The 57671-nt window shown below is 68.9% G+C and carries 54 protein-coding genes and 1 pseudogene (1 of these 55 running past the window's edge); 33 read left to right on the top strand and 22 right to left on the bottom strand.

Features of this window, described 5'->3' with window-relative positions:
- The 8 genes from A6I89_RS17230 to A6I89_RS17195 form a co-directional block, all read left to right on the top strand.
- A protein-coding gene (locus tag A6I89_RS17230; RefSeq protein ID WP_044990893.1) for a class III extradiol ring-cleavage dioxygenase family protein crosses the window boundary here: on the top strand, nt 1-341 show its final stretch. It extends 400 nt beyond the left edge of the window; 341 of the gene's 741 nt are visible here — the last part of the coding sequence; its start codon lies off the left edge, out of view; the stop codon is at nt 339-341.
- Nucleotides 329-1264: a tRNA (adenosine(37)-N6)-dimethylallyltransferase MiaA gene (gene miaA / locus A6I89_RS17225; protein ID WP_022595514.1), complete on the top strand. Its 936-nt coding sequence runs from the start codon at nt 329-331 to the stop codon at nt 1262-1264. Before A6I89_RS17230 ends, miaA begins: the two co-directional genes overlap by 13 nt.
- 21 nt (nt 1265-1285) lie before the next feature.
- Nucleotides 1286-2155: a diaminopimelate epimerase gene (gene dapF / locus A6I89_RS17220; RefSeq protein WP_013415790.1), complete on the top strand. Its 870-nt coding sequence runs from the start codon at nt 1286-1288 to the stop codon at nt 2153-2155.
- Between the two features lie 80 nt (nt 2156-2235).
- A complete protein-coding gene (hflX, locus tag A6I89_RS17215) occupies nt 2236-3714 on the top strand; it encodes a GTPase HflX (protein WP_022595516.1) in 1479 nt (492 codons plus the stop codon).
- 58 nt (nt 3715-3772) lie between these two features.
- A complete protein-coding gene (locus tag A6I89_RS17210) occupies nt 3773-4846 on the top strand; it encodes a hypothetical protein (protein WP_022595519.1) in 1074 nt (357 codons plus the stop codon).
- 181 nt (nt 4847-5027) lie between these two features.
- Nucleotides 5028-6644 (top strand): hypothetical protein, encoded by a 1617-nt coding sequence (locus A6I89_RS17205; protein WP_022595521.1) that lies wholly within the window; start codon nt 5028-5030, stop codon nt 6642-6644.
- 211 nt (nt 6645-6855) lie between these two features.
- Entirely contained in the window at nt 6856-8112 is a 1257-nt protein-coding gene (locus A6I89_RS17200) for a uracil-xanthine permease family protein (protein WP_005513693.1), read from the top strand.
- A gap of 164 nt (nt 8113-8276) precedes the next feature.
- On the top strand, nt 8277-9422 hold the full coding sequence (locus tag A6I89_RS17195; protein WP_005513691.1) for an acyl-CoA dehydrogenase family protein: 1146 nt from the start codon (nt 8277-8279) through the stop codon (nt 9420-9422).
- Nucleotides 9423-9485: 63 nt separating this feature from the next.
- On the opposite strand, the gene lexA is transcribed toward A6I89_RS17195, so the two are convergent.
- Nucleotides 9486-10214, bottom strand: a complete 729-nt coding sequence (lexA, locus tag A6I89_RS17190; protein WP_005513690.1) for a transcriptional repressor LexA — start codon at nt 10212-10214, stop codon at nt 9486-9488.
- A gap of 258 nt (nt 10215-10472) precedes the next feature.
- Here lexA and A6I89_RS17185 point away from each other — a divergent pair, with 258 nt between their 5' ends.
- The gene (locus A6I89_RS17185) at nt 10473-11057 is read left to right on the top strand and encodes a LysM peptidoglycan-binding domain-containing protein (RefSeq protein ID WP_232244714.1); all 585 of its coding nucleotides are present in this window, start codon (nt 10473-10475) and stop codon (nt 11055-11057) included.
- Nucleotides 11058-11298: 241 nt separating this feature from the next.
- Nucleotides 11299-11787: a transcriptional regulator NrdR gene (nrdR, locus tag A6I89_RS17180; RefSeq protein WP_013415794.1), complete on the top strand. Its 489-nt coding sequence runs from the start codon at nt 11299-11301 to the stop codon at nt 11785-11787.
- Nucleotides 11788-11828: 41 nt separating this feature from the next.
- Here nrdR and hrpA read toward each other — a convergent pair whose 3' ends face one another.
- Nucleotides 11829-15770: an ATP-dependent RNA helicase HrpA gene (gene hrpA / locus A6I89_RS17175; protein WP_022595526.1), complete on the bottom strand. Its 3942-nt coding sequence runs from the start codon at nt 15768-15770 to the stop codon at nt 11829-11831.
- A 177-nt stretch (nt 15771-15947) separates the two neighbouring features.
- On the opposite strand from hrpA, the gene A6I89_RS17170 reads away from it, so the two are divergent.
- Nucleotides 15948-17141, top strand: coding sequence for an aminotransferase family protein (locus A6I89_RS17170; protein WP_044990916.1), 1194 nt, complete (start codon nt 15948-15950; stop codon nt 17139-17141).
- Between the two features lie 16 nt (nt 17142-17157).
- Here A6I89_RS17170 and A6I89_RS17165 read toward each other — a convergent pair whose 3' ends face one another.
- Nucleotides 17158-18156 carry a LacI family DNA-binding transcriptional regulator gene (locus A6I89_RS17165; RefSeq protein ID WP_005513683.1) on the bottom strand — a complete coding sequence of 333 codons (999 nt, stop codon included), beginning with the start codon at nt 18154-18156 and terminating at the stop codon, nt 17158-17160.
- A gap of 184 nt (nt 18157-18340) precedes the next feature.
- Between A6I89_RS17165 and A6I89_RS17160 the strand changes: the two genes are divergently transcribed.
- From A6I89_RS17160 to A6I89_RS25105, 4 genes and pseudogenes are all read left to right on the top strand, one after another.
- The gene (locus A6I89_RS17160) at nt 18341-19315 is read left to right on the top strand and encodes a ribokinase (protein WP_022595528.1); all 975 of its coding nucleotides are present in this window, start codon (nt 18341-18343) and stop codon (nt 19313-19315) included.
- A complete protein-coding gene (locus tag A6I89_RS17155; RefSeq protein WP_013415798.1) occupies nt 19312-20805 on the top strand; it encodes a sugar ABC transporter ATP-binding protein in 1494 nt (497 codons plus the stop codon). The genes A6I89_RS17160 and A6I89_RS17155 overlap by 4 nt, the downstream gene beginning before the upstream one ends.
- Nucleotides 20802-21821 (top strand): annotated as a pseudogene (locus A6I89_RS25110) (ABC transporter permease); the annotation flags it as partial. The gene A6I89_RS17155 and the pseudogene A6I89_RS25110, both read left to right, overlap by 4 nt.
- Before the next feature lie 45 nt (nt 21822-21866).
- A complete protein-coding gene (locus tag A6I89_RS25105) occupies nt 21867-22796 on the top strand; it encodes a substrate-binding domain-containing protein (RefSeq protein ID WP_372489630.1) in 930 nt (309 codons plus the stop codon).
- Between the two features lie 3 nt (nt 22797-22799).
- On the opposite strand, the gene A6I89_RS17145 is transcribed toward A6I89_RS25105, so the two are convergent.
- The gene (locus tag A6I89_RS17145) at nt 22800-23051 is read right to left on the bottom strand and encodes a hypothetical protein (RefSeq protein WP_005513679.1); all 252 of its coding nucleotides are present in this window, start codon (nt 23049-23051) and stop codon (nt 22800-22802) included.
- A 17-nt stretch (nt 23052-23068) separates the two neighbouring features.
- On the opposite strand from A6I89_RS17145, the gene A6I89_RS17140 reads away from it, so the two are divergent.
- The 4 genes from A6I89_RS17140 to A6I89_RS17125 all read left to right on the top strand — a co-directional run bounded on the left by A6I89_RS17140 (nt 23069) and on the right by A6I89_RS17125 (nt 26163).
- The gene (locus A6I89_RS17140; RefSeq protein WP_022595533.1) at nt 23069-23776 is read left to right on the top strand and encodes a hypothetical protein; all 708 of its coding nucleotides are present in this window, start codon (nt 23069-23071) and stop codon (nt 23774-23776) included.
- Nucleotides 23777-24122: 346 nt separating this feature from the next.
- Nucleotides 24123-24710, top strand: coding sequence for a transglycosylase family protein (locus A6I89_RS17135; protein WP_005513675.1), 588 nt, complete (start codon nt 24123-24125; stop codon nt 24708-24710).
- 148 nt (nt 24711-24858) lie between these two features.
- Nucleotides 24859-25161: a hypothetical protein gene (locus A6I89_RS17130; protein WP_044990896.1), complete on the top strand. Its 303-nt coding sequence runs from the start codon at nt 24859-24861 to the stop codon at nt 25159-25161.
- Nucleotides 25162-25233: 72 nt separating this feature from the next.
- A complete protein-coding gene (locus tag A6I89_RS17125; protein ID WP_005513671.1) occupies nt 25234-26163 on the top strand; it encodes a hydrogen peroxide-inducible genes activator in 930 nt (309 codons plus the stop codon).
- Nucleotides 26164-26178: 15 nt separating this feature from the next.
- Here A6I89_RS17125 and A6I89_RS17120 read toward each other — a convergent pair whose 3' ends face one another.
- On the bottom strand, nt 26179-26949 hold the full coding sequence (locus tag A6I89_RS17120) for a LysR substrate-binding domain-containing protein (RefSeq protein ID WP_022595537.1): 771 nt from the start codon (nt 26947-26949) through the stop codon (nt 26179-26181).
- Between the two features lie 73 nt (nt 26950-27022).
- On the opposite strand from A6I89_RS17120, the gene A6I89_RS17115 reads away from it, so the two are divergent.
- Nucleotides 27023-27454, top strand: coding sequence for a DUF5997 family protein (locus A6I89_RS17115; protein WP_022595539.1), 432 nt, complete (start codon nt 27023-27025; stop codon nt 27452-27454).
- 39 nt (nt 27455-27493) lie between these two features.
- On the opposite strand, the gene A6I89_RS17110 is transcribed toward A6I89_RS17115, so the two are convergent.
- The 5 genes from A6I89_RS17110 to A6I89_RS17090 form a co-directional block, all read right to left on the bottom strand.
- On the bottom strand, nt 27494-27793 hold the full coding sequence (locus A6I89_RS17110; protein ID WP_005513666.1) for a DUF1540 domain-containing protein: 300 nt from the start codon (nt 27791-27793) through the stop codon (nt 27494-27496).
- An 87-nt stretch (nt 27794-27880) separates the two neighbouring features.
- Entirely contained in the window at nt 27881-28531 is a 651-nt protein-coding gene (locus A6I89_RS17105) for an ABC-2 transporter permease (protein ID WP_022595542.1), read from the bottom strand.
- A 73-nt stretch (nt 28532-28604) separates the two neighbouring features.
- Nucleotides 28605-31124, bottom strand: coding sequence for a DEAD/DEAH box helicase (locus tag A6I89_RS17100; RefSeq protein ID WP_022595544.1), 2520 nt, complete (start codon nt 31122-31124; stop codon nt 28605-28607).
- Between the two features lie 73 nt (nt 31125-31197).
- Nucleotides 31198-32235 (bottom strand): alpha/beta fold hydrolase, encoded by a 1038-nt coding sequence (locus tag A6I89_RS17095; RefSeq protein ID WP_022595547.1) that lies wholly within the window; start codon nt 32233-32235, stop codon nt 31198-31200.
- A 181-nt stretch (nt 32236-32416) separates the two neighbouring features.
- On the bottom strand, nt 32417-33370 hold the full coding sequence (locus A6I89_RS17090; RefSeq protein WP_005513659.1) for a proteasome assembly chaperone family protein: 954 nt from the start codon (nt 33368-33370) through the stop codon (nt 32417-32419).
- A gap of 212 nt (nt 33371-33582) precedes the next feature.
- Here A6I89_RS17090 and A6I89_RS17085 point away from each other — a divergent pair, with 212 nt between their 5' ends.
- Together A6I89_RS17085 and A6I89_RS17080 are read left to right on the top strand one after the other, a co-directional pair.
- The gene (locus tag A6I89_RS17085) at nt 33583-34278 is read left to right on the top strand and encodes a lipoprotein (protein ID WP_022595549.1); all 696 of its coding nucleotides are present in this window, start codon (nt 33583-33585) and stop codon (nt 34276-34278) included.
- A gap of 214 nt (nt 34279-34492) precedes the next feature.
- On the top strand, nt 34493-35542 hold the full coding sequence (locus tag A6I89_RS17080; protein WP_005513654.1) for a DUF4192 domain-containing protein: 1050 nt from the start codon (nt 34493-34495) through the stop codon (nt 35540-35542).
- Here A6I89_RS17080 and galE read toward each other — a convergent pair.
- Nucleotides 35539-36534 carry a UDP-glucose 4-epimerase GalE gene (galE, locus tag A6I89_RS17075; protein WP_022595551.1) on the bottom strand — a complete coding sequence of 332 codons (996 nt, stop codon included), beginning with the start codon at nt 36532-36534 and terminating at the stop codon, nt 35539-35541. The two genes, A6I89_RS17080 and galE, sit on opposite strands and share 4 nt — an antisense overlap.
- Nucleotides 36535-36579: 45 nt before the next feature.
- The gene (locus tag A6I89_RS17070; RefSeq protein WP_005513651.1) at nt 36580-37266 is read right to left on the bottom strand and encodes an iron-dependent transcriptional repressor DtxR; all 687 of its coding nucleotides are present in this window, start codon (nt 37264-37266) and stop codon (nt 36580-36582) included.
- Between the two features lie 176 nt (nt 37267-37442).
- Between A6I89_RS17070 and A6I89_RS17065 the strand changes: the two genes are divergently transcribed.
- Nucleotides 37443-38717, top strand: a complete 1275-nt coding sequence (locus tag A6I89_RS17065; protein WP_044990899.1) for an acetoin utilization protein AcuC — start codon at nt 37443-37445, stop codon at nt 38715-38717.
- Nucleotides 38710-41406, top strand: coding sequence for a bifunctional acetate--CoA ligase family protein/GNAT family N-acetyltransferase (locus A6I89_RS17060; RefSeq protein WP_005513648.1), 2697 nt, complete (start codon nt 38710-38712; stop codon nt 41404-41406). Before A6I89_RS17065 ends, A6I89_RS17060 begins: the two co-directional genes overlap by 8 nt.
- Before the next feature lie 99 nt (nt 41407-41505).
- Here the strand turns inward: A6I89_RS17060 and A6I89_RS17055 are convergent, their stop codons facing one another.
- From A6I89_RS17055 to A6I89_RS17045, 3 genes are all read right to left on the bottom strand, one after another.
- Nucleotides 41506-42474 carry a sigma-70 family RNA polymerase sigma factor gene (locus A6I89_RS17055; protein ID WP_005513647.1) on the bottom strand — a complete coding sequence of 323 codons (969 nt, stop codon included), beginning with the start codon at nt 42472-42474 and terminating at the stop codon, nt 41506-41508.
- A 151-nt stretch (nt 42475-42625) separates the two neighbouring features.
- Nucleotides 42626-44104, bottom strand: a complete 1479-nt coding sequence (locus tag A6I89_RS17050) for a DUF7782 domain-containing protein (RefSeq protein WP_013415810.1) — start codon at nt 44102-44104, stop codon at nt 42626-42628.
- Between the two features lie 47 nt (nt 44105-44151).
- Entirely contained in the window at nt 44152-44508 is a 357-nt protein-coding gene (locus A6I89_RS17045; protein ID WP_005513642.1) for a DUF3099 domain-containing protein, read from the bottom strand.
- 59 nt (nt 44509-44567) lie between these two features.
- Here A6I89_RS17045 and A6I89_RS17040 point away from each other — a divergent pair, with 59 nt between their 5' ends.
- Nucleotides 44568-44804, top strand: a complete 237-nt coding sequence (locus A6I89_RS17040) for a DUF3039 domain-containing protein (RefSeq protein ID WP_005513641.1) — start codon at nt 44568-44570, stop codon at nt 44802-44804.
- On the opposite strand, the gene A6I89_RS17035 is transcribed toward A6I89_RS17040, so the two are convergent.
- On the bottom strand, nt 44777-45886 hold the full coding sequence (locus tag A6I89_RS17035) for a YihY/virulence factor BrkB family protein (protein ID WP_005513639.1): 1110 nt from the start codon (nt 45884-45886) through the stop codon (nt 44777-44779). The genes A6I89_RS17040 and A6I89_RS17035 overlap by 28 nt on opposite strands.
- Nucleotides 45887-46148: 262 nt before the next feature.
- On the opposite strand from A6I89_RS17035, the gene A6I89_RS17030 reads away from it, so the two are divergent.
- Complete coding sequence (locus A6I89_RS17030; protein ID WP_005513637.1) at nt 46149-47885, top strand: DEAD/DEAH box helicase; 1737 nt, start codon at nt 46149-46151, stop codon at nt 47883-47885.
- Nucleotides 47886-47973: 88 nt separating this feature from the next.
- Here the strand turns inward: A6I89_RS17030 and A6I89_RS17025 are convergent, their stop codons facing one another.
- On the bottom strand, nt 47974-48177 hold the full coding sequence (locus tag A6I89_RS17025) for a DUF7455 domain-containing protein (protein ID WP_005513636.1): 204 nt from the start codon (nt 48175-48177) through the stop codon (nt 47974-47976).
- A gap of 246 nt (nt 48178-48423) precedes the next feature.
- Here A6I89_RS17025 and A6I89_RS17020 point away from each other — a divergent pair, with 246 nt between their 5' ends.
- The 3 genes from A6I89_RS17020 (at nt 48424) to A6I89_RS17010 (ending at nt 50568) form a co-directional block, all read left to right on the top strand.
- Nucleotides 48424-48792, top strand: coding sequence for a DUF952 domain-containing protein (locus A6I89_RS17020; RefSeq protein ID WP_013415811.1), 369 nt, complete (start codon nt 48424-48426; stop codon nt 48790-48792).
- A 66-nt stretch (nt 48793-48858) separates the two neighbouring features.
- On the top strand, nt 48859-49341 hold the full coding sequence (locus A6I89_RS17015; RefSeq protein ID WP_005513633.1) for a cation:proton antiporter regulatory subunit: 483 nt from the start codon (nt 48859-48861) through the stop codon (nt 49339-49341).
- A gap of 21 nt (nt 49342-49362) precedes the next feature.
- A complete protein-coding gene (locus A6I89_RS17010) occupies nt 49363-50568 on the top strand; it encodes a cation:proton antiporter (protein ID WP_005513632.1) in 1206 nt (401 codons plus the stop codon).
- A gap of 15 nt (nt 50569-50583) precedes the next feature.
- On the opposite strand, the gene A6I89_RS17005 is transcribed toward A6I89_RS17010, so the two are convergent.
- Nucleotides 50584-51963: an RNA polymerase sigma factor gene (locus tag A6I89_RS17005; protein ID WP_005513631.1), complete on the bottom strand. Its 1380-nt coding sequence runs from the start codon at nt 51961-51963 to the stop codon at nt 50584-50586.
- 123 nt (nt 51964-52086) lie between these two features.
- Complete coding sequence (ppgK, locus tag A6I89_RS17000) at nt 52087-52863, bottom strand: polyphosphate--glucose phosphotransferase (RefSeq protein WP_172504522.1); 777 nt, start codon at nt 52861-52863, stop codon at nt 52087-52089.
- Nucleotides 52864-53007: 144 nt separating this feature from the next.
- Here ppgK and A6I89_RS16995 point away from each other — a divergent pair, with 144 nt between their 5' ends.
- Entirely contained in the window at nt 53008-53931 is a 924-nt protein-coding gene (locus A6I89_RS16995; RefSeq protein WP_005513627.1) for an inositol monophosphatase family protein, read from the top strand.
- 9 nt (nt 53932-53940) lie between these two features.
- Here the strand turns inward: A6I89_RS16995 and cei are convergent, their stop codons facing one another.
- Nucleotides 53941-54621 carry an envelope integrity protein Cei gene (cei, locus tag A6I89_RS16990; protein ID WP_022595560.1) on the bottom strand — a complete coding sequence of 227 codons (681 nt, stop codon included), beginning with the start codon at nt 54619-54621 and terminating at the stop codon, nt 53941-53943.
- A gap of 481 nt (nt 54622-55102) precedes the next feature.
- On the opposite strand from cei, the gene A6I89_RS16985 reads away from it, so the two are divergent.
- Nucleotides 55103-55405, top strand: coding sequence for a DUF4193 domain-containing protein (locus tag A6I89_RS16985; protein WP_005513624.1), 303 nt, complete (start codon nt 55103-55105; stop codon nt 55403-55405).
- A gap of 35 nt (nt 55406-55440) precedes the next feature.
- On the opposite strand, the gene A6I89_RS16980 is transcribed toward A6I89_RS16985, so the two are convergent.
- Nucleotides 55441-55950 carry a DUF3093 domain-containing protein gene (locus tag A6I89_RS16980; RefSeq protein ID WP_013415815.1) on the bottom strand — a complete coding sequence of 170 codons (510 nt, stop codon included), beginning with the start codon at nt 55948-55950 and terminating at the stop codon, nt 55441-55443.
- A gap of 18 nt (nt 55951-55968) precedes the next feature.
- On the opposite strand from A6I89_RS16980, the gene dut reads away from it, so the two are divergent.
- Together dut and A6I89_RS16970 are read left to right on the top strand one after the other, a co-directional pair.
- Entirely contained in the window at nt 55969-56511 is a 543-nt protein-coding gene (gene dut / locus A6I89_RS16975) for a dUTP diphosphatase (protein WP_022595564.1), read from the top strand.
- Nucleotides 56512-56513: 2 nt separating this feature from the next.
- Nucleotides 56514-57329: a DUF3710 domain-containing protein gene (locus A6I89_RS16970; protein ID WP_022595567.1), complete on the top strand. Its 816-nt coding sequence runs from the start codon at nt 56514-56516 to the stop codon at nt 57327-57329.
- A 7-nt stretch (nt 57330-57336) separates the two neighbouring features.
- Here the strand turns inward: A6I89_RS16970 and A6I89_RS16965 are convergent.
- Nucleotides 57337-57671 (bottom strand): alpha/beta fold hydrolase (locus A6I89_RS16965; RefSeq protein ID WP_419178894.1); only part of this gene is annotated, 335 nt, incomplete at its 5' end.

The raw sequence follows: 57671 nt of genomic DNA, 5'->3' as shown, positions 1-57671 counted from the left end.
TGCGGGCCGACTTCGACGAGTCCACCACCGCACAAGGTCTGCTCGTGATCGCCGACGGTGCGAACACGTTGACGGACAAGGCCCCGGGCGCGTTCGACGAACGATCAGCAGACGTCGAGGCTGCGCTCGACCGCGCCCTGGCCGCCGGTGACCCGGCCGCGCTCGCCGCGCTGGACCCGGAGTTGTGCGCAGCGGTAGGGCTCGCCGGACGTGCTGCCTGGCAGGTACTTTCGGGCGTGTTCGGCGACGTGACCGGAACCGGTCAGCCGCGGAAGGCCGAATCGTCGTACCGCGGTGCGCCGTACGGTGTCGGCTACCACGTCGGAATGTGGCTGCCGTGAGTTCTCCCCGGGCACCCGGACCGACACCGATCGCCGTCGTCGGCCCCACCGCCACCGGCAAATCCGATCTCGGCCTCGACCTCGCGGAGCGACTCGGTGGCGAGATCGTCAACATCGATGCGATGCAGCTGTACCGCGGCATGGACGTCGGCACCGCGAAGCTGACGGTGGCCGAGCGTCGCGGCATACCGCACCATCAGTTGGACGTCCTGGACGTCACCGAGACCGCCACCGTCGCGCGATACCAGGAATCCGCGGTGCGCGACGTCGAGGACATCCGGGCCCGCGGCGCGGTGCCCGTCATCGTCGGCGGATCGATGATGTACGTGCAGTCGCTGCTCGACGAGTGGGCTTTCCCCGCGACGGACCCGCAGATTCGTGCGCACTGGGAGTCGGTTCTGACCGAGGGCGGGGTTGCCGCGGTGCGTGCCGAGCTCGAACGGGTCGATCCGGAAGCAGCGGCCTCCATCCTGCCGACCGACGGTCGGCGCATGGTGCGCGCACTCGAGGTCGTCGAGCTCACCGGCAAGCCGTTCGCGGCGTCGGCTCCCAAGATCGGTGAACCACGTTGGGGCACGACGATCTTCGGTGTCGACCGCGACACCGAGGCGCTCGACACACGGATCCGGCTGCGTACCGAGCAGATGTTCGACCGGGGTCTCGTCGACGAGGTCGAGCGCCTCGTCGGGGTGGGCCTGCGGGAGGGGGTGACGGCGCAGCGCGCGATCGGCTACGCGCAGGTGCTCGCGATGTTCGACGGGGAGTACGACCGCGCAGAGGCGTTGGAGCGCACCTTCATCGGCACTCGCCGCTACGTGCGCCGGCAACGGTCCTGGTTCCGCCGCGATCCCCGGGTGCGTTGGGTGGACGGTGCCGATCCGGCTCTGCTGGAGGGTGTGCTGCGCGCGATCGGCGAGCACTGACGTCCCGCTAGAGTTGACGGCATGGAATTCAGCAAGGGCCACGGTACCGAGAACGACTTCGTGATCCTCCCGGATCCGGATGTCGATCTCGCGCTGCCGGCGCACCGTGTCGCCGCGTTGTGCGACCGCCGTCGAGGACTGGGAGCGGACGGCCTCCTGCGCGTCGCGCGGGCCGGTGCGCTTGCCGCGGTCGGTGTGCTGCCCGAGCTGCCCGAGGGCGTCGGCGCCGACGACTGGTTCATGGACTACCGCAACGGCGACGGTTCGATCGCCGAGATGTGCGGCAACGGTGTACGGGTGTTCGCGCACTACCTGCGCGCGACGGGGCTGGAGCTGCGCGACGAGTTCGTGGTGGGTAGCCGGGCCGGCGCCCGTCCGGTACATGTGCACTCCGCAGATCACGTCCACGGCGACGTCACCGTCGACATGGGCCGGGTGCGCGAGCTCGGAACCTCCACCGCGACGGTGGGCGGACGTGTTCTCGAAGGCATCGGCATCGACGTCGGCAACCCGCATCTCGCCTGCGTCGATCCCGATCTGACCCCGGCGTCGCTCGCGTCGCTCGACCTCACGGCCGCGCCCGGATTCGACCCCGGGTTCTTCCCCGAGGGCGTCAACATCGAGATCCTGACCGCGCTCGTCGACGGGGCCGTGCAGATGCGCGTCCACGAGCGTGGTGTGGGGGAGACCCGGTCCTGCGGCACCGGCACGGTCGCGGCCGCGGTGGCCGCGCTGCGCGCGCACGGTGACGCCGACGGCAAGGTCGAGGTGCGGGTCCCCGGTGGTCGCGTCGAGGTTTCGGTCGACGGTGGCCGCGCCGCACTGCGCGGTCCGTCGATGCTGGTCGCCGCCGGTCGGATCGACGACCGCTGGTGGACCGAGCTGGGATGATCGGCGTCGGGCCCGGGGCGCCGGGGCCGGACCGAAATCGGCGTGCACCGCACTCGCGCTTCGTGGGACCATGAAGGTGTATGACGAAAACACATCGCACCCACTCCCAGTCGGCGGACGACACCGCCGAGCACACGGCCTCCGACGAGGCTGACTACTTCGACGACCACTCGGCGCCGTCCGTCGGCGAGATGCAGCTCGACGAGCGCAGCGCCCTGCGGCGTGTTCAGGGTCTGTCCACCGAGCTCACCGACGTCACCGAGGTCGAGTACCGGCAGCTGCGTCTCGAACGTGTGGTGCTCGTCGGCGTCTGGACGTCCGGCACCGCCGCTCAGGCCGACGCCAGCATGGCCGAGCTCGCGGCGCTCGCCGAGACCGCCGGCTCCGAGGTGCTCGAGGGTCTGGTCCAGCGGCGCGACAAGCCCGACGCAGCCACCTACATCGGTTCCGGCAAGGCCGACGAGTTGCGGCAGGTGGTTCTCGCGACCGGTGCCGACACCGTGATCTGCGACGGCGAGCTCACGCCTGCCCAGCTCACCGCGCTGGAGAAGGTCGTCAAGGTCAAGGTGATCGACCGGACGGCGCTGATCCTCGACATCTTCGCCCAGCACGCGACGTCCCGAGAGGGCAAGGCGCAGGTCGCGCTGGCGCAGATGGAGTACATGCTGCCGCGGCTGCGCGGCTGGGGCGAGTCGATGTCCCGGCAGGCCGGTGGCCGTGCCGGCAGTAACGGCGGCGTCGGCCTGCGCGGTCCCGGCGAGACGAAGATCGAGACCGACCGCCGGCGCATCCGCGAGCGGATGGCGAAGTTGCGGCGTGAGATCAAGGGTATGAAGGCGGCGCGCGACACCAAGCGCAGCCACCGCCTTCGCAGCGAGATCCCGTCCGTCGCGATCGTCGGATACACCAACGCCGGCAAGTCGAGCCTGCTCAACGCCCTCACCGGGTCGGGTGTGCTGGTCCAGAACGCGCTGTTCGCGACCTTGGATCCGACGACCCGGCAGGCGTCGTTCGAGGACGGCCGTGAGTACGTCCTCACCGACACCGTCGGTTTCGTGCGCCACCTGCCCACCCAGCTGGTCGAGGCGTTCCGGTCGACGCTCGAGGAGGTCACCGACGCCGACCTGTTGTTGCACGTCGTGGACGGGTCCGACCCGCTGCCGACGGACCAGATCAAGGCCGTTCGCGAGGTCGTCACCGAGGTGATCCGCGAGAACGATACGACCGCTCCGCCCGAGTTGATCGTGGTAAACAAGATCGACGCCGCGGACCCGGTGGTACTGACCCAGCTGCGCGGGCTCCTGCCCGGCGCGGTGTTCGTGTCCGCCCGAACCGGGGAGGGCATCGATGAGCTCCGTACGCGACTGGACGAGATCGTTCGACGACCGGAAGTCGAGGTCGACGTGCTCGTGCCCTACTCGCGAGGCGACCTCGTCGCACGCATCCACTCCGACGGCCAGATCCTCGACACCACCCACGAGGAAGACGGCACCCGCATGCGAGTGCGGGTTCCCGAATCGCTCGCCTCGGCACTGGACGAGTTCGCGGGGCGCGGCTAGACGACGCGTCGCTACCCGGCTCGGGCTGGCCGGTGCCGCGGCCGCTCTTGTTCCCTCGTTGTCGCTCGCCGGTCCGGCGGCGGCGCAGAGCAGCGGTTCCGGCGTGCTGTTGCCGAACGCCCGGTTCGAGCCGGTCTGCACCCCGACCGATCCGGCCCTCGCCGAGCTGTCCGGGCTGGCGGTGCTGGACGGGAAGACATACGGCATCGGCGACAGCGGCACCGACGACGCCGTCGTCGTGCTCGACGGGAACTGTGCGGTGACCGGCACCGTGCCCGTTCCGGTCGACCCGTACGACATCGAGGACATGGGGGTCGGCCCGGACGGCCGGTTGTGGCTCGCCGACACCGGCGACAACCTGCGCGCCCGGTCGACGGTGGCGCTGATCGCCCTGGATCCGGCGTCGGGGGACGGGCAGTTGCACCGGCTCACGTATCCCGACGGCCCCCACGATGCGGAGGCGCTGTTGATGCAGCGGGACGGCGTGCCGCTGATCGTCACGAAGGAAGTCCTCGTCGCCAACGGTGTGTACCGACCGGCCGGCGGAGTGTCGGTCGACGGCCTCGCCTCGCCCGGGCCGACCACGCTCGAGCGGGTCGGTGAGCTGCGAATCGGACCGACGACGACACCGGGTGGTCCCGTGCCCGTCGGCGGATCGACGTTGGTGACGGGCGGTGCCGTCAGCGCCGACGGCACCGTTGCCGCGCTGCGCACGTACACAGACGTCTACCTGTTCTCGGCCCCGGACGGCGACCTCGCGCGGGCACTGACCACGACCACCCCGGTGCGGGTGGCGTTGCCGAATCAGCCGCAGGGCGAGGCCATTGCGTTCACTCCGGGCGGCGACCTGCTTGCCGGATCGGAATCCGCCGGCGGTCCGCTGCCCCCGCTGCAGGTTCTGCCCGGCGCGGTCGACCTGACCCGCAACGAATCGTGGTCCGGCGGTTCGGTATCGCTCTCGGCGTCGACAGGGGAACCGGCCGCGTCCGACACGACGGAGGCGTCCGACGGCGCCGGCCCGGACGACGGAGCCGCGCAGTGGTCCACGCCCGTCCTTCTCGGTGGTGCACTCGTGGCCGGGCTCGCGACGTTCGGCCTCGTGTGGCGACGCTCGCGTCCCCGCCGGCACTGATCCTTCACGTCGGCACTGACCTCCCCGCGGCGAACGCGTCGGATCGGAGGAGACACCTTCTGCGAATGACGCGACTCGCGCCCACGTAAACCGGTCAATCGGTTGATTTCGGACGGTTGTCCGCTAGCGTCCCGCCTGCCGGATTTCAATGGGCGACAGGAAAAATGAACAGGGAGGCACAGTGCGACGGCTCTGGGCAGCGGTCTTCACGGCAGTTCTTTCTCTATCGGCATTCGCCACGACGGCGGGCGCAGCACCGCCCGCGAGCGTTCTCGGGTCGAGCGGCTCCCTCGGCTCCTCACTGGGGTCGTCCGAGTCCAGCGAATCGTACGAGCCGGTCGATCCCACCGCGGGCACTTTGATCGCGACCAGCGGATTCGACGTCAAGCGCGACGGGTTCTCGTTCGCGAACTGGGGGAGCGCCGACGCGACTCATCGGCGGGGCCTGACGCCCTCGATGATGCAGACGCTGTACGGCGACCGTATCTGCGCGCGAATCGTCGACGACGGTTGCGTTCTGACAGCGACCGGCCAGGCACTCCAGGCGGATATGAACGAGAATGCGGGCGGCGGGCACTGTTTCGGCTTCGCCGCGCTGGCGGGCCTGTTCGCAACCGGGCAACTCGACAAGGCGGACTACCTGCCCGCCGGCCTGAGTGTTTACGAGGCGCCGCCGTCAGATCTGCTCGACGGGTTGATCACTCGGTACGCGAGCACCCAGTACTCTCCGCCCACCAACAGTGCCCGGGCAGCCTTCCCGGTCGCCGGGATCGTCGAGGAACTCGAGGCGGCCTGGGACCGCGGTGAGAACTACCTGCTCGCAATCTTCCAGGAGGGTGTCGGTGGTCACGCGGTAACGCCGATCGCGGTGCGTGACCTCGGTGAAGGCAGGATCGGGATCGTCGTGTACGACAACAACTTCCCCGGCGTCGAGAACATGATCGTGGCCAACCCGGGCGCCGACACCTGGTACTACACGACAGCGTTGGTCCCGGCGGAGAGCAAATACCGGTTCATCGGGTCTCCGGACAATCCGATGAACCTCTTCCAGCTTCCGCAGACACCCGCGGTCCACGAATGCCTGATCTGCAAGGACGAGGGTGACGATTCGGTGCTCGTCGTGGTGAAGGACAATGCGAAGAATCGTGACGGCACGATCATCGACTGGGACTTCGACATCACTGCGCCCGGCGGGGGTGAAATCGAGGGACTCGAGCAGGTCGAGATCTTCGACAACCGGAACACGAACACATTCCGGGTTCCGGCCGGCGTCGCGTTCGAGATGACGTTGGACGGTGTCCCTGCAGGCCCGGCGGCGGACGTCGACGTCTCCCTCTACGGTGACGGCTGGATCAACGAGATCGACGACATCGAACTCTCGCCCGGAGCGCGGACCTCGGTGAAGGTCGATCAGGACCAGCGCAAGTTCGACTTGAGCAGCAACTCCGTCCTCGCGCCGACGCTGAGACTGGCCAGCGAGCAGGCGAACTGGTCGGTGGCGGCGGTGGGGACCGGCCTGCGTGTGCTGCCGGGAAGCACCCTGTCGGTGGCTCGCGAGACCGACGGCGACTACGTGTACGCCCTCCGTGGAGTAGGGCTCCCGGGATCTCTGAAGCTCGATGTCCGGCACCGGGACGGCGTTCGGGATCGGGACGTGACCACCGGCGGTCCGGTGAGCATTCCGGTCGATTCGTCCGCGTCGGTGGCCGCACACGTGTGGAACGGTGAAACTCCGCTCACCGTGCGGGTCGAGGGGAACGGGGTCGATCGCACGTACCCGATGGTCCCGGCGAGCTGACCGAGCTGTAGGGGCGAACGCGGCCGCCCACCGTCCGGCGGGTGGGCGGCCCCGACCGGCACCGGACCGCGCACTCGGTACGGATGTGATTCGAGCGGGCAAGGGCGGTGCGGTGGTGTATCGCCGCAGGCGGTGGCCCTAGTATTGGCCAACTGTGACGAGTACAGAGGACCGCGCGGGAAGCGCGCCCGAACGGGAAGCCGGCACCGGGATGTTCGGATGGGCGCTGCACGGCGACGGCCGGCGGATCAGCGACGGAGCGGTCGTGGCGCCGCACGAGCGGCTGTCGTGGCCGCGCACGATCGGCATCGGCATGCAGCACGTGATCGCGATGTTCGGTGCAACGCTGCTCGTGCCGACGATCACGGGCTTCCCGGTGACGACGACGCTGCTGTTCTCCGGCATCGGCACCGCACTGTTCCTGCTCATCACCCGCGGCAGGATCCCGAGCTACCTCGGGTCGTCGTTCGCCTTCATCGCTCCGCTCACCGCGGCCGCCGGTGACGGCCCCGCCGCCCAGCTCGGTGGCGTCGTCGCCGCGGGCGTCGTGCTGATGCTCGTCGGTCTCGCGGTCAAGGTGATCGGCGCTCGGGTCATCGACGCCGTCATGCCGCCCGTCGTCACCGGCGCGGTGGTGGCGTTGATCGGGCTCAATCTCGCGCCCACCGCCGCCGGATCGTTCCAGGCGCAGCCGCTGATCGCAGCGGTGACGCTTCTCGGCATCCTCCTCGCCACCGTGATCGGCCCCGGCATCATCGGGCGTCTCGGCATCCTCATCGGTGTCGTCGTCGGTTGGGTCTTCGCCGCGATCACGGGCGGACTCGCCGACGAGCGGGTCGACGCGTTGCGCGAGGCCGCCTGGTTCGGTGTGCCCCACCTGCGTGGTCCGTCTTTCGACCTGTCCGTGATCCTGCTCGCGCTGCCGGTCGTGATCGTCCTGATCGCCGAGAACGTCGGCCACGTCAAGGCGGTGTCCGCGATGACCGGCAAGTCGCTCGACGACCTCGCCGGCAACGCGCTGTTCGCCGATGGTCTCGCCACCACCCTCGCCGGTGCCGGCGGCGGGTCCGGGACCACGACCTACGCCGAGAACATCGGCGTGATGGCGGCGACCCGCGTCTATTCGACCGCGGCGTACTGGGTGGCTGCCGTCACCGCCGTCGTCCTCTCGTTCTCGCCGAAGTTCGGTGCGCTGGTGTTCACGGTTCCGGACGGCGTCATCGGCGGTGCAACGATGGTGCTGTACGGCCTGATCGGGGTGCTCGGCGTCCGTATCTGGATGGACGCCAAGGTCGACTTCACCGATCCGGTCAACCTCACCGTGGTGGCCACGGCGCTGGTCGCCGGCATCGGTAACCTCACGCTGTCGATCGGATCGGTCGAACTCGGGGGCATCGCGTGGGGATCGGTCGGCATTCTCGTCGCCTACCCGGTGATGCGCCGATTGAACGCGCTCCGGCGCGCCTAGTCCACCCACCTCGACGAGCACGATTCGTGACCCGAACCACACGGTCACGAATCGTGCTCGTCTCGGTCATGGATCGCCACTGAGACTCGCTTTACGGTCATGTCGAGGAAGCACGTCCGCCGCTGCGTGCCCGCACGCCGGCGAAGTCGACACGAGGAGACGCAGTGGAACGCACCCTGTTCGAACCCGAGCACGAACTCTTCCGGGAGTCCTACCGCAAATTCCTCGACCAGCACGTCGCACCTTTCCACGATCAGTGGGAGGAGCAGAACATCGTCGACCGGTCGGTGTGGGTCGAGGCGGGTAAGCAAGGGTTCCTCGGCATGGCTGTGCCCGAGGAGTACGGCGGTGGCGGGGTCGAAGACTTCCGGTACAACGCGGTCATCACCGAGGAGACCACCCGCGGCGGCTACAGCGGTGTCGGCTTCATGCTGCACAACGACGTCGTCGCCCCGTATCTGATCAAGCTGGCGAACGAGGAGCAGAAGCAGCGCTGGCTGCCCGGCTTCTGTTCGGGTGAGTTGATCACCGCGATCGCGATGACCGAACCGGGCACCGGCAGCGACCTGCAGAACATCAAGACCCGCGCCGTCAAGGACGGGGACCACTGGATCCTCAACGGCGCCAAGACGTTCATCACCAACGGGATCAACGCGGACCTGGTGATCGTCGTCGCGTGCACCGACCCCGACAAGGGGGCCCAGGGCTTCTCGCTGCTCGTCGTCGAACGCGGGATGGAGGGCTTCGAGCGGGGCCGCAACCTGGACAAGATCGGCCTCAAGGCGCAGGACACGGCGGAACTGAGCTTCACCGACGTCCGGGTCCCGGCCGAGAACCTCCTCGGCGAGGAGGGAATGGGGTTCATCTACCTGATGCAGAACCTGCCGCAGGAACGCCTGTCGATCGCCGTCGTCGCCGCCGCCGCGATGGAGTCCTGCCTCGACATGACCATCCAGTACTGCCGCGACCGCAAGGCGTTCGGCAAGTCGATCGGCAGCTTCCAGAACACCCGCTTCGTTCTCGCCGAGTTGGCCACCGAGACCACCGCGGTGCGGGTTCTCGTCGACAAGTTCATCGAGCAGCTCAACGCCGGCAAGCTGTCGGTGCAGGAGGCGGCGATGGCCAAGTGGTGGACGACGGAGGCCCAGGTCAAGCTCATCGACCGGTGCCTGCAACTGCACGGAGGCTACGGCTACATGCGGGAGTACCCGATCGCCAAGGCGTACATGGACTCGCGGGTCCAGACGATCTACGGCGGAACCACCGAGATCATGAAGGAGATCATCGGGCGCGGCCTGAACCTGGGCTGACCCGACCGATCGGAGAAGGGAGAGGGGACCGCGACGCGGTCCCCTCTCCCTTCTCTCGTGTCGTCAGAGCTTGCGCATCACGGTGACAACCTTGCCGAGGATGGCGGCGTCGTTACCGGGGATGGGCTCGAACAGGGGGTTGTGGGGCATCAGCCACACGTCCTTGCCCGTCCGCTTGAACGTCTTGACCGTCGCCTCGCCGTCGATCATCGCCGCGACGATGTCGCCGTTCTCGGCGACGTTCTGCTGCCGGACCACCACCCAGTCGCCGTCGCAGATCGCGGCGTCGATCATCGACTCGCCGACCACCTTGAGCAGAAAGAGCGAGCCCTGGCCGACCAGTTCGCGAGGGAGCGGGAAGACATCCTCTACTGCTTCCTCGGCCAGGATCGGGCCGCCGGCCGCGATTCGGCCCAGGACGGGCACGAACGTGGGGGCGGGGCGGTCGCCGGATCCGTCGCGCTCGGTGGCGGCATCCTCGATGCCATCCAGGCCGCGAACGTCGACGGCGCGGGGCCGGTTCGCGTCGCGCCGCAGGAAGCCCTTCCGCTCGAGCGTTCGCAACTGGTGCGCGACGGACGACGTGGACGTCAGGCCCACCGCGTCCCCGATCTCACGGATGCTCGGGGGGTAACCGCGCTCCGCCACCGACGCCCGGATCACCTCGAGGACCTTCCGTTGGCGCGGTGTGAGCTGGGAGGCATCGAGCGTGGCCGTCGCCTCGTCGGCCGCAGGGTTCCCGGAGGACGGGCTCCCGGAACGGCTCGAGGTGCTCGTGCTGTCGTCCTTCATCGTGGGTGCGCCTCCTCCTTCGCGGATACGTCGCATGCGTATCGGTTGGTGTGTCGAATCTATCCCGATCGGTCGGCTACTTCAAACATCTGTTCGAGCCGTGTCGGCGATTCTGGTGACTTTGTCGGACCCGCGTGGTAGAAATCGAATATCTGTTCTATCGAACGCATGATCGAACAGGGTGAAGGGTGGGCGGTTCGCGTGGTCTCCGACAGCACGGCGAGCTGCAACGATTCGACGATTCGCAGGAGGGTTCGGATGGGTACGGCAGTTTCGCAGCAGCGGACGACACGAGCGTTCGGGGAGGTGACCAGGGGGCGTGCCGTGTACGTGCGGGCCGACGCATCGGGAATCGAGATCGAGCGGCGTCCGGCGGCGTCGGGCGTCCGGTCGGTCGATACATTCGTGTCGACGGGGTCGCGCGGACAGCAGCGGCAGCGCAACACCACACGCCCGGCGGCGGGTGCGGTGCATTACGGCTCGGCGCCTCGGCACGGAAACGCCGGCACGCAGGTGTCCCGGGCGGCCGGCCCGTCCCACGGCCGCAAGCGCGCGACGTCGGGACTGTCCGCCGTCGTCGCGACCTTCGTCATCACCGCCGGCGTGGTCGCCGGCCTCGATGCGATCGCCAACCTGAGGATGGCTCAGACGGATTCGGTCCCGACCTCGACGGATTCGGTGCAGGTTCGTCGCGGGGAGTCCCTCGGTGACGTCGCGGCGCGGGTGGCGCCCGAGGCGCCCGTCGCCCAGGTGGTCGACCGGATCGTCGAGCTGAATGCAATGTCGGGCGCCGAAGTTCGTCCGGGGCAGATCCTGATCAGCCCCGTCTCGCACGGGGGCTGACGCGGTGAGGCCGCACAAGGCATGTGTGGGCACCACGCACCCTTCGGGTCTGCGGCCGGCGGGTGCGGTTACCCGCGAGTCGGTGCCCGGACCGGTCGGGCGGGTATCCTCGGATCCTGTCAGTCCCACCACCTCGCGTGGTCGCGTCGATATCGCGTCTCCCTTGCACGGACCGGTTCTGCTGGTCCCCGCGGCGATCGAGGAGCAATCCAGCGGCCACGATGGCCACGAAGGATTCACCATGCACTGCCCGTTCTGCCGGCATCCCGATTCACGCGTGGTCGATTCCCGTGAGGCAGACGAGGGGGCGGCGATCCGCCGGCGGCGATCCTGCCCGGAGTGCGGACGCCGTTTCAGCACGGTCGAGACCGCAGTGCTCTCGGTGGTCAAGCGGAGCGGCGTCACCGAACCTTTCAGCCGGGAAAAGGTAGTGCAGGGCGTGCGACGCGCGTGTCAGGGCCGCCAGGTCGACAACGACGCGCTGTACCTACTGGCGCAACAGGTCGAAGACGCGGTTCGGGCCGCCGGATCGCCCGAGATTCCCAGCCACGAGGTCGGATTGGCCATTCTCGGGCCGCTTCGCGATCTGGACGAGGTCGCCTACCTCCGTTTCGCGTCGGTGTACAGGTCGTTCAGTTCGGCCGAGGATTTCGAACGCGAGATCAAGGACCTGCGTGCGCATCGCGACGATCGCGGCAGCGACCTGGCCGAGTCCGACGCCGCCGAGTAGGCAAGGCGAAACGAGCAAGGCGCACCCGGGCCGGGCACCGATCACCGCCGGATGGCGTCGATCGCTTTGAGGACCCGCTTCTCGGAGACCGGTATCGCAGTGCCCAGGGACTGGGCGAACAGGCTCACGCGCAGTTCCTCGATCTTCCAGAGGATCTCGTTGACGTCGTCGTCGCCGCGGCGTTCCTCGGGCAACGCCGACAGCATCCGGTCGTACGCCGCATAGACGCGGTCGAGCGCGTCCATCCCGACGCGGTCCCGCTGGGCGCTGCCCGGCAGGGACTTGAGGCGCAACGACGCTGCCGCGAGGTACCGCGGCAGCTCGCGCAGTCGCTTGGACCCCAACTCCGTGACGAACCCGGGGAACAGCAGCGATTCCCGTTGCTCGCGTACGTCGTCGGCCGCCTCCCCGGAACTGCGATCGAGGATCGTCGACAGTCGATGAGCCTCGGTGAGCGACGGGAGGAGCATTCGAAGTAGCCGCGCGACCCGGGTGGCCAACTGGGCGCGCACCTTGCCGCTGAGTTCCTCGAATGCGGCGGGGTCCTGAACAGGTCCGCCGTTCTCGGCGATCAGCTCGTCGACCGCGCAGGCGCGGCAGTCCTCGAGCAGTGCGTCGAAGCTGCCGTCCGGGTTCTGCCCGAGGGCGAGTCGGTCGATGTTGCTCATGCCACCCGTCACCGACTTGGCCTGCGTCGGAATCGCCTTCAGCAGCAACTCTCGGGTACCGGCCTGCATCGCCGCGCGCTGCGCGCTCGGCGTTGTGAGGACCCGTACCGCGACCCCGGATTCCTCGGCCACCAGCGCCGGATATCCGGTGACCTTCTGGCCACCGATCTCGCGGGTCACCGACGAGGGCAGGGTGCCCAGCGTCTGCGCCGTCCACACCAGCGCGGGCTTGCGTTCCGTCGTCGCGTTCGCCTTCGACACCTCCACCTCGACTCGGGGTGCCAGCGCGCGGCGCAGCGCGGTCAGGCTCTTGTCCCGCCCGAGGACCTTGCCCTCGTCGTCGACTGCCGCAAACGTCATCCGCAGATGCGGCGGCAGCGAAGCGACGTCGAAGTCGGTGGGTTCGATCCGGCAGTTCCCCAGGCGGGAGAGTTCCCGCGCCAGGGCGTGCACGAGGGACTCCGAGCGGGGCTTCACCGCGGCGAGTGCGGCCGCAGCGAAGTCCGGCGCCGGAACCACCTGTCGGCGAAGCTGTTTGGGCAGTGTCTTGATCAGCGCGGTGACGAGTTCGGTGCGCATACCCGGCACGAGCCAGTCGAAGCCCACCGGCCGCAGACCCGCGAGCAGGGCGACCGGAATCCGCGCCGTCACGCCGTCGTCGTCCTTGCCGGGCTCGAACTGGTAGGTCAGCGGGAACTGGATGTCGCCCTGACGCCAGGCGTCCGGGTAGTCACCGTCGAGGACTGCGGCGGAATCGGCGTTGACGACCGTGGACGTGGTGAAGTTGAGCAGATTCGGGTTCTCGCGGCGGGCCTTCTTCCACCACGTGTCGAAGTGCCTGGCGGACACGGCCTCCGCGCCGACCCGCTCGTCGTAGAACTCGAACAGCGTCTCGTCGTCGACGAGGATGTCACGGCGTCGGGCACGGTGTTCGAGTTCCTCGACGTCGTCGAGCAGCGCCCGGTTGGCGTGGAAGAACTTGTGCTGCGTCTGCCACTCGCCCTGCACCAGCGCGTGGCGGATGAACAGCTCGCGCGACACCTCAGGATCGATCGAGCTGTACGTGACCGGGCGCTCGGTGACGAGGGGGACGCCGTAGAGGGTGACCCGCTCGTAGGCCATCGCGCAGGCGCGTTTGGTGGACCAGTGCGGCTCCGAGTAGGTGCGCTTGACCAGGTGGGGGGCCAGCTTCTCCGCCCATTCGGGCTCGATCCGGGCGGCCATCCTGGCCCACAATCGTGACGTCTCGACGAGTTCGGCGGCCATCACCCAGCGTGGCGGCTTCTTGAACAGGCCAGATCCGGGGAAGATCGCGAACCGGCTGCCACGGGCGCCGAGGAAGTCACGCTTGTCGCCCTCACGCAGACCGATGTGCGAGAGCAGTCCCGCCAGCAGCGACTGGTGGATCGACGTCTCCGACGCCTGCGAGGAGCCGGAACCGGATGTCTCCCAGCCGAGGCCGCGGGCGATCTGACGGAGCTGGCCGTGCAGGTCCTGCCATTCGCGGATACGCAACCAGTGCAGGAACTCGTTGCGACACATCTTGCGGAACTGGCCCCCGCTCAGCTCCTTCCGCTGCTCGCGCAGGTACTCCCACAGCTTCAGGTAGGCCAGGAAGTCGGAGTTCTCCACGTTGAAGCGCGCATGCTTCTCGTCGGCGGCCTGCTGGAACTCGGCGGGGCGTTCCCGGACGTCCTGGATCGACAGTGCCGAGACGATGACCAGCATCTCGTGCAGGCACCCGTTGCGGTGCGCCTCGACGAGCATCCGGGCCATCCGCGGATCGACCGGGAGCTGGGCGAGTTCGCGGCCGGTGGCGGTGAGCTGCGGGCCGGCCGGGACCGGGCCGTCACCCTTCGCGGGCTGCTTGCCGGCCGCGATCGCACCCAGTTCCTCGAGCAGTGCGATGCCGTCGCGGATCGCGCGCGGGTCGGGCTTCTCCACGAACGGGAACGCCTCGATGTCGCCGAGCCCGAGCGCGGTCATCTGCAGAACGACGGACGCGAGGTTGGTGCGCAGGATCTCCGGTTCGGTGAACTGGGGACGTGCCTCGAAGTCGTCCTCCGAGTACAACCGGATGCAAATGCCGTCCGCGACGCGGCCGCAGCGGCCCGCGCGCTGGCGGGCCGACGCCTGCGAGATCGGTTCGATGGGCAGGCGCTGCACCTTGGTCCGCACCGAGTAGCGCGAGATTCGCGCGGTGCCCGGGTCGACGACGTATCGGATGCCGGGCACGGTCAGCGACGTCTCGGCGACGTTGGTGGACAGCACCACCCGTCGCCCGCTGTGCGGGGTGAACACCTTGTGCTGTTCGGCCGCGGACAGCCGCGCGTACAGCGGCACGATCTCGGTGCCCCGCAGCTTGCGGTCGCGCAACGCGTCGGCGGTGTCGCGGATCTCGCGCTCACCGGAGAGGAACACGAGGATGTCGCCGTCGCCCTCGGCCGACAGTTCCTGGACCGCTTCGCACACGGCGTCGACGGGATCGCGGTCGAAGGTCTGCTCGCCCACCTCGACGGTGAGCGGCCGATAGCGCATCTCCACCGGGAACGTCCGGCCCGACACCTCCACGATGGGTGCGGGCACACCGTCGACCGCGAAGTGTTCGGCGAATCGCTCGGGATCGATCGTCGCCGACGTGATGACGACCTTCAGGTCCGGGCGGCGGGGGAGGAGTTGCTTGAGGTAGCCGAGGATGAAATCGATGTTGAGGCTGCGCTCGTGCGCCTCGTCGATGATGAGCGTGTCGTAACGGCGGAGCATTCGGTCGCGCTGGATCTCGGCGAGCAGGATGCCGTCGGTCATCAGTTTGACCAGGGTGGAATCGGAGACCTGGTCGGTGAACCGGACGGTGTAGCCGACAGTGTCGCCCAGGTCACGGCCCACCTCCTCGGCGATCCGCTCGGCGACCGTGCGGGCCGCGAGTCGGCGTGGCTGGGTGTGCCCGATCATGCCCCGGATTCCGCGGCCGAGTTCGAGGCAGATCTTCGGGATCTGCGTGGTCTTGCCGGAGCCTGTCTCGCCGGCGACGATCACCACCTGGTGCGACGCGATGGCGGCGGCGATGTCGTCCCGGCGTTGGGTGACGGGCAGCGCCTCGGGATAGGTGATCGCCGGGACCTGGGCGCGTCGGCCCGCGATGCGCGTCTCGGCCGCGGTGATCTCCTCGTTCAGGGCGGCGAGGGCGGACGGGGACTTGGCGCGATCGAGGCGTCGGCGCAGCCGGTGCTCGTCGCGCAGCGTGAGCGCACCGAGACGCTTCTTCGCCTCACGGCGATCGGTCTGGATCTCGGCTGCAGAAGGTGATGTCGACATGCTCCGCACAGCCTATCGAAAGCGCGCAACGGTAATTCTCGCTGCAACCGGCCCGCCGTCGCGGCGACCGGGCGGTCCGGGCGGGAACCGTGGCATAGTCGCTGAGGAGCTGGGAAGTACGTCTCGGATGAGTGGAGCACTGTGGTGAGTGGAGCGCTGTGGCACGGGTTCGCCGACATGGGGGCGGTACAGCGCGACGGCGCTTTCGTCGTCTCCCGGGGTGAGGGCGCCTACATCTGGGACGATGCGGGCACCCGCTATCTCGACGCCACCGCGGGACTGTGGTTCACCAACGTCGGGCACGGCCGCACCGAGATCGCCGACGCCGTCGCCGCTCAGTTGTCGAAGGTGGCGCACTTCTCGAACTTCGGTGACTTCACCTCCGACACCACTGTCGCCCTCGCCGAGCGGCTCGGTGCGATCGCACCGGTGCCCGGATCGAAGGTGTTCTTCACGTCGGGTGGCTCGGACTCCGTCGACTCGGCCGCCAAGCTCGCCCGGCGGTACTGGAACGAGATGGGCCGTCCCGGGAAGAAGCTGATCGTCGGACGGCAGAAGGCCTACCACGGCATGCACGTGGCGGGAACTGCCCTCGCCGGAATCCCGGTCAATCGGGAGGGCTACGGCGAACTGATGCCCGACGCCCGGACCGTCGGCTGGGACGACGCGAAGAGCCTGCTCGAACTCATCGAGCGGGAGGGCGCGGACGCGATCGCGGCCTTCTTCTGCGAGCCGATCATCGGCGCCGGAGGCATCTACCTGCCGCCCGAGGGGTATCTCACCGAGGTCCGCGACATCTGCCGTGAGCACGACATCCTGTTCGTCGTCGACGAGGTCGTCACCGGCTTCGGGCGCATCGGCGGATCGTGGTTCGCGTCCACCCGGTTCGGTCTCGAACCGGACATGATCACCACCGCGAAGGGACTGACCTCCGGATACGTCCCGATGGGTGCGGTGTTCGTCGCGCCGGCGGTGGCCGAACCCTTCTTCGGCGGTGGCGTGTGGTGGCGGCACGGTTACACGTACGGCGGCCACGCCGGCGCCGCCGCGGCCGCCATGGCGAACCTCGACATCGTCGAGCGGGAGAATCTGCTGGCGGAGTCGAAGCGGCTCGAGTCCTCGCTGCACGAGCATCTCGCGCCACTCGCCGAGCACCCCCGGGTCGCGGAGGTACGCAGCGGGCTCGGGGCCGTCGCGGCGGTCCAGTTGGTCGATCCCGCAGAGGCGCTGCCGTTCGTGAAAACCCTCCGTGCGCACGGAGTCTCGGGCCGCGCGGCCGGTCAGGGCGCGATGCAGTTCTCGCCGTCGTTCGTCATGACCGACGAGCAGGTGGCCGAAATGGCTGCCGGCGTGCGCGCCGCCCTCGGCTGATCGCGGCCGGGCGAGGTCACGGCAGCGTCGAACCTCGGGCGACGAGCGTGGGGGTGATCGCGATGCGCTGTGGCGGCGGGTCGTCCGAGCGGGCGGCCGCGGCGTCGAGCAGTCTCACGGCCTGCGCGGCGATCTCGTCCTGCGGCTGGCGCACCGTGGTGAGCGACGGCCGCGACAGCGCCGCATACGGAGTGTCGTCGAAGCCGGTGACCTGGATGTCGTCGGGGACGGTGAGCCCGGCCGCGGCCAGTCCGTCGAGCACGCCGAGCGCGATCATGTCGTTCCCGCAGATCACGGCGTCGGGTCGGGGGCCGCGTGTGACGATGAGGCGGGCCGCCTCGCGTCCCCAGTCGGTGCTGAAGTCGCCGAGCAGGACGTCGGGATCGGTGAACCCGCGTCGGGAGATCGCCTGCCGGTAGCCGTCGAGTCGTTCCTGTGCGGACGAGTCGACGGGTTCGGCGCCCACGAACACCGGACGCGAGGCGCCGCGGTCGAGGACGTGGTCGACTGCCAGCCGGAGACCGAACTCGTTGTCGACCGTGACCGAGCTGCCGGCGTGGTCGTCGACTCGGAGGTCGACCTGCACGGTCGGTACCCGGGCCGCGGCGTCCGCGGTGGCGGTCCGGCTGGCCGCGCGGTCGCAGGGTACGAGGATCAGGGAGTCGACCCGGCGGTCGAGCAGTGCCTGGATCTGGCGGCGCTCGGTCTGCGGTTCGTAGCGGGAGTTGGCGAGCAGGAGGCTGCGGTCGTCGTCGCGAAGTTGGTGTTCGACCGCCTCGACGAGCGTCGCGAAGTACGGGTTGCCGATGCTGGGTACCACCATGCCGACCGTGTAGGTGGTACGTCCGCGTAGCGCCGCTGCCAGGATGTTGGGCTGGTAGTCGAGCGCGGCTGCGGCGGCCAGTACGCGTTCGCGGTTCTCGGGGCGGACGCCGCGCTCGCTCGACAGCGCGCGTGAGGCCGTCGCGACCGACACTCCGGCTCGCGCGGCGACATCGCGAATGGTGGCACGCATGGAACCCCTCGGGATCGTGGAAACGTCACGGTAAACGATTACCGGATGTGGCGGCAATCCAGACCAGAACGTACGCATCGAGCGTCTTGACGCAATGCGCATCACTCCGTCATCGTGGGAGGCGTCACGGAAAACGATTTCAGTTCGTGATGCAGTAGCTCTATCCGACCGAGAGGCCGTCCCGATGTCCCAGACGCGACCGTCACAGCGCCCGCACGTGTCCGACCGTGCGTCACCGTCGGTGTCGCCGGAAGTCGTCGTCGTGGGGTCCGTCAACGTCGACACCGTCATCCGGGTCCCGCGGTTGCCTGCGCCCGGTGAAACGGTGTTGGGGATCGGCGCCGCCGAGCACGTCGGCGGGAAGGGTTCGAATCAGGCGGTGGCCGCCGCGCGCCTCGGTCGACGCGTGGGGCTCGTGGGTGCGGTCGGCGACGACGCCGACGGGCGCGCGGTGCGAGAAGCGTTGGGGGCCGAGGGCATCGACCTGGTGGGGCTCGGCGAACGATCGGGTGCCCGGACCGGCGCCGCCGTCGTCCAGGTGGACGACTCCGGCGAGAACTGCATCACGGTGCTCGCCGGCGCCAACGGTGATCTCGACGCCGCCGCGGTGCGGACGGCCGCCGACGACCTGCGGCGGGCGCTGGTGACCGTGGTCCAACTCGAGATCCCCGACGCCGCCGTCGCGGAAGCGATCGCGCTCGCGGGTGGCACCGTCGTCCTCAACCCGTCGCCCGCGCGACCGGTCGCAGCCGACGTGCTCGGCCGTGTCGACGTCCTCATCGTCAACCGCTCGGAACTGGCGTTGCTCGCGGGGGAGGCCGAACCGGCGACGTCGGTGCAGGCGGCGCGGATGGCGGGCCGGCTCTCCGGACCAGCGGCCGTCGTGGTCACCCTCGGCTCCGACGGCGCGGTGCTGGTGCGGGGCGGCGCGGTCACCGAGGTACCGGCGGTTCCCGTCGAGCGGGTCGTCGATCCGACCGGGGCCGGTGACACGTTCACCGGTGCTCTCGCGGATGCGCTGGTGCGCGGCGAGGCGCTCGACGACGCCGTGCGCTGGGCGGTGGAGGCCGCCGCGATCGCCGTCACGGCGGCGGGGGCGCAGTCGGCGATGCCCACCCGCGAACAGGTTCTCGCGGCGCGAGCGGGGAGCCGGTCGTGAGCGGCGCGCGGCCGGGACGGCTGGAACTGGACGGTGTCTCCAAGCTGTACCCCGGTGTGCGAGCTCTCGATTCGGTGGACTTCGATGTGCGCGGCGGTGAGGTGCACGTCCTGCTCGGCGAGAACGGCGCCGGCAAGTCCACGCTGATCAAGATGATGGCCGGCGTGCATCAGCCCGACACCGGCGAGATCCGGGTGGACGGCGCCGCCGTGCGGTTGCGCGGGCCCGGCGACGCGGAGGCGCTGGGCATCTCGACGATCCATCAGGAGATGGCACTCGTGCCGCATCTGACGGTGGCCGAGAACATCTTCCTCGGCCGGCCTCCACGCCGATTCGGGCTGGTCGACACCCGCGCGATGCGTCGCCAGGCTCGGGAATTGCTCGATCGCACCGGACTCGATCTGGACGTGGACGCCACTGTCGGCGACCTCGGTGTGGCCCGACGTCAGATGGTCGAGATCGCGAAAGCCCTCAGCATCGACACCCGCTTCCTGATCATGGACGAGCCCACCGCGGTGCTGAGCCGAGGCGAGGTCACCGCGCTGTTCGACATCGTGCGCAGCCTCACCGACCGCGGCGTCGGCGTGGTGTTCATCTCGCACCTGCTCGGCGAGGTCGCCGAGATCGGGGACCGCGTCTCGGTGCTGCGCGACGGCGCGAAGGTGGGGGAGGTCCCTGCCGACACGGATGTCGACGAACTGGTGCGGCTCATGGTCGGCCGCTCGATCGAGCAGCAGTATCCGCCGCGCCGCAACGAGATCGGCGACGTCGTGCTCGAGGTGCGCGGTCTCGGCCGGGACGGGGAATTCGACGGCGTCGACCTCACCGTGCGCGCCGGAGAGGTCGTCGGCATCGGCGGCCTGGTCGGCGCCGGCCGCACCGAGGTGGTGCGGGCGATCTTCGGCGCCGACCGGTACGACCGCGGCGAGGTGCTCGTCGACGGCCGGCCGGTGCGCCGCGGCGACGTCGTCGCCGCGCACGAGGCCGGTCTCGCGCTGGTGCCGGAGGACCGTGCGGGCCAGGGACTGGTACTCGGCGCGTCGGTGGAGGAGAACCTCGGACTCGCCACGCTCGGCGACCGAACCCGGCTCGGACTGGTCGACCTGAACGATCAGGCGGCGAAGGCGCGGACCGCCGTGCAGCGGATGGGGATCCGCGTGTACGGCCCCGAACAGCCGGCAGTAACCCTGTCCGGCGGCAACCAGCAGAAGATCGTCATCGGCAAGTGGCTGATGGCCAAGCCGCGGGTACTGATCCTCGACGAACCCACCCGCGGCATCGATGTCGGTGCCCGCGCGGAGATCTACGAACTGATCGCCGAACTGACCGCCGACGGCACCGCCGTGGTGGTCGTGTCGAGCGATCTACCCGAACTGCTCGGGCTCAGCGACCGTGTGCTCGTGATGGCGGACGGCCGAGTCCGCGGCGAGCTGGACGGTACCCAGGCAACCCAGGAGAGCGTCATGGCTCTCGCGGTCACGGAAGGATGAGGGCGGTGCCCGAGAACAACACCGATCCCGCACGCGCGGGAACGTCGGCGGCGGGCGAGCCGCCCCCATCCTCCCGGGGAGCGCTGTGGCGGTGGGTGACGTCAGTGCGCGGCACGGGTGGCCCGCTCGCGGCCCTCGTCGCCCTGGTGGTGCTGCTGGCGCTGCTGTCGGGGGACTTCCTCACCACGAACAACCTCCTCAATGTCGGCGTGCAGGCGTCGGTGACGGCGGTGCTCGCCTTCGGTATGACGTTCGTGATCGTCAGCGGTGGCATCGACCTGTCGGTGGGTTCGATCGCGGGGCTGTCGGGCATCGTCACCGGCTGGACCGCGACGACCGCAGGCGTGCCGATGTGGCTGGCGGTGCTCGCCGGTATGGCCTCGGGCGTCCTGGCGGGGGTGGTTTCGGGCATCCTCATCACGGCCGGGCGGATGCCCCCCTTCATCGCGACACTCGCGATGCTGTCCGTCGCGCGTGGTCTCGCGTTGGTGATCGCCGACGGACGGCCGATCCCCGTGGACGGCTGGCTGGCCACCCTCGGCAGCGGTGAGTTGTTCGGCTTCCTGCCGTATCCCGTGTTGGTGTTGATCGCCGCCGCGATCGCCACCGGCCTGATCCTGCGCCGCACCTACCCAGGTCGCGCGATGTATGCGATCGGCGGCAACGCCGAGGCCGCGCGTTTGTCCGGGATCCGGGTGAACCGGCAGCAGGTGCTGGTCTACGCGCTGTCGGGGCTGTTCGCGGCGGTCGCCGGCATTCTGCTCGCGGCCCGGCTGGCGTCGGCGCAGCCCGAGGCGGGCACCGGCTACGAACTCGACGCGATCGCGGCCGTGGTGATCGGCGGCGCGAGCCTGTCCGGTGGCGTCGGCACCGCTGTCGGCACCCTGATCGGCGCGCTGATCCTGGCGATCCTGCGCAACGGACTCAACCTGCTCGACGTCTCCGCATTCTGGCAGCAGGTCGTGATCGGTGCCGTCATCGCCGCGGCGGTCCTGTTCGACACGCTGCGACGGCGCCGCCGCACCGGCGGCAAGGGCGGCGGACCGCTGAAGAGTCCGGCGGTGCGCAAGGCCGGTGCCGCGGTGCTGGTGCTCGTCGTGATCGCGGCGGGGTGGGCGATCGTCGACCGCCAGCGCAGTGGCGGCGCGTCCGGCACCCGGATCGCGCTGTCGTTGTCGACGCTGAACAACCCGTTCTTCGTCGACGTCCGCGAGGGTGCGCAGGAGGAGGCGGACCGACTCGGCGTGAAACTGACCGTCACCGACGCTGGTTCCGATCCGTCCCGGCAGGCCAACGACATCCAGAACGCGATCGCCCGCGGTGTCGATGCGATCGTCGTGAATCCCGTCGACTCCGATGCCGTCGTGCCGTCCGTCCAGGCCGCCAATGCGGCCGGCATCCCAGTGATTGCGCTCGATCGCGCGCCGAGCGGTGGCCTCGTCGTCACGACAGTGGCCTCCGACAACGTCGAGGGTGGACGACTGGCCGCCAGGCAGTTGGCCGAGTTGGTCGGCACCGGCCCCGTCGCGGTGCTCGAGGGCAAGCCGGGCACGTCCGCGGCGCGCGACCGGCGGACCGGATTCGACGAGGAGATCGCGCGGCATCCGGGCATCACGGTGGTCGCGTCGCAGCCCGCCGACTTCGACCGCACCAAGGCGCTCGACGTGATGTCGAACGTGCTGCAGTCGAACCCGGACATCCGCGGGGTGTTCGCCGCCAACGACGAGATGGCGCTCGGCGCGGTCAAGGCGCTCGGCCCCCGCGCCGGCGGTCAGATCAAGATCGTCGGTTTCGACGGCACGCCGGACGGATTGGCCGCAGTCGAGGCGGGCACCGTGAACGCCGATGTGGCCCAGCAGCCGACGGTGCTCGGCGTCGATGCCATACGACTGTCCGTCGAGACGACAGGCGACTCGGTGGTCGCGGACACGAGTGAGACCGGCGCGGTGCACAGCGTGCCGGTGCGGGTGGTCACAGCCACCGACAACTGACGATCAGCGCCGCTTCGACAGGCGCGAGAGACGTTGCCGGACAGTGGGTCTGACGGGAGTCAGATCCACCGTCCGGCGACTGTCCGTGTCTGCGGCAGCGCGGGCGAACCGCGTGTGCAGCCGGTCTCGCACCTCGTCGGGGGTGTAGGCGCGGCGCTGTCGTTCGGCGCGCATCGCGAGCGCTCCCGTTGCGGCGACACCCACCGCGCCCGCCAGCCCGAGTGCCTTCCACAGATGCCTGCCGTCGATGCGCATCGCTCTAGGCTAGGCGGATGATTCGGCAGACGCACTCATCGGAGATCACCCTCGACGAGGCGGTCGAGGTCACTCGCACGGGAGACATCTGGATTTTCCGGGGGCAGTCCGGTGCCGACCGGGCGATCCAGACACTCACCAACAGTCCTGTCAATCATGTCGGCATGTCCGTCGTGCTCGACGATCTGCCGCCCCTCATGTGGCACGCCGAACTGGGGCGGTCCCTGCCGGACATGTGGACCGGCAAGTTCCAGCGCGGCGTCCAGCTACACGATCTGCGCGCGGCGGTGCAGGTGTGGGGCGCGCGCTACGGCCAGCGCGGATGGCTGCGCCAGCTGGCGAAGCCGGTGACCGGTGAGCAGGAGGACGCGTTGCTGCGCACCATCGCGCGCCTCGACGGCACTCCGTTCCCGTCCTCCGTGCGTCTCGCGTCGCGCTGGTTCGGTGGCCGGATGCCGTCCCTGCGGCGACGGGCGAGCAGCCCGCACAGCGCGGGCCTCGAGAGCGCCTACTGCGCCGAGGTGGTCGCGTCGACGTACGCGGCGATGGGCTTGCTGACCGAGGACCGGCGCACCAACTGGTACGACCCCGGACGGTTCTGGAGTGGCGACCGGCTGCCGCTGGCTCCGGGCGTCGAGTTGGGTGCGGAGATCGCGGTTCTGCTCGATGCGGAGGATCTCGCCGCAGGGCAGCGCGCGGCGCGTTCGGGCGCCGTTGACCAGTGACCTGGATCTCCTGATCCGCGTGTCGATCATCACATAACGACTGGATTACGACCGGTCTGTCGACTTGCCGACACGCCGAACGCAACTGCGGCAACGGGCCGTGTAGGGGCCTGTTTCCGGACGCGCGTACCGGAATTGCGGGCCGTGACCTTTCCGTGACGGTGCCCTACGGTCGTTATCGGTTCGAGACCAACGGACCACGCCGGATCGCCGCTGCACGAACCTGTCCCCGCGATCCGGACACCCGATTCTTCGAGGGGGCAGCGGTGAAACGGACACGAGTCCGCCCGACAACGTCGGTGCGCGAACGCCGTCTCGCCGGCAGGAGCGGAGAGGATCTACCCGAATGACCAGCTTCACCATCAAGCGCGCCATGGGCGCAGTCGTTGCCACCGGCGCTGTCGTCGCGATCCCGTTGGCGCTCGGAACCGGCACCGCGTCTGCGGCGGGCAGCCATGACTGGTCCGGCGTCGCCGAGTGTGAGTCGTCCGGCAACTGGTCGGCCAACACCGGCAACGGCTACTACGGCGGCCTGCAGTTCTCGCAGAGCACCTGGGAGGCCTACGGCGGCACCGGCAGCGCCAGCAACGCGAGCCAGGCCGAGCAGATCCGCGTCGCCGAGAACGTCCTCGACGGCCAGGGTGTCGGGGCGTGGCCGGTGTGTGGCCAGTACCTCACGGGCGGCAGCACCGCGACCGGCTCGGTCGAGTCGATCGCACAGGAGGCTCCGGCCCAGGTGACCGCGCCGGCTCCCGTCCAGCAGCAGGTCGCCGAGTGGGCCCAGACGGTTCCCGCCGGTGTCGGCAACTACGTCGTCCAGCTGGGCGACACGCTGTCCCAGATCGCGCAGAACCACGGCGTCTCGCTCGCGAACCTCGTCGCGCAGGTCCAGAACCCGGACCTGATCTTCCCCGGACAGACCCTGTCCATCTGATCGGCCCCCGCGCCGCACGAACTCACAGCCCCGCCGGTATCCCCCTCCCGGCGGGGCTGTGTCGCATCCGAAGCCGCGACGCCGTAACGATCGGTCGGTCCTCCGCGACGGTAGGGACACCGATGCTGTCAACCGCCAAGGAGTTCTCGTGACGCGATCTCTTCGTACTGTTCGACGCACGGCCGCGGTGCTGGGCGTGGTGGCGGCACCGCTGGCCTTCGCCGCCTCGTTCGGGGTCGCGTCCGCAGAGGCGACGCCGTGGCGGATCGGACCCCTGTATCGCGCAGAGACGTCCGGCGAGAGCGCCGAGTACGTGTGCAACAAGGCGCTCGCGATGGAGAAGTCCTCGCGGGCGGTCGTCCTCGAACCCTGCACCTACGATGCCGCTCAGGACGTCTGGTACCGAGTGGTCTTCGCTCCCGGCGCCCTCGGCTTCAGCAGCAGCAGCTGATCCGCCGCCCGGCGTCTCGGCATGGGTGCGTCTCGAGAGGGTAAGGCGATAGGTCCTACTACACTGATAGGCATGGCTGATGGGACCTATCAACCGACACTGTCACAGCTGCGTGCCTTCGTCGCGGTGGCCGAGTATCGCCACTTCGGTACCGCCGCCGCGCGGTTGAGCGTGAGTCAGCCGACGCTGTCCCAGTCGCTGGCCTCGCTCGAGAACGGTCTGGGCGTGCAGTTGATCGAACGGAGCACCCGGCGGGTCCTGGTCACCTCGGCCGGTGAGCAGCTGCTGGCGCAGGCCAAGTTGATCCTCGATGCCGCGGACGGGTTCGTCGCGGCGGCCGCCGGTGTGGGCGACAGTCTCGTCGGGCCGTTGCGTATCGGTCTGATCCCGACCGTCGCGCCGTACGTGCTCCCGGCGCTGCTGCCCGCGGTCCGCCGCGAGATGCCGGCCCTCGTGCCCCAGGTCGTGGAGGACCAGACCGCAAGGCTGCTCGAATCCCTGCGTGCCGGCGCCATCGATGTCGCCGTCCTCGCCCTGCCATCGGAGGCGCCCGGCCTGATCGAGATTCCGCTCTACCGCGAGGACTTCGTGGTCGTCCTTCCGCGGGATCACGTCTTCGCGGGCCGCGACGACCTGCCTCTCCAGGTTTTGGACGAATTGCCGCTCCTGCTGCTGGACGAGGGCCACTGCCTGCGCGACCAGACATTGGATCTGTGCCGCTCGGTCGACGCCCACCCCCTGTCCGGGGACACCCGCGCTACCTCGCTGGCAACCGTCGTGCAGTGCGTCGCCGGGGGATTGGGCGTGACCCTCGTCCCGGACTCCGCGGTGCCGGTCGAGACGCGCCGCGGCGATCTGGGCACCGCGCGCTTCGCCGCACCCGCGCCGGGGCGGACGGTGGGACTCGTCTTCCGGGCCTCGAGCGGTCGAGCCGAGGGTTACCGGCAACTGGCCGGGCTGTTGCGGGCCGCGGCGCCGGCCGGCGTCACCGTGGCCGCCTGAGACGGCCGAGGCGTTTCAGCGCCGCTTGCGTCCGCCGGGCTTGGCCTTGCTGCCGGGCTTACCGCGACGCGAGTCCTGGGCGCGCGCCTTGCCCGACGTGGCCGGCTGTTGCTTCGCTGCGCGCGGTTGAGCTGATCGCGGCGCCTTGGACTTGGTCTTCGGAGTCTCGTGCGGATTGCGTCCACGCGAGCTGTTGGCCGTGCGTCCGCGCACGATGCCGATGAACTCCTCGACCAAGTCGGTCGTGCGATCCTCCACCCACGACAACGCGACCTGCGAGGCGGGACCGTGCGCGATCGGGCGGTAGGTCAGATCCTTGCGATGGTGTAGTCGGGCGAGCGACATCGGCACCGTCACGACGCCGACGCCGGCGGCGACCAGTTCGATCGCGTCACCCGTCGTGGCTGGGCGATCCTGTGCCGGGTTTCCCGGCAGCGCGTCCCACGCCAACGGGGTGTCGAGGGGATCGAGCACGAGTTCCTCGGCGAGGTCGGTGAGGTCGACCTCTTCCGCGGCCGTGAACACGTGGTCCTTGGGGATCACCACGACCGGCACCTCTTCGTAGAGGGCGATGACGCTCAGCCCGTCCCGGTCGATCGGTAGTCGTAGCAGGGCCGCGTCGGCGCGATCCTCGCGCAGGGCTGTCGTGGCGTCGGCAGCATCGACCGCCACCAGTTCGAGCGGGGTGTCGGTCACGCGTTCTCCCCAGATCCGAACCCATTTCGCGGGGACGACACCGGGGACGTACGCGAGCCGGAACGGTCGGGATGCAGTCGCCTCGGTCACCGGGCAAGGCTACCCGGCCGATCTCGGGAGCCACCCGTGCAGCCGCGTCATGCGTGGTCGATACCCTTGACACATGACGTCGCAGAAGACCCCCCAGACGATGAAGCCCGCGACCGCGGCGAAGAAGCTGGGTGTGTACCTCCAGGCCACCCCCGCAGAGTTCCAGGACGGTGTGGTGACCCGCGACGAACTCAACGCGTGGCAGGCCGACGCGCCGGAGTGGCTCGTGACCCTGCGCAAGGAGGGTCCCCACCCCAAGGATGTCGTCGCCGCCAAGCTGGGTGTCTCCATCGCCGGGCTCGCTCGCGGCGGTGTCGACGGAGCGCTCACCACCGCGCAGATCGAAGCGCTGCTCGCCGAACAGCCCGACTGGCTCGTCGCCGAGCGCGCCAATCTGGTGGCAGTCCGCAAGGAGGAGAAGCGCATTCGCGAGCAGCAGGCCGCCAAGCGTGAACAGTCCAACCGTCGTCCGCGTAACGCCGGGCCGTTCAAGCCGTCCGAGTGACGAGGTGGCCCGGCCGGTAGACGCTGCGCTCCGGCCGGGTCAGCGCGGACTGTAGGTGAGGCACCGCGCCGCGTGGTCGCCGGAGCCGCCGCCCACCCGGATCTCGCTGGCGGCGCACTCGAGGTCTCGGTTGTGCTTGCAGTCGGCGCGTTGGCACGCCCCGACCATGCTCGTCACGGTGTCCAATCCACCCTTGGTGGACAGCGGAATGAAGGTCTCACAGTCGGCGCTGCCGTTGCTGCCCGCGACGTTGATCGCGAAGGCGTGGCAGCCGTCGTGGTTGTAGGAGCAGTCGGTCACCGAACAGTCGGTGACGTGGGGCATCTCCATTGTGGTCATGTGGCCCTCCGGACATCTCGACGGTTGTCCTCGTGCCACCTCACGGTAGCCGCGCCATGACGGCCTGACCAGCAAGGATGGGCTGCCCTAAGCGGTCTGGTGGCGCTCGGGCGCCCGCTGCCACTGCGCGCGCAGCGAACGCTCGCGGCCGAGGAACCGCAGCTGCGCCACCACGCCCGCGACGGCGAGCAGGAGGTAGAAGGCGTACCACCACCAATCGTCGTCGATGGTGCGGGTGATCGATGCATGACCGAAGTCGGCGGCGTCGAGCACGCCGGTGAGAAGCATCGCTCCTCCGACGATCGCGACGGCGCCACCGAGTGCGCTGACGATCACCAGCAGCATCGCCGGCAGATCCACCGCCAGGGCGAGTACCGCCAGAGCGATGCCGATCAGGACGCCGACGAGCACGATCACCCAGTTCCACGTCACTCCCAGCGCCACCGTCGCGCCCGCGCCGAGTGCGAATCCGGCCGACGCCATCGCGAGGACCACGGCCACCGCGTAGTAGAGGTACGCGAGAACCGCGAACAGGATCGCGACCAGGACGCCGACGACCCACCCCAGCGCGGTCGACAGGTAGCTGTCACCACCGATCGCGGCCACCAGAGCCGCACCGAGACCGAAGCCGGCGAAGGCGCCCCAGAACGCGATGACGATGCGCATCGCGGGAAGCCCGCGGAAGCAGAAGACGGCTCCGGCCAATACTGCGAGGATGCCCAGCACGACGTCGGTCATGCCGTGACCGTAGCCCGACGCGGTCCGTTTTCGTTGAAGCCGGCGGGCAACACGCGGGGGCGCGGGGGGCGAATCAGCCCTCGGACACCTCGAATTCGTCGAAGACGACCTCGCCGGCCGCGTCGGACTCCGCCAGGTTGACCTCTCCGAGCAGCGCCCACCCGTGGTCGCCGTTCGGGTCCTCGAGGACCTGTCGGACCCGCCACAGCGTCGGCTCGACGGTGACCTGGAACAACAGCGGGCCGCGCGCGGACGGGCCGGTCCCGATCTCGTCGTACTCGTCGAAGTACAACTCGAGCAGATCTGCCCAGTCGTCGGCGTCGAGGCCGTCACCGAGTGCAGCGAGCTCGTCCCAGCGCTGCCGGGACGCCAACTCGACACGGCGGAACATCGCGTTGCGCACCATCACCTTGAACGCACGGGCGTTCGCCGTGATCGGCCGCGGGATGTCCGCGCCGAACGCCACCTGTTGATCGTCGGACTCGGCGCCGGGGTTGGTGAGCTGTTCCCACTCGTCGAGCAGACTCGAATCGACCTGGCGGATGAGCTCACCGAGCCACTCGGTGAGATCCTCGAGCTCCTCGGTTCGGGCCTCCGCCGGAACCGTCTGCCGCAGAGCCCGATACGCGTCGGCGAGGTAACGCAGCACGAGGCCTTCGGAACGTGCGAGGCCGTAGTGGCTGACGAGTTCGGCGAACGTCATCGACCGCTCGACCATGTCGCGAACCACGGACTTGGGGGAGAGGGCGAACTCGTTCATCCACGGATGCCCGGCGCGGTAGGTTTCGAACGCCGGGAAGAGGATGTCGGCCAACGGCTTCGGCCACGTGATCTCCTCGAGGAGTTCCATCCGCTCCTCGTACTCGATACCGTCCGCCTTCATCTCGGCCACAGCCTCGCCGCGCGCCGCATGCTGCTGCGCCATGAGGATCTGTCGAGGGTCGTCGAGGGTGGACTCGATCACCGACACGACGTCGAGTGCGTAGCCGGGCGATTCGGGATCGAGCAGCTCGAGCGAGGCGAGTGCGAACGGTGACAGCGGCTGGTTGAGCGCGAAGTCGCGCTGCAGGTCCACCGTCAGCCGGGCCATGCGCCCGTACTCGTCCGGCTCGTCGAGCTGCTGCACGATTCCCGCCTGCAGCAGGCCGCGGTACAGGCGGATCGCCTTGAGAATGTGCCTGCGCTGCGCGGGCCGCGGCTCGTGGTTGTCCTCGAGCAGGTGACGCATCGCCTGGAAGCAGTTGCCCGGGCGGGCGATCACGTTGAGCAGCATCGAATTGCTCACCGAGAACCTGGAGACCAGCGGCTCGGGGGAGGCTGCGACCAGCTTGTCGAACGTGCCCTCACCCCACGAGACGAAACCCTCGGGCGCCTTCTTGCGCTGGACCTTCCGGCGCTTCTTCGGATCGTCGCCCGCCTTGGCGAGCGCCCGCACGTTCTCGATCTCGTGCTCGGGCGCCTGCACGACGACAGTGCCCATCGTGTCGTAGCCGGCCCGTCCCGCGCGTCCGGCGATCTGGTGGAACTCGCGGGCCCGCAGCTGGCGGGTGCGGGTGCCGTCGAACTTCGTCAGGCCCGTCAGCAGGACTGTACGGATCGGGACGTTGATGCCGACGCCGAGTGTGTCGGTGCCGCAGATGACCTTGAGCAGGCCGTCCTGTGCGAGGCGTTCGATGAGCCGGCGGTACTTGGGCAGCATGCCGGCGTGGTGGACCCCGATACCGTGACGGACCAAGCGCGACAGGGTCTTTCCGAAGCCCGTGGTGAACCGGAAGGCGCCGATGGCCTCGGCGATCGCGTCCTTTTCGGCACGGCTGCACAGATTGACGCTGGTCAGCGCCTGCGCGCGTTCGAGTGCCGCGGCCTGGGTGAAGTGCACGACGTACACCGGGGCCTGGTGGGTGGTGACGAGTTCCTCGATCTCCTCGCCGATCGGGGTCTGCGAGTACGAGAAATGCAGCGGCACCGGACGTTCGGAGCCGGACACCTCGGTCGTCGGACGTCCGGTCCGGCGGGTGAGGTCCTCCCGCAGGTGCGTGACGTCGCCGAGCGTCGCCGACATCAGCAGGAACTGGGCCTGCGGCAACTCGATCAGCGGCACCTGCCAGGCCCAGCCTCGGTCCGGCTCGGAATAGAAGTGGAACTCGTCCATCACGACCTGGCCGATGTCGGAGCCGGCACCCTCGCGCAACGCGAGATTCGCGACGATCTCGGCGGTGGCGCAGATGATCGGCGCCGACGAGTTCACCGACGCGTCACCGGTCATCATCCCGACCTTGTCGGCACCGAACACCTCGCACAACGCGAAGAACTTCTCGCTCACCAGCGCCTTGATGGGTGCGGTGTAGAACGTGCGACGACCTTCGGCGAGCGCGAAGAAGTGGGCGCCGAGTGCCACCATGGACTTGCCCGAACCCGTCGGCGTCGCCAGGATCACGTTCGCCCCGGAGACCAGCTCCATGAGCGCTTCCTCCTGCGCCGGGTACAGCTGCAGGCCACGATCGTTCGTCCACGAGGTGAACGCGTCGAACAGGGCGTCGGGATCGACGTCGGAAGGATCGACGGTGGCGGGAAGCAGATCGGTTAGCAGCACCGTTACAGGCTAGAGCCTCGTAGGGACACCCGGGCGAGGCGGGCAATCCGGGCCCGCGGGCGGCGTGCGGCGATCAGGTGGCGCTGCGCTCGTCGGACCCCATCGCGTCGAGCACTGCCATCCGCGTCTCGGGGGCGCCGGTGATCGTGGACTCGCCCACTCCGTTCGTCAGCAGAGCGCGCCACCGGTCCTCGTCGAACTCGAGCGCCGACGTCGATTCCAGGAAGCCCTCGAGGACGTCGAGGAAGCGAATCGGGTCGTCCCGGAACGGGAAGTGACCGGAATCCTCGAACACGTCCAGCCGCGAACCCGGCATCGCGGAATGCGCGAGACGCGCGTGACTGACCGGGATGACCGAGTCCCGCGCACCCCAGATGAGCTGGACGGGCAGGTTCTCCGTCAGATAACAGCGGTCGAGCATCGTGACGACCTGTCCCCGCCAGTCGACGACCGATCGCAGGGTCCGCAGGTAGGCCTCGTAGGCCGTCGGGTCCGGGAGCGCGCTCAACACCCGGACCAGGTCCGGCGTGTCGTGCAGCATCGTGCCCGGGCGGAGCGGCGAGCCGTGGATGTGGGAGACCACGTCGCCGACAGCGCGGACCGCCGTCATCGCGCCCGGTAGGCGGATCAGCTTCAGTGCCTCGTTCACCACGGGCATCGTGATGAGCCGGAGCAGCGGATGGACGTCCTTGGTCACACCGCCCGCCGATACCAGCACCAGACGGTCGACCATGTGCGGAAACTGGTATGCGAACTGCATCGCGACGCCGCCGCCGAGTGAATGGCCGACGACCGTCACCTTGTCGACGTCCAGCACCGAGAGCAGATCCCGCATACCGTTCGCGTAGGCCGCGACCGAATAGTCCGCGCGCGGCTTGTCCGAGCGCCCGTGTCCGAGCAGGTCCGGGGCGATGACCGTGTACTTCTCGGCCAGGTGCGGAATGATCTCGCTCCACGTCGACGAGTTGTCGCCGATCCCGTGGATCAGGAGCAGCGCGGGACCCTCACCGGCGATGCGGAAAGCGCGCCGGTAGCCGTGGATGGTCCGGAAGACCATCCGGGGCTCGGTGTCCGGCACCGGGCGGAGCATCCGCGTTCGAGAGTCGCTCATATCGCCTCCTGAAGCCCCCACCCGACAGGCGGGCGACGCTCAGATAATCGATCGTCCGAGTATATCCGTGCACCGAGAGCGTAGGTGGCGCAGTTGTCACAAGTGTGACTTCGGATAACGTAAAGGTTTCGTTATCGACGATACCTGGACGAACGACCGAACGGCTCGGCAACGAGGTTCCTCAGCGGTCCTCGTCGGTGTCCCGGTCGCCCTCCCCGTCCATCCGGGCCTGCTCTGCCAGGAACCGCTCGAACTCGGCGCCCAGTTCGTCTCCGCTCGGCAGATCCTCGTCGCCGGCCAGCAGCGTCGACTGCTGCTCCTGCGCCGCGACGTAGGAGTCGTACTGGTTCTCGAGCGCCTTCACCACCGACTGCACCTCTTCGTTCGAGGTGATGTGCTCGTCGATCTGCTCGCGCACCCGCGCGGCGGCCTCACCGAGGGCGACCAGGGGCAGCTCCAGATCGGCGATCTCCATGACGTTCTCGAGCAGCGTCTCGGCGGCGGCCGGGTACTCCGTCTGCGCGAGGTAGTGCGGCACGTGTACCGAGAAGCCCACCGATTCGTGTCCGTGCTGGCTCATACGGAGCTCGAGGAGGGACGACGCACTGCCCGGCACCTGGAGTTCGCCGGACCAGCGGTGGTGGTCCTCGATCAATTCCTTGTTCGTCGAGTGCGCCGTCACGCTCAGCGGCCGCGTGTGGGGGATGGCCATCGGAATCGCGTTGATGCCGACGGTCCGGCGGACGCCCAACTGTTCCGCGAGCAGCCGGACCGCGGTGGTGAACCGCTCCCACCGCAGGTCGGGTTCCATGCCCGCGAGGAGCAGGAAGGGGGTGCCGGCGGTGTCGCGCAGCGCATACAGGTTCAGTTGCGGAGCGTCGAAGTCCGAGAAATGGTCGGCCTTGAACGTCATGGTGGGGCGTCGCGACCGGTAGTCGATCAGCTCGTCCACCGCGAACGAGGCGACCAGTTCGGTCTCGAGGCTCTCGCGCAGGTGCTTGGTGGCCAGCTTCACCGCGTGTCCGGCGTCGGAGAAGCCCTCGAGGCCGTGGATCAGCACAGGCCCCTGGCCGTCGGCCGAGGACAGATGCGGTGCCGGGAACTCCAGCTCGTACATCTTCGACTGCTCGTCCATGACGGCTCCTTTTCCTTCGAACGTCTTCTTCCAGTGTCCCTCACGGGGTCCCGTCGTCCGAAACGGGAGCCGGAGAGGCGCGTGGCCGGGGTCGGTACCCCGCCGTCAGAGGACCAACACCGCAGGCTGTCGAATCATTCCGTCCGGTCCTGCCGTGTGACAGGGTGTGGCGGACGGGCAGAACGCGAGCGGATCGTGCAGGAGGACGCCACATGACGGAGCGCAGGCACTGCGCACTCGTGTCGGCCGCGCTCGCGTCGGCCGCCGTGGTGCTCGTCGCGGGTTGCGGGTCGGTGGTGTCCGGCACCGCGAGGCCTGCCGAGAAAGGGGTGGCATCGCGGCCGCTCGGAGAGTTGCTGCTCGAGCCGGCGGCGTTCCCGCCCGCGTACCCCGCCGTCGTTCTTCCCACACAGGCCGTTTCGCAGGCGGCGCCCGACCTCACCGGGATCGCGCCCGGCGCCAGGGTCGACCCGCCCGGGTGCAAACCGCCGCCGCAGGACTACACCGCGAACGGAACCGCGATCGCGGTCGGTACGGATTCGGTGAGCCGCTCCACCGTCACGATCGAACTGGTCCGGGTGTCGACTCCGCTTTCGGAACTCGAAGCGCAACTCGTCCAATGTCCCGATGTCACCGCCACTGCGAACGGCGTCGACGTGCAGGTGCGTACCGCGATCACCCGTCCACCCCGGGTCGAGGTGGACCACACGCTCGCACTGCACCGGACGGTCGAATCCGGAGGGCCCGGTGGGGCGGTGACGCAGTCGATGCTCACCTTGATGGCTCAGATCGACGACGTGCGGATCCAGGCCACCTTCATGTCGTTCGACACGGCGCCGGACGGGAGCGACGCCGACGTCCTGGACGAACTCTTCACCGCCGCCGTGCAGAAGGTCCGAGCCGGGTGAGATCGCGGCTTTAACACCCCGGCCCGACAGACAGGACGCGTCCGGCTGCCGTAACCGAGGGTTGTGCACAGCCCTCGACCTCATCCACAGGGCAGGGATCGTCCCAGTTCGCCGAGATCACGTCGTCGGGGACACCCAGCATCGTCGTGGCATGACGACATCGACCTCGGCACACGGCTCACCCTGTCCACGCGACCCGCGTACGTCCCACGCCGTGCGCATCTCCGAGCCCGGCGACCTCGTGAGCGCGGTTCCCGCCCTGCTCGGCTTCCACCCGCACCGTTCGCTCGTCGCGATCTGTCTGACCGGTACCTCGGTCGGCGCCGTGATGCGGCACGATCTGCGGCCGCGCGAGCCCGCGCTGATGCGCACGGTCCTCGGACAGTTCACCGCGGTGGCCGTCCGGGAAGGTGCGGACCGCGTCCTGGTCGTCATGGTCGACGACCGATTGCCGGACCGGCCCGAATCGTGCGATCTCGCGCCGTACGGGCAGATCGTGGATGCGTTCGACGAGCTGCTCGGCGAGCAGGGAATCTCGATCGCCGCGACGCATCTCGTCGGCCGGATCGAGGCGGGCGCCCCGTGGACGAACCTCACCGGCAGCGTGCGGGGAGCACTCCCGGACCCGACGGCGTCGAGGGTCGCCGTGGCGCAGGTCCTCGGCGGCCGCGCAATTCGAGCCTCCCGGGACGAACTCGAGGCGGTTCTGATCCCCGACTCGCTCGGCGAGCAGCAGGATGTCGCCGACCACATCGACGCTGCGCGTGAGCGGATCACGCGCGGCGACGGGATGGCGCGGAGCGCTACCGATCCGGTCAGCTTCGACCGGCGTTGCGTCGAACTGGTGCTCGCCAGGATCGCGCAGACCGCCTCGGGCGACGAGCTGACACCCGAGGAATGCGCGGAACTGGCTCTCGTGCTGGAGAATTCGCGGGCCCGTGATGCGTTGCTCGCGCTGTCCGCCGGCAGCGACGCAGATGCCGCCGAGCAGCTGTGGATCGTCCTGGCTCGCGCACTGCCCGAGCCGGAACGGGCCGAACCGCTCGCGCTCCTCGGATTCAGCGCGTACCTGCGGGGTGACGGACCGATGGCAGGGGTCGCCCTGTGTGCGGCACTCGCGGCCGACCCCTGCCACCGTCTGGCCAATCTTCTCGACGATGCTCTGCAGCGCGGAGTGCGCCCCTGCGTCCTGCGCGAGCTCGCCGACGTCGGGCGCGGCATCGCGGCGGAACTCGGGGTGCGTCTGCCCCCGCCGGCGGACTAGCGACGGGCGGCGTGCGACCGATCACCCAAGGCCTGGAGGTACGTCCAGGCGTCGGAGACGATCTCGTCGAGGTCGGTGTGTGCCGGGCGCCAACCGAGTTCGTCCACGGCACGGTCGCTCGACGCGATCAGCACGGCAGGGTCACCCGCGCGTCGGGGGGCGTCCTCGGCGGCGATGGGCAGGCCGGTCACCCGCTCGCAGGCCGAAATGACTTCGCGGACAGTGAATCCGGCGCCGCTACCGAGGTTGTAGATGCGGTGGTGTCCGGGGACCGACGACTCGAGGGCCAGCAGGTGGGCGTCGGCCAGGTCGAGGACGTGGATGTAGTCGCGCACCGCGGTGCCGTCCTTGGTGGGCCAGTCGGTGCCGAAGACGGAGATCTTCTCGCGTTGACCCAACGCGACCTGGAGCACGAGGGGAATGAGATGTGTTTCCACGACTCGGTTCTCACCCGCGCCCCTGTAGGCTCCGGCGACGTTGAAGTAGCGCAGGCTGGTGGCGGCGAGCGAGTGCGCGTTCGCGTACGACGTGATCGCGTGGTCGATCGCGAGCTTCGTGGCGCCGTACGGGTTGGTGGGACGGGTCGGTGCGTCCTCGGTGATGGGTGTGCGTTCCGGCTCGCCGTAGGTGGCCGCGGTGGACGAGAACACCAGGCGGGGTGTGCCCGACAGCCGCATGGCCTCGAGCAGCGCGAGCGTCGTCACGACGTTGCCCTGCCAGTACTGCTCCGGACGCTCGACGGACTCGCCGACCAGCGACTGTGCGGCGAAATGCAACACACCGTCGAAACGGGGTGTGCTGTTGCCGGATCCGAGCACGGATCCGGCAACAGCGGCGATGTCACCCTCGATGAACTCGGCACCTGCCGGCACGGCGTCGGCGTTTCCGGTCGAGAGGTCGTCGACGACGACCACCTCGTGGCCACGCTCGAGCAGCACGGTGGTGCACACGCTGCCGACGTATCCTGCGCCGCCGGTAACCAGAAGTCTCACAGTTCATCTCCTCGCGTGCCGCGACCGCACACGCGAAGCGAGGTGTCAGACCTGCTTCACCTGGACGGCGTGGGCCATTTCCTCGGGAAGGTCGAATTCGTCGTGACCGGACGCGGTGATCGTCACCGAGCCGGGTCGGGTCTCGACTGTAACCCTTGCATCGGGGACCACGCCCGCTTCGCGGAGCTGACCGATCAGTTCGGGATCGGACTGCACGTGCTCGGCGAGGCGCCGCACCACCACGGCAGTCGGCTTGCCCGGCGGCACGTCCGTGAGCCGGATGAGCGTCTCCGCATTGCCCACCGGACGGTCGAGTCCCAGATCCGCCAGACCCGGGATCGGGTTGCCGTACGGCGAGGTCGTCGGGTTCTTCAGTACCTCGACGAGGCGCCGTTCGACGTCCTCGCTCATCACGTGCTCCCAGCGGCATGCCTCGGCATGCACCTGATCCCATTCGAGGCCGATGATGTCGACGAGCAGACGCTCGGCGAGGCGATGCTTGCGCATCACCGCGACCGCAAGGTTGCGGCCCTTCTCGGTGAGCTCGAGATGACGGTCACCCGCCACCTGGAGCAGTCCGTCGCGCTCCATGCGAGCAACCGTCTGGCTCACGGTCGGACCGCTCTGCTCGAGTCGTTCGGCGATCCGCGCGCGGAGCGGGACGACGCCCTCTTCTTCCAAGTCGTAGATCGTCCGGAGATACATCTCCGTGGTGTCGACCAGATCCTTCACTCTCACACCCCTTCGTCTGGCGTGATTCTACCGGGCATTCCGGTTTGTCGGTCCCGCTCGGGCGTCGACGTGAAACGCGTCGCTCGGGCGCCGCCCGGAGTGGGCCGCCGACCCGTGCGCCCGACACGGTTCGTGGCGCCTCGCGCGGGCGCCGTCGCGCCAAGTAGCTTGGGTGAATGGCCGTGTCGTCAGGTCCCGGGAGGGGCACAGCAACCACCGGATCGGATCGCGTCGTGGTCTGGAGTCCGGACTATCTCAGCTACCGCTGGAGTCCGCAGCATCCGATGAACCCCACCCGGCTCGATCTGACGATGGCGCTCGCCGACGGACTGCGTTTGATCGACGCGGCGGAGGTGGTCCGCCCGGACGCCGCCTCCGACGCCGATCTGCTCCGCATCCACACCCCCGCCTACATCGAAGCGGTCAAACTCGCCGGCGACGGCCCCGACACGGCGCTGCCCCCGGAGTTGGAGACGCGGCACGGACTCGGTACCGACGACAACCCGATCTTCCCGCGCATGCACGAGGCCAGCGCCGTCCTCGCCGGTGGTTCGCTCGCTGCCGCCAAGGAGATCGCGTCCGGCCGCGCCCGCCGCGCGGTGAGCATCGGCGGCGGAATGCACCACGCGATGGCGGACTGGGCATCCGGGTTCTGTGTGTACAACGATGCCGCGATCGCCATTTCCTGGTTGCTGGACAACGGCTTCGACCGGATCGCCTACGTCGACATCGACGCCCACCACGGAGACGGCGTCCAGCACGCGTTTCTCGGCGACCCGCGTGTGATGACGATCTCCATCCACCAGCACCCCGCGACGTTGTGGCCCAACACCGGTTGGTCGAGCGAGGTGGGGTCGGGCGCCGCCGAAGGCACCGCGATCAACCTCCCGGTCCTGCCCGGCACCAGTGATGCGCTGTGGCTGAGAGGGTTCCACGCGGTCGTGCCGGCCGCGATCGCCGGGTTCCGGCCGCAGATCGTCATCAGCCAGTGCGGTGCCGACAATCATCGCGAGGACCCGCTGGCCGATCTCGCACTGACCGTCGACGGTCAGCGGGCCGCGTATCTCGCGATGCGCGAGCTCGCCGATCGGTACGCCGAGGGCCGTTGGCTCGCTGTCGGTGGAGGCGGATACGGCCTGGTCCGGGTCGTACCGAGATCGTGGACCCATCTGATCGCGACCGCACTCGACCGTGAGATCGACCCCGCCACGGCGATTCCCGACGGCTGGCGGGAGAAGGCGCATGCCGTCGCGCCGAGCGTCGACCTGCCGACGACGATGGGGGAGGGCGGCGACACGAAGTATCTGCCGTGGGACGGACCGGGAGGAACTCCCGAGACGGGAGTGGCTTCGATGGACCGCGCCCTCACCCGCATCGACGCGGCGATCATCGCGACTCGTCGCGCCACGTTCCCACTGCTCGGCCTCGATCCGGAGGATCCCCGTGACTGACGGCACCGCCAAAGACGGCAAGAAGGTCGATCTCGAACGCGCGCGGAACTTTCCGCGCCACTGGCTCGCCGACGTACTCGCGTCGGACGGGGGTGTCGTCCATCTGCGGCCGATCGTTCCCGAGGACGCCGACAAACTCGTCGAGTTCCACGGCAAGCTGTCCGAACGCACCCGCTACCTGCGGTACTTCGGCCCGTACCCCACCATGTCCAACCGGGACGTCGTCAACTTCACGACGGTCGATCACCGCAACCGCGTCGCCTTCGTGGCGATCCTCGGCGACGAGATCATCGCGGTGGGCCGGTACGAACGCCTGCTCGACGTCGGTGACGGACGCTCGGCGGAGGTCGCCTTCGTCGTGGCCGACGCGCATCAGGGTCGCGGTCTCGGACCGATCCTGCTCGAGCACCTCGCGGGCGCGGCCGCCGAGAACGGTCTGAACATGTTCGTCGCCGAGGTCCTCGCCGAGAACCGCAACATGGTCTCGGTGTTCCGGGAAGCCGGATACCAGGTCAGCCGCAGTTTCGACGGCGGTGTGCTGCGCCTCGAATTCGCGATCGACCCGACCGAGGCGCTGCTGTCGGTGCGGAACTCGCGCGAACGCGCCGCCGAGGCCCGCAGTGTCCGCAACGTGCTCAGCCCGCGATCGGTTGCCGTGATCGGTGCCTCCACGGACAGCTCCAAGGTCGGCAACGCCGTTCTGGCGAACCTGTTGCAGGGCAACTTCTCCGGGCCCGTGTACCCGGTCAACGCCGAGCACCGATCGGTGCGCGGGGTGCGTGCCTACCCGACGGTGCGCGACATCCCCGACGACGTCGACCTGGCCGTCGTGGCCGTCCCGGCCGAGTCGATCGACGCGGTGCTCGACGACTGCCTGGCCAAGGGGGTCAAGGCGCTCGTGGTCGTGTCGGCGGGGTTCGGTGAGACCGGCCCGGACGGGCGTGACTCCGAGCGGCGCCTCGTGCACGCGGCTCGCGCGCACGGCATGCGCCTCATCGGACCGAACGCGCTCGGCGTCGCGAACAACGACGTGGCGGTGTCGCTGAACGCGACGCTCGCTCCGGTGCTGCCCAAGCCGGGGCGGGTCGGCTTCTTCTGCCAGTCCGGCGCCCTCGGCATCGCGATCCTCGACCAGGCCGCGAAGCGGCACCTGGGCCTGTCGACGTTCGTATCGGCCGGTAACCGTGCGGACGTCTCCGGCAACGACCTGCTGCAGTACTGGGACACCGACCCGGACACCGAGGTGGTGCTGCTGTACCTGGAGAGCTTCGGCAATCCCCGGAAGTTCTCCCGGATCGCTCGCCGGGTCGCCCGAAACAAGCCGATCGTGGCGGTCAAGAGTGGCCGCCACGCGGTGCCCCCGGCGCTCGCGGCGACGGGGGTCGAGATGGACGACTCGATCGTGCGGTCGCTGTTCGAGCAGGCCGGCGTCGTGCAGGTCGGCTCGATCTCGCAGCTCTTCGACTGCGCACTGCTCTTCGGTTATCAGCCGCTACCGGCGGGGCCGCGAGTGGCGGTGGTCGGCAACTCGACCGCGCTCGGCGTGCTGGCCGTCGACGCGGCGCGGCGCGAGGGCCTGCAGGTGGGGGAGCCCGTCGATCTCGGTGCGCAGGCCACACCCGAGGTGTTCGCCGACGCGGTTTCCACCGCCCTCGCGTCGTTTGACGTCGACGCCGTCATCGCGGTCTTCGCGCCGCCTGTCGCGGTCGCAGTCGAACCGTACGCGCAGGCGTTGCGGGAGGCCGTCGTCGACACCGACAAGCCGATCCTCACCACGTTCCTCGCCGCCGAGGGCATCCCGGACGTCCTCGCTGTGCGCGGGCCCGACGGTTTCCCGACGCGGGGGTCGGTCCCGTCGTTCCCCGGCCCCGAGCGGGCGGCGCTGGCCCTGGCGCGATCGTGGCGCTACGCGGCGTGGCGGGGCCGGCCGGTATCGAAGGTGGTCCGTCCCAACGGCATCGACTCCGATCGGGCGCGCACTCTCGTCGAGAGCTGGCTGGGGGAGTCGAACGGCCGCTGGCTGTCGGACTTCGAGGCCGCGCAGTTGCTCGAGTGCTACGGCGTCCCCGTGGTGGAGTTCCGGGCCGCCACCACCGAGGACGAAGCGGTCGCCGCGGCCGACGAACTGGGATACCCGGTCGCGGTCAAGGCGACCGGCGAACTGTGGCGACACCGCCCGGACCTCGGTGGCGTGCGGTTGGATCTGGTGGGCCCGGACTCGGTGCGGCTCGCGTACCGGGATCTCGCGGCCGCGTCGGGCGAGCCGCTGCTGCACGTGCAGAAGATGGCCACCAAGGGCATCGGCTGCGTTGTCGGGGTACAGGACGACCCCTCGTTCGGCTCGCTGATCTCGTTCGGTCTGGCCGGCGTGATCTCCGATCTGCTGGGCGACCGGGCGTACCGGGTGCTGCCGCTGACCGAGGACGAGGCCACCGAGTTGATCGACGCGCCCAAGGCCGCGCCGCTGCTCTCCGGCTACCGCAGCGCAGCGCCGGTGAACAAGAAGGCGCTCGTCGACCTGGTCCAGCGGGTGTCGGCCCTGGCCGACGACCTGCCCGAGGTGCGGTCGCTCGCGTGCGAGCCGGTGCTCGCGTCCGCCGAGGGCGCGCAGGTCACCGACGCCCGGGTGCGGATCGGGCCGGAGCTGAGCATGGCCGATCTCGGTCCGCGCCGGCTGCGGGAGTGGTGACCGACCGCCGCGAACCTCCGTGAACGAGAAACCCGGCCGACCTTCCGGACCCGAGGGGGAGGGTACGGAAGATCGGCCGGGAAGCCGGTCGAGAAGGGGTCAGCTCGCGTAGGCGCGCAGACGATCGGCGCGCTCACCCTGACGGAGCTTGCCCATCACCTCACGCTCGATCTGCCGCACGCGTTCGCGGGAGAGACCGAACAGCTTGCCGATCTGGTCGAGGGTGCGCGGCTGGCCGTCGTCGAGGCCGTAGCGCAGGCGGATCACCTGCTGCTCCCGCTCGTCGAGGGTGGCCAGGACGCTGCGGACGTCGCTGTGCAGCAGCCCGGCGATGACCGCGTTCTCCGCGGACGTGGCCTCGGAGTCCTCGATGAAGTCGCCCAGCGGCGCTTCCTCGTCGTTGCCGACGGGCATGTCCAGGCTCACCGGGTCGCGGCTGTGGTCGAGCAGGTCCGCGATCTTGTGCTCGGGGATTCCCGACTCCTGCGACAGTTCCTCGTCGGTGGCCTCGCGCCCGAGCTGCTGGTGCAGCTCACGCTTGATCCGGGCCAGCTTGTTGACCTGCTCGACGAGGTGGACAGGCAGTCGGATCGTTCGGCTCTGATCAGCCATGCCGCGCGTGATCGCCTGACGGATCCACCACGTGGCGTACGTGGAGAACTTGAAGCCCTTCGCGTAGTCGAACTTCTCCATCGCGCGGATCAGGCCGAGGTTGCCCTCCTGGATGAGGTCCAGGAGCGGCATGCCGCGTCCGGTGTAGCGCTTCGCCAGCGACACCACGAGGCGCAGATTGGCCTCCAGGAGGTGGCGGCGTGCTGCCTCGCCGTCCCGGACGATGGTCGCGAGATCGCGCTTCTTGGCCGCGGTGAGCCGCTTCTTGGTCGCGAGCACGTGCGCGGCGTACAACCCCGCCTCGATGCGCCGCGCCAGATCGACCTCGTCAGCGGCCGTCAGCAGGGCTGTACGGCCGATCCCGTTCAGATAGACGCGAACGAGATCTGCGGCCGGGCTCTGGCCGTCCAGATCGGAGTCGATGGTGCGGGGTCGAGTGGTGCCGGGGCTTGTCATGACCTGCCTCCTCGTCGGGGTGTCTCATATCCCTCAACGCTTCGACGGTCCGGGAAAGTTCCCGAGACGATTCGTCGTCGCCGCCCCTGACCTGCGGGTATCGCCGAGGTCCCCTGAGAAGTTCCTGAGAAGGTACGCGCCCGGGAACGCGTCAGGCGGGTTCGATCAACCCGTGACGCACCAGCGAGTGCACCAGCGGTATCGCGGTGGCGGCCAGCGATTCCTCGTCCTCGTCGTGCGCGAAGGCGAGTAGCGTGACGAGTTCTTCCAACACCAACCCGTCACCGCGCATTCCCGCAAGCAGCGCGGCCGCCAGATCGTCCACCTCGTGCTGCCACTGCGGGCCGTTGCCGCGGTGCACCCGCGCGACCACCTGCTTCCAGCCGTCGTCGCCGGGAAGGAAGACCCGTTCGAGGGCAGTGTCGGGGCGCACCGTGAAACGCGACGCGAGTACGTCGTGCTCGCGCAGCCATGCCAGCCGGTCGAAGTAGGCGAGTGCCTCGTCGCCGAGCGGATCGCTGAAACCGTGCCGCAGGTCCTCGCACAGGATGTCCGACGGCGCATCCGTCCGCCGGAGGTAGACGAACCCGAATCCGACCCCCTCGACATCGGCTTCGGCGAGATGATCGAGCCACGCCTCGGCGCGGGCCTGCACCGCCGGATCTCGCAGATCGCCGCCGCCGTCGCGCAGCCACGTCCCGACGTAGAGAGCGGGATCGGCGACGTCACGCTGGACGATCCACGCGTCGACGCCGTGAGCGGGCAGCCACGACGCCACCCGGTGGCGCCAGTCCTCGCCGTCGACGTGCAGCCACGACGCGAGCATCGCGGCCGTCCCGCCCGGTGCGAGATGGTCCGCGGCTTCGGAGATCATCAGTTCGCTCGCGCCGTCGAGGTCCAGACCCGAGTCGCGGTAGCTGTTGACCACCCGGGCCTCGCTGACCACGAACGGCGGGTTCGCGACGATCTGATCGAAGGTGCGGCCCGCGACCGGCTCGAACCACGAACCCTCGAGGATCTCGAAGTCGAGTCCGTTCAGTGCCGCGGTGGCCGCGGTCAGGTCGGTCGCCCGCGGGTTGACGTCGGTTGCCGTCACCGTGCCCGCATAGTCCGCCGCGCGCAGCGCCTGGATGCCGCATCCGGTGCCGACGTCGAGCACGGTGCCGACCGGACGGGTGGGGGTGCCCTGCAACAAGGACAGGGACGCGTGACCCACACCGATCACGTGGTCGTCGGCGGTGGGGCGAGTCCGCATCGAGCCGTCGAGGTCGGACAGCACCCACCGGTTGCCGGTGCCCAGATCCAGCGGGCGCAGATCCAGTTCGGCCCGCACGGTGTCGCCGTCACGCGACAGCAGGCCGGCGGCGACGGCGTCGTCGATGTCGAGAGGACTCAGCGCGGACGCGACGTCGGCGACGTCGCAGTCGTCACCGAGCAGGAACAGTCGAACGAGAAGACCGAGATCGCCGCCGACCGCGGACGCGCGGCGGACCGGTACCGGCTCGTGCCGGTCCAGGGCGGCGTGGGCCTGCGGGCCCAGGAGGTCGAGAATCGAGTCGGTGTCGAACTTGCAGCGCGTGAGCGCCTCGCGAAGGGGGCCGCACACGGACAGCAGGAGATCACGGGTCACGCGAGCATTGTTGCAGCAGGCCGGTCACGACCGGTCGGCCGCGCGAGTCAACCCTCGATGGTGCGGTCGTTCCGCGACTCGATCGCGCGGGACGAGTTGCGGTTGTCGTACCGGCTGGGTTCGTCCTTCGAGCGCGGTGGCCGGTCGTTCGCGATGAGGACCGCGATCCACGGCAGCGGAATCGACAGCGCGATGATGCCGACCGAGATCCAGGCGTTGCCGAACGCACCGTACGCGAGCGCCGCGAGAATGAGCGCGGGAATCCGGAACGACATGATCGTCAGGTACTTCTTCACGCGCGCTCGGTGCTGATCCTCGATGGACTGCTGCGCCTCGGTGATCAGTGCCGGGTGGCGGGGTGTGCCGCTCTCGGCGGAGTCGCCGAACCCCGATGTTCTCGCCATGGTTCCACTGTTCCACTCTCGGGCGGCAATTGCACATGCGCTTGCGGCATTATTGAGGGGTGAGCACTTTGACGAAGGAACGTCCCGACACCACCACTGACGAGACGACGGACGACGACACTCCCAAGTTCTTCCACTACGTGAAGAAGAACAAGATCGCCGAGAGCGCGGTCATGGGAACGCATGTCGTCGCGCTGTGTGGCGAGGTCTTTCCGGTGACCAAGTCCGCCAAGCCCGGGTCGCCGGTGTGCCCCGAGTGCAAGAAGATCTACGACGGGTTGCGCAAGGGCGACTGATCCGTCGGCTCCTCGGTGGATGCGTCGACCTCGGGCGTGTCCACCGATTCGGTGTCCTCGGACTGTGAGCGATCAGACGTGAAGCGGATCGGTCCGGTCGTGATTCGCCTCGTGATCGCGGTCACCGGTCCGGCTTCGTCCGACGCATCGATCGCAGCCTGCGCGGCGATCCAGTCGCGGACCTGCTCCATGCGGGTCGCCCGGGCGGGCCAGAACTCCTGGATGGTGGCATTGAACTCGGCGCCGAGCACCACCGCGAATCCCAGGAAGAACGTGAAGAGCAGGAACGCGATGGGCGTGGCGAGCGCGCCGTAGGTGTAGCCGGTGCCGGCTATCGCGCTCAGATACCAGCGCAGAATCGTGCTGGCCGCCATGAAGAACACTCCCGCGAGCAGTGCCCCGCCCAGCAGTCGGTGCCACGGCAGCGACTTCGGCAGCGCAACCTTGTACAGCGTCGTCAGGCCGATGATCAGCAGCAGGCCCACCGCGGGGTAGTAGAACGCATCCACCATCTCCGTCCCGACCGTGTGCCACGATTCCGGCAGCACGCGGCCGATGATCGTCGGGCCCAGCGCGACCAGCGGCAACGTGAAGACCGCGAGGATGAGGAACCCGACGTAGAGCAGCAGCGCGAACACGCGCTGCCACACCGGGTGCCGGGCGTCCTGCTGGCCGTGGGCCTCGACGATCGAATCGACGAACGTCGATATCGCCGACGATCCCGCCCACAGCGACAGCAGAAAGCCCACCGAGATGATCTCCGGCCGCCCGCGCCCGAGGACGTCGCCGACGGTCGGCTGGATGATCTGGTCGACGACGTTCTCGCTGAACACGGTGTGGCTGAACGTGATGATCTTCGACTGGATGATCTCGACGGTGTTGGGGCCGAACCAGCCGCCGACGTAGCCGAGGCTGCCGAGCAGGCCCAGCAGTAGCGGGGGTAGCGAGAGCGTCTGCCAGAACGCGGCCGTGGCGGACTTGCCGAAGATCGAGTCGTCCCAGGCCTTGCTCGCGGTCCGGCCCACGACCTGAGCGCACCGCTTGAACGGTCGGTGCTTCTTCGCTGCCGGAGTCTCGCCCATGATGCTTCCAGGATTCCTGACGACGCGCCGAGATGCTCGGTGGGGTGCGGCCGTGTCGGCACGATTCCGTCAGCGGGTGCTCACCTGCCGCTTCGGTCGGCGCCCCGAGCTGATGCTGAAACGGTCGGTGTCGGGCGCTAGGCTCCTCGGGGGTCGTTGCCGGAGATCGGGGCTCCGAGACCGTGCCGTGGCAGCAGCCGTGACCCCTGTCGGCGAAGCGAGGAGTGGGAACAACTGTGCGAAGACTGTGGCGAGGTGCGATGTGAGCGCTGAACCCGGAACCGTCGAAACTGCACCTGCTCCCACCGGCTCCCTGCGAGCATGGCAGCGGCGCGCCCTCACTAAGTACCTGGCGACCAAGCCGCGGGACTTTCTCGCGGTCGCCACGCCGGGAGCCGGTAAGACCACGTTCGCACTGCGGGTGGCGGCCGAGCTGTTGCGCGATCGGACCGTGGACCAGATCACGGTCGTCGCGCCCACCGAGCACCTCAAGCACCAGTGGGCCGAGTCGGCCGCGCGAAACGGCATCGCGCTCGACTCCAACTTCTCCAACTCGACCGGACAGACGTCGGCGGACTACCACGGTGTCGTGGTCACGTACGCGCAGGTCGCCTCCCACCCGTTCAAGCATCATGCCCGCACGGCGGCGCGACGCACGTTGGTGATCCTCGACGAGATCCACCACGGCGGCGACGCGAAGAGCTGGGGCGACGCGATCCGCGAGGCGTACGGCGACGCGACCCGCCGCCTCGCGCTCACAGGAACCCCGTTCCGCAGCGACGACAGTCCCATCCCGTTCGTCACCTACGAACCGGACAACGAGGGTCACCAGCGCTCGAAGGCCGACCACACATACGGCTACTCCGACGCGCTCGCCGACGGCGTCGTCCGCCCGGTCGTCTTCCTCGCCTACTCGGGTGAGGCGCGCTGGCGCAACAGCGCCGGCGAGGAGTTCGCCGCCCGCCTCGGCGAGCCGCTGAACGCCGAGCAGACGGCCCGTGCCTGGCGGACGGCCCTGGATCCGGCCGGCGACTGGATTCCGTCGGTGCTGGCGGCCGCGAACACGCGGCTCGGCCAGCTTCGTGCAGGCGGCATGCCCGACGCCGGCGGTCTGGTCATCGCGACCGACCAGACCGTGGCCCGCGCCTACGCGAAACAGCTCGAGGCCATCACCGGGGAAGCGCCCGCGCTGATCCTGTCCGACGATCCCACCGCCTCCAAGCGGATCGCGGAGTTCTCCAAGAGCACGCAGCCGTGGATGGTGGCGGTGCGCATGGTGTCCGAGGGTGTCGACGTCCCGCGCCTCGCCGTCGGCGTCTACGCCACGAGTGCCTCGACGCCGCTGTTCTTCGCACAGGCCATCGGGCGGTTCGTGCGATCGCGCGTGAAGGGGGAGACGGCGAGCGTGTTCCTGCCGTCGGTTCCCGTCCTACTCGATCTCGCGAGCCAGCTCGAGGCGCAGCGTGACCACATCCTCGGCAAGCCGCACCGCGAGAAGGACGGCCTCGACGACGAGCTGATCGCGGATGCGAACAAGCAGAAGGACGAGCCCGGCGAGGAGGAGAAGGCGTTCACCTCGCTCGGTGCGGACGCCGAACTCGACCAGGTGATCTACGACGGCTCTTCGTTCGGAACCGCCACGTTCTCCGGGTCCGACGAGGAAGCCGACTATCTCGGACTGCCCGGACTGCTGGACGCCGAACAGATGCGCGCACTGCTGCGGCAGCGGCAGCAGAGCCAGATCGACAAGCCCGCGGCCGCCGCGGAAGCGCCGGTACCTCCACCGGTTCCGCAGGTCGCGGAGCGGGTGGCTTCGGCGGGCCAGCTGGCGAATCTGCGGCGCGAACTCAACTCGCTGGTGGCCATGCACCATCACCGGACGGGGAAGCCGCACGGCATCATCCACGGCGAACTCCGCCGCGCCTGCGGTGGTCCGCCGACCGCGATCGCGACGGTGGAACAGCTCACCGACCGGATCGCGACGCTGCGGCAGTGGTGAACCCGCAAACGCCGAAGCGGGCGGCCACCTGGGTGGCCGCCCGCTTCGGGAACGGGGACGGACGGGGGTCCGCCCGGAGGCTGACGCGTCAGATCGTCGTCGCGGAGGATTCCGAGTCGCTCACGATGGTGGCGTTCATCTCGCGAAGACGATCGGCATGCTCGTTGGCGTGATGCTGGCAGAAGAGGAGTTCTCCTCCGCTCGCGAGCACGGCGCGCACGCGGGCTCCGGCGCTGCACCGGTCGCACCGGTCGGCAGCGGTCAACGGGGGGCTGGTCAGTGTTCCGGGCATGACTCCTCCGAACTGGCTGCGGGCTCGCACCCACCGCCTGGGGTCTTCCGCCGCGTCGGGGGTGACGCGGTAGGTCCACTCTGTCAGACGTTCGACTTGATCGGGTTGTTCCCGATTCGCGCTCGGTGTGTCGTCCCTAACAGCACCCGCTCTGAACTCGCACGATGTGATCGGCGAGGATGAGGGTGTTCGCTGACAGCTGACTTTTGTCGCTGTCGTCCGGGCGTCGGCCGAAAGGAACCGTACATGTCCCGCGCAGGATCCGCCTCCGATGCCGTGCTCGTCCACCTGTGTTCACGAACCGAATGGGACGAGATGCGGAGGACCGGTCACCGCCTTCCGCCCGGTTTCGACGTCGATGGCTTCGTGCACCTCTCGACACCCGCGCAGGTCCATCTGCCCGCGAATCGCCTGTTCGCGGGCAGGACCGATCTCGTGCTGCTGTATCTGGATCCCGCCCGTCTCGGCGCCGAGACCCGGTGGGAGCCGGGCGTGCCGTCGGACCCGGCGTCGATGCGCTTCCCGCATCTGTACGGCCCGCTCCCGGCCGAGTCCGTGCTCGAGGTCACCGACTACCGGCCCGGCGCCGACGGACTGTTTCCACCCGTCGGCTGACCGGACCCCGAGACGCGCGGAGAGGGGCCGCGGGCCGCAGTCGGTGAAGAGCGCTACCGTTTATCCATGAACGTCGAAGTGACGCCGCTGCCCGGTATCGGGGTCCGCAAGGACTTCGCGCTGGCCACCGGGCGGCGCATCGGGGTGGTCACCCACCGTGACGGCCGCACCGATCTGATCGTCTCCAAGCTCGACGACCCGGACGCCTGCATGGCCTCGATTCCGCTCGACTCGGACGAGGCGTCGGTCCTGGCGAATCTGCTGGGCGCACCGCAACTGGTCGCGCAGCTTCGCGAGGAACACCGCGACCTGCCGGGCATCAGCACCCGGCAGCTACCGATCGGCGAGAACTCGCCGTGGGACGGCCGCACCCTCGGCGAAACCGCGATGCGGACCCGCACCGGGGTCTCCGTCGTCGCGGTGATGCGGGCCGGACAGGTGGCGCCGTCACCGAATCCCGACTTCACCTTCACCGAGGGTGACCTCCTGGTCGCGGTAGGTACCCAGGAGGGTCTCGATCACGCCGCCAAGATTCTCGCGCACGGCTGATCCCGGCACGATCGACGCGCGATGACCGGCACTGCACTGGCACTCGTCGAACTCGGCGCTGTCTTCTTCGCCCTCGGGGTGCTCGGCCGACTGGCCGGACGCATCGGCATGTCGCCGATCCCGCTGTACCTGATCGGCGGATTGTGCTTCGGCGAGGGCGGATTCATCCAGCTCGGCGATATCGGCGAATTCAGCCATCTCGCCAGCGAGATCGGCGTCGTGCTGCTGCTGTTGCTACTGGGTCTCGAATACACCGCCTCCGAACTCGTGACCGGGCTCAGGCGGTCGTGGTTCGCCGGGGTCGTCGATCTCGTTCTGAACGCGGCGCCGGGCGCGCTGCTGGCACTGCTGCTCGGGTGGGGTCCGGTCGGGGCGCTGACCCTCGGCGGCGTCACCTACATCTCGTCGTCGGGCATCGTTGCGAAGGTGCTCGGCGACCTCGGCCGGCTCGGTAACCGCGAAACCCCGGTGGTCCTGTCGATCCTGGTGTTCGAGGACCTCGCAATGGCGGTGTATCTGCCGATTCTCACCGCGGTCCTCGCGGGTGTGAGCTTCCTGGGCGGGCTCCAGGCGGTCGCGATCTCGTTCGCCGTCATCACCGTCGTGCTCGTCGTCGCGCTGCGGTACGGCAGTGTCGTCTCCGCGATCGTGGACAGCACCGACCGCGAAGTGTTCCTGCTCAAGCTGCTCGGCGCGGCACTGCTCGTCGCAGGCTTCGCGTCGTCACTGCAGGTGTCGGCGGCGGTCGGCGCGTTCCTGCTCGGCATCGCGATCTCCGGCTCCACCGCGCGGAACGCAACGCGTCTTCTCGAGCCTCTACGGGACCTGTTCGCGGCGATGTTCTTCGTGGTCTTCGGTCTCAACACCGATCCGACGACCATCCCACCGGTGCTGCTGCCTGCGATCGGCCTGGCGGTCGTCACCACTGCCACCAAGGTGCTCACCGGATGGTGGGCCGCGGGACGTCAAGGTATCGGCGTCATGGGTCGGGCACGCGCCGGTGCGGCCCTGATCGCGCGCGGCGAGTTCTCGATCGTCATCGCCGGCTTGGCGGTCTCCGCGGGCGCGGTGGAGGGTGAACTCGCCGCGCTCGCGACCGCCTACGTGTTGCTCATGGCTGTTCTGGGGCCGGTCGGGGCCCGCGTCGCCGAGCCGATCGTCCGGCTGTTCCAGCCTCCCCGACCAAAAGAGGAAGGGGCCCCGAAGGACCCCTTCCTCACCAGCTGACGTGCTGTCCGGCCTCTAGTCGAGGTAGTCGCGCAGCACCTGCGACCGCGACGGGTGGCGCAGCTTGGACATGGTCTTCGACTCGATCTGGCGGATCCGCTCGCGGGTGACGCCGTAGACCTGACCGATTTCGTCTAAAGTCCGCGGCTGGCCGTCGGTGAGGCCGAAGCGCAGGCGCACCACACCGGCCTCGCGCTCGGACAGGGTCTCGAGCACCGACTGCAACTGATCCTGCAGCAACGTGAAGCTCACCGCGTCGACGGCGACGACGGCCTCGGAGTCCTCGATGAAGTCGCCGAGCTGGCTGTCGCCCTCGTCGCCGATGGTCTGATCCAGCGAGATGGGTTCACGCGCGTACTGCTGGATCTCCAGCACCTTCTCCGGCGTGATGTCCATTTCCTTCGCGAGCTCCTCGGGGGTGGGCTCGCGGCCCAGATCCTGGAGCAGCTCACGCTGGATGCGGCCGAGCTTGTTGATGACCTCGACCATGTGCACGGGGATACGGATCGTGCGGGCCTGGTCGGCCATCGCGCGGGTGATGGCCTGACGGATCCACCACGTGGCGTACGTCGAGAACTTGTAGCCCTTCGTGTAGTCGAACTTCTCGACCGCACGGATCAGACCGAGGTTTCCCTCCTGGATGAGGTCCAGGAAGGCCATGCCGCGGCCGGTGTAGCGCTTGGCCAGCGACACGACCAGTCGAAGGTTCGCCTCGAGCAGATGGTTCTTGGCGCGGTTGCCGTCGCGCGTGATCCAGTTCAGGTTGCGGCGATCGGTGGGGGAGGGCTTCTCGCCCTTCTCCGCCATCTCGTTCATCTTGTGCGTCGCGAACAGGCCGGCCTCGATGCGCTTGGCGAGTTCGACCTCCTCCTCGGCATTGAGCAGGGCCACCTTGCCGATCTGCTTGAGGTACGCACGCACCGAGTCGGCGGATGCGGTCAGCTCGGCGTCCTTGCGGGCCTGGCGGAGAGCCTCGGACTCCTCTTCGTCCCAGACGAAGTCGCCGGACGCCTTGTCCTTCTCGGACGGCTCCTCGGTCTCCTCGTCCTCTTCGACGACGACGTCCTCGACCTCTTCCTCGACGAGGTCGCCGGCAGCGACATCGAGGTCGGCAATGTCGATGTCATCGTCCTCGACGATGTCGTCGCCGCCCTTGGCCGCCTTGGAGGTGGCCTTCTTGGTGGTCTTCTTGGCCGCGGTCTTCTTGGCGGCGGCCTTCTTCGCAGGAGCCTTCTTGGCGGCGGCCTTCTTGGCGGGCGCCTTCTTGGCGGCGGCCTTCTTCGCAGGAGCCTTCTTGGCGGCGGGCGCGCTACCGGTAGTGGCCTCGGCAGTGGAAGCAGTGGTCGCTGATTCGGGGGTGGAATCTGCGGTCTGACGCGTATCGGTGGCTGCCACGTACGCCCTTTCGTGACGGTGTCGTGCGGCGTCACGCCAGAGTGGAATTCCGGCGGAGAGGTCTGTCGGGTTTCGCCGACTCACAGTCGGCCGCCATCCATTGTAACGACAGCTGGGAAATTGTTACGGAGCGATGCCGGTTTCCACTGCGTCGGGCAGGTCGTCAGAGGAGGCCAGCGCCGCTCCGACGATGCCCGCGGTGTTCAGCAGAGCTGCAGGAACGATCGGCGTACGGTTCTCCAGGCGCGGAATCCACTTCTCGTGCTTGCGGCTGATACCGCCGCCGGCGATGAACAGGTCCGGCCACAGCAGGTCCTCGTAGCGCTGCAGGACGCGGGTCACCTCGGCGGCCCACTCCTTGTACGAGAGCCCCTTCTCGTCCTTGACCGACGACGCGGCCCGATGTTCGGCCTCCTTGCCGTCGACCTCCATGTGGCCGAGTTCGGTGTTGGGCAGGAGGACGCCGTGGTGCAGGATCGCCGACCCGATTCCCGTGCCGAACGTCAGCAGCACGACGACGCCGTCGACGTCCTTGCCGGCGCCGAACCGGTCCTCGGCGATGCCGGCGGCGTCGGCATCGTTCAGGACTGTGACGGGTCGGCCGCCGAGGGCATCCGACAGCACGGCGCGTGCGTCGGTCCCGATCCAGGACGGGTCGATGTTCGCGGCAGTGCGGGCGACGCCGGCCGTGACGACGCTCGGCAGGGTGACGCCGACCGGCCCGTTCCAGCCGGCGCGGGCAACGATCTCGGCCACGGTTGCCGCGACCGCGGCCGGGGTCGCCGGTCGGGGCGTCTCGATCTTGATGCGCTCCTCGACCAGTCGACCGGTGGCGAGGTCGACCAGCGCCCCCTTGATGCCGCTGCCGCCGACGTCCACGCCGAATCCGCGTGCGCCCACCACCGTCTCCCTTCGATCGAGACCTCGTCTGCCGAGATGGCCGTCTGCGTCGAAACAGTAGTTGGTTCCGAAGCATTCGGCCGCGTGATGGCAGGTCCGCGATACCGGTGGTGGGGCGGCTCGTGGATGTGGTGCGATACACACATGCACCGCGTGAACAGCTCGCCCGTCGACCGGACCGATTCGAATTCCGCCTCCGTCACCCCCGCAGACCTGCTGCGGGTCGCCGTCGCCGTCGCCGAGACCGCTGCCGAACACGTGCGGGTGCGCCGTCCGGAGGTGTTCGGCGTGATGGGCGCGCGCGTGCACGGAGACGACGGACAGTCGGTGCGGGCGAAGAGCACACCGACCGATCCCGTCACCGTCGTCGACACCGAGGCCGAGCAGTTGATCCGGGGCCTTCTCGCCGAACTGCGCCCGCAGGACGCGGTGCTCGGCGAGGAAGGCGGCGGGGCCCGAGACGTCCCCGAGGGGGTGCGGTGGGTGGTCGATCCGATCGACGGGACGGTCAACTTCCTCTACGGAATCCCCGCATACTCGGTTTCCGTCGCCGCCCAGATCGACGGTGTGTCCGTCGCAGGGGCGGTCGTGGATGTCGCTGCGCGTGTGACGTACTCGGCCGCGAAGGGTGAGGGCGCCCGGTTCGTCGACTCGGGTGCTCCCGACGCGGTCGTCGAGGGAACGCTGTCGTGCAACCCGATCACCGACGCCTCCTCGGCGCTTCTGGCGACCGGATTCGGCTACGGCGTCGAACGTCGCCGCGCTCAGGGGAAGCTGATCGCGGCCCTGCTCCCACATGTGCGCGACATCCGCCGCGTGGGTTCCGCCGCACTGGATCTGTGCATGGTCGCCTCCGGGCGGGTCGACGCGCACTTCGAGCACGGGCTCAATCCGTGGGACTGGGCGGCCGGTGCCCTCATCGCGAGCGAGGCCGGCGCCCGCGTCCACCTGCCCGGCCCCGACGTCGGCGGCGCATCCGGCGAAGTCGTGCTCGCGATGGCGCCGGGCATCGCCGACGAGCTCGAGGCCGTCATGCGGTCGGTGGGGGCGTACGCGCCGATACCGTGATCGCGAAGGTCAGCAGCGCGCCGTGCGGGCCGCGTCGAGGAGCGCGCTGTCGAGCGGCGCCGGCTCGGCCCCGGCAACCGGATCCTTGAGCGACTTGAGGACCTCGTCGGCGTCGGCGCTGGGGGCGATGTCCTTCGAGTAGGTGCCCAGTGCCAGATCGACGGTCTCGTCGGTGCGGCCGTCCTGGATCAGTTCGGCGCACGGCGCGACGAGCCACAGTGCACTGGCGGCGGCCAAGCCCTGCTCGCCGAAGCGGATCTGGCCGTAGCACTGCAGTGTCTGATCCACGTACACCGGATCGTTGCCGGCCTGCACGTCGGGGGCGCTGGCGAATCCGTACTCGCCCAGCTGCGCTGCCACGTGTGCGGCCTGCCCGCGCTCGCCGCTCGCGTTGAACACGCGCACCTGCGTCGACGACAGTGCCGCGGGGGCCACGTCGAGCAGGGTGCTGCGTCCCACCTTCTCGCCGAGCGGGACGGGCGTGGGAGCGTCCGGCGATTTCGGCTTCACCGGCGGGTTGCAGTCGACGGTGGTCGCGTACACCTCGGGTTCGGTGAGGATGCGAGCCCACACCGTGATGCCGAGGAGCGCCAGAACCGACAGCAGAGCGACAGCGGGTAGCAGGCGACGCCGGGGGAACCGCCGACCCTGATCGTCGGTCGAGCTGCCTTCGGTGATCAGGGAAACCACGGTGTCTGTCGACCTCTCCGTAGATGAACGCGGATTCGATGGCCCGCGGGGAATCGGTGTGGTTCCGGCCACGATCCGCCGACTGCGACCGAACTCCTGATCACTGTAGATCCACGCCCCGCCGCCGTCGCGCACATGCCGCGTCCAGGAATGTCTCGGCTCGAACTGGTGTTGGTGACGATTGACGGACAGTTTTCGACAGTGTCCGGTTCGGTTGCCACTTTTCGCGGCGCGTCGGCTATTGTCTGGCGGCCCCAGTCGTGAGAACACACGATTTCGAAAGGGTCCGTAGGAAGGCGGAAGTGAGGCGCAGGTCATGTTTTCCGAAAGGTGTTTCGGGCACTTCCGGAAGTCCTGAGGCGTTGTTCCAGCCGCAGGAATGTATCTGCCTGATCTTCGGTTTTCCAAGGATCGTCACACCTGTCGAGGAGTGACGGCCCGGGCACCGGGGATGTACGCACGAGGACGAGGGGAAGAGGAAATGGCAACCGACTACGACGCACCGAGGCGCTCGGAGACCGACGAGGTCTCCGAGGACTCGCTCGAAGAACTGAAGGCACGACGAAACGAGGCGCAGTCTGCGGTCGTCGATGTGGACGAGTCCGACACCGCGGAGTCGTTCGAACTCCCGGGTGCAGATCTGTCCGGCGAAGAGCTGTCGGTGCGGGTGGTACCCAAGCAGGCCGACGAATTCACCTGCGCGAGCTGCTTCCTGGTACATCACCGCAGCCGGCTCGCGAGTGAAGAGAACGGCGTCATGATCTGCATGGACTGCGCGGCCTGACGCCGGTCCCTCCGGTCACGCACGAGGAAGCGAGGCTACGCCTTGGGCGCAGTCCCGCGGCCGATGGCGGCCAGCAGTTCGGCTGGCCGCCTCGTGCTGACGAGCCAGTAAGGGGTCGGATCCTCCGGATCGTCGAGGACGATCAGAGCGGTCTGCTTGACCCACGACCGATTGGTCACGAATGCCGCCGGATCGAGCTGACGGCCCAGCGCGGCGCTCTTCGCCGACGGCGGAATGGTCGCGGTCCGGGAAATCACCGACAGCGGCAGATGTGCGCGACCGACCCGGAGCTCGGCGTCCGGCCCGTCGAACACCTCGATTCGTAGGCGTGAGACCCAGAGCAGCGCCCACACCGGGAACGGGAACAGAAGCACGTAGGGCAGCCAGGCCCGTACACCGGGAGACCCCATGTGGATCTCGGCGGCCAGGAGTCCTGCGATGAACAATCCGGCAGGCCACCACCACAACGGCACCCACAGACGTTCCGAGTAGATCGGTGTGCGGGTGTCGGGCGTGGTAGCTGCGGGCTGAGACGATTCGGGCACGCCTTCAGAGTAGTCTCGGTGCACGTGAGCGATCTTCCTGCCGTCGCGTTGAAGCGACTCGACCCCGGTATCCCGCTTCCCCGGCGGGCCCACGAAGGTGACGCCGGCGTCGACCTCTGTACTACGACCGACGTCACGATCGAACCGGGCCGCCGAGTCCTGGTCGGAACCGGCATCGCGGTCGCGCTCCCGATCGGTACGGTCGGTCTGATCCATCCTCGGTCGGGCCTGGCAGCCAAGACCGGTCTGTCCGTGGTCAACACCCCCGGCACGATCGACGCCGGCTACCGAGGTGAGATCAAGGTCTGCCTGATCAACCACGACCTCGAGACGCCCGTCGAACTGCGTCGCGGCGACCGCATCGCGCAGCTCGTGGTGCAGAAGGTCGAGCTCATCGACTTCGTGGAGGTCGACACGCTCGACGAAACGGTCCGGGGGACAGGCGGCTACGGATCGAGCGGCGGACATGCGATCCTCGACGCGCACAATGCCGATCGAGCTGTCGACGGTACGGAAGGCCGCCCGCACGAGTTGACGCGGCAGCCGAGGGAAGGGGCCTGATCATGTTCGGACGTCGCAAGAAGAAGGAAGCCGAGCACGCGGACACCGCGCCGGTCGAGGCCACCCCGGTCGATCAGGACGTGGAGGACGCCGCGGAGTCCGAACTCGATGCTCCGGTCGGTGCGCTCGACGGCGGTCCGTACGACGTGAGCGAGCTCGGCGAGGGCGAGGAGCCGGCCGCGACCCGCCTGGATCTCGGGTCCGTGTTCCTGCCCATGCCCGAGGGGGCTCAGCTGCAGGTCGAGATGTCCCCGGAGGGCGCGCCGCAGAATGTCCACCTCGTGACCCAGTACGGCCGCATCACGGTGTCCGCCTATGCGGCGCCGAAGTCGCCCGGCCAGTGGCGCGAGGTCGCGTCGGAGTTGGCGGAGTCGCTGCGTGCGGACAACGCCGACGTCAGCATCGAATCCGGTCCGTGGGGCCGCGAGGTGGCAGCCGCGACCCCCAACGCAGATCTGCGCTTCATCGGTGTCGACGGACCGCGCTGGATGGTTCGCTGTGTGGTGGCGGGGCCGTCCGGGGCCGTCGTGAGTGACGGTCCGCTCGTCGCGACCGCTCGGGCCGTTCTGTTGAACACGGTGATCGCGCGCGGAAACGATCCACACCCGGTGCGCACGCCGCTGCCCATCGTGCTGCCTCAGGTTCTCGTGGAGCAGCTCCAGGCGGCCCACGCCCAGCAGCTCGCCGCTCAGCAGCAGGCCGCGCAGGAGCAGGCCCAGGCGACTGCGGGGCAGTCGCAGCAGCCGCCGTCCGGGAACGGATCCGAACCGCCGCGCCGCGGTGAGTCCGGTTCCGCGATGCAGCAGCTCGGTCTCTGACGGTCGCCTAGACCGGATCTGCCGTCGGGATCCGGCGATCCAACGCGGCCAGACACGCCCGTCCCAGCACGCTCGGATCATCGCCGACCGCTTGGAGTTGTACTTCGACGAGGTCGGCTGCCGGCAGTGCCGAGACCCACTGCTGCGCCACTGCGAGGGGGTGCACGGCGTCGTCGACAGCGGCCGCGATGCCGACGGGCACGCGCAGCCGCGCGAGGTCCTCGACGTCGAGCGCGTGGTAGGACGCCGCCTCCTCCAGAGCGGACGGCAGGTCGGGCCACTGGGATCTCCAGGAGCGGCTCAGTTCGTCCGCCAGCCACGGCGGGGTCGACGCGGTCATCT

The sequence above is a fragment of the Prescottella equi genome, from assembly GCF_002094305.1.
GTDB classification, from domain to species: domain Bacteria; phylum Actinomycetota; class Actinomycetes; order Mycobacteriales; family Mycobacteriaceae; genus Prescottella; species Prescottella equi.
This window is presented reverse-complemented; position numbering and strand designations above follow the sequence as displayed.

Bases quoted from the DNA above. Each gene is read 5' to 3' on its own strand.
- dapF (WP_013415790.1), top strand. From the start codon at position 1,286: ATGGAATTCAGCAAGGGCCACGGTACCGAGAACGACTTCGTGATCCTC.
- hflX (WP_022595516.1), top strand. From the start codon at position 2,236: ATGACGAAAACACATCGCACCCACTCCCAGTCGGCGGACGACACCGCC.
- A6I89_RS17200 (WP_005513693.1), top strand. From the start codon at position 6,856: ATGTTCGGATGGGCGCTGCACGGCGACGGCCGGCGGATCAGCGACGGA.
- lexA (WP_005513690.1), bottom strand. From the start codon at position 10,214: ATGAAGGACGACAGCACGAGCACCTCGAGCCGTTCCGGGAGCCCGTCC.
- A6I89_RS17185 (WP_232244714.1), top strand. From the start codon at position 10,473: ATGGGTACGGCAGTTTCGCAGCAGCGGACGACACGAGCGTTCGGGGAG.
- nrdR (WP_013415794.1), top strand. From the start codon at position 11,299: ATGCACTGCCCGTTCTGCCGGCATCCCGATTCACGCGTGGTCGATTCC.
- hrpA (WP_022595526.1), bottom strand. From the start codon at position 15,770: ATGTCGACATCACCTTCTGCAGCCGAGATCCAGACCGATCGCCGTGAG.
- A6I89_RS17170 (WP_044990916.1), top strand. From the start codon at position 15,948: ATGGGGGCGGTACAGCGCGACGGCGCTTTCGTCGTCTCCCGGGGTGAG.
- A6I89_RS17165 (WP_005513683.1), bottom strand. From the start codon at position 18,156: ATGCGTGCCACCATTCGCGATGTCGCCGCGCGAGCCGGAGTGTCGGTC.
- A6I89_RS17160 (WP_022595528.1), top strand. From the start codon at position 18,341: ATGTCCCAGACGCGACCGTCACAGCGCCCGCACGTGTCCGACCGTGCG.
- A6I89_RS17145 (WP_005513679.1), bottom strand. From the start codon at position 23,051: ATGCGCATCGACGGCAGGCATCTGTGGAAGGCACTCGGGCTGGCGGGC.
- A6I89_RS17140 (WP_022595533.1), top strand. From the start codon at position 23,069: ATGATTCGGCAGACGCACTCATCGGAGATCACCCTCGACGAGGCGGTC.
- A6I89_RS17135 (WP_005513675.1), top strand. From the start codon at position 24,123: ATGACCAGCTTCACCATCAAGCGCGCCATGGGCGCAGTCGTTGCCACC.
- A6I89_RS17125 (WP_005513671.1), top strand. From the start codon at position 25,234: ATGGCTGATGGGACCTATCAACCGACACTGTCACAGCTGCGTGCCTTC.
- A6I89_RS17115 (WP_022595539.1), top strand. From the start codon at position 27,023: ATGACGTCGCAGAAGACCCCCCAGACGATGAAGCCCGCGACCGCGGCG.
- A6I89_RS17110 (WP_005513666.1), bottom strand. From the start codon at position 27,793: ATGACCACAATGGAGATGCCCCACGTCACCGACTGTTCGGTGACCGAC.
- A6I89_RS17105 (WP_022595542.1), bottom strand. From the start codon at position 28,531: ATGACCGACGTCGTGCTGGGCATCCTCGCAGTATTGGCCGGAGCCGTC.
- A6I89_RS17095 (WP_022595547.1), bottom strand. From the start codon at position 32,235: ATGAGCGACTCTCGAACGCGGATGCTCCGCCCGGTGCCGGACACCGAG.
- A6I89_RS17090 (WP_005513659.1), bottom strand. From the start codon at position 33,370: ATGGACGAGCAGTCGAAGATGTACGAGCTGGAGTTCCCGGCACCGCAT.
- A6I89_RS17085 (WP_022595549.1), top strand. From the start codon at position 33,583: ATGACGGAGCGCAGGCACTGCGCACTCGTGTCGGCCGCGCTCGCGTCG.
- A6I89_RS17065 (WP_044990899.1), top strand. From the start codon at position 37,443: ATGGCCGTGTCGTCAGGTCCCGGGAGGGGCACAGCAACCACCGGATCG.
- A6I89_RS17055 (WP_005513647.1), bottom strand. From the start codon at position 42,474: ATGACAAGCCCCGGCACCACTCGACCCCGCACCATCGACTCCGATCTG.
- A6I89_RS17045 (WP_005513642.1), bottom strand. From the start codon at position 44,508: ATGGCGAGAACATCGGGGTTCGGCGACTCCGCCGAGAGCGGCACACCC.
- A6I89_RS17035 (WP_005513639.1), bottom strand. From the start codon at position 45,886: ATGGGCGAGACTCCGGCAGCGAAGAAGCACCGACCGTTCAAGCGGTGC.
- A6I89_RS17025 (WP_005513636.1), bottom strand. From the start codon at position 48,177: ATGCCCGGAACACTGACCAGCCCCCCGTTGACCGCTGCCGACCGGTGC.
- A6I89_RS17020 (WP_013415811.1), top strand. From the start codon at position 48,424: ATGTCCCGCGCAGGATCCGCCTCCGATGCCGTGCTCGTCCACCTGTGT.
- A6I89_RS17015 (WP_005513633.1), top strand. From the start codon at position 48,859: ATGAACGTCGAAGTGACGCCGCTGCCCGGTATCGGGGTCCGCAAGGAC.
- A6I89_RS17010 (WP_005513632.1), top strand. From the start codon at position 49,363: ATGACCGGCACTGCACTGGCACTCGTCGAACTCGGCGCTGTCTTCTTC.
- A6I89_RS16995 (WP_005513627.1), top strand. From the start codon at position 53,008: ATGCACCGCGTGAACAGCTCGCCCGTCGACCGGACCGATTCGAATTCC.
- A6I89_RS16985 (WP_005513624.1), top strand. From the start codon at position 55,103: ATGGCAACCGACTACGACGCACCGAGGCGCTCGGAGACCGACGAGGTC.
- A6I89_RS16970 (WP_022595567.1), top strand. From the start codon at position 56,514: ATGTTCGGACGTCGCAAGAAGAAGGAAGCCGAGCACGCGGACACCGCG.